Origin of the sequence: Cellulosimicrobium composti (assembly GCF_009711085.1) — a bacterium.
In the GTDB taxonomy this organism is placed as follows: Bacteria; Actinomycetota; Actinomycetes; order Actinomycetales; family Cellulomonadaceae; genus Cellulosimicrobium; species Cellulosimicrobium composti.
On sequence record NZ_WMKA01000005.1, the window covers coordinates 1 to 55,984 of the forward strand.

Genomic DNA, 55,984 nt, shown 5'->3' on the forward strand with positions numbered 1-55,984 from the left:
CCGCCCACACCGAGATCGCCCGCGAGCTCGACGAGCTGTCCTGCTCCCTCGACTACGACGGCGGCCCCGGCATGGGCGGCATGGGGCTCACCGGCGCGGGGCCGTTCGGCGAGACGTCCGGCACCCCGGTGCCCGTCGCGGTCGAGAACTTCCACGTGCTCCAGGCCCGGCAGACGGCGGACTCGCCGTACGGGCCCTCGACGCCGGGGCGCGTCAACCTCCTCAACTGGGACGGCAACGGCCGCCCGCCCGGGCTGTTCCCGCCGGGCGGCGACGCGTCGTCGGGCGACGCCGCCGGGGCGTCGGGCGGGGTCGGGCCTGGCGCCCCGGGCTCGCTGCCCGGCGGCCGGCAGGACGCGCGCCACGACACCATCCCCGGTCCCCCCGGGTCCGGTGGTCGCCCGGGCGACGGGCCGACGCCCGGAGGCCCGGCGGGCGGGTCGGCACGCGGCCCCGCGCCCGGGACGGGACCCGGCGTCGAGCCCGACGGGGGCACGCGATGAGGACGCGATCGCTTCTCCCGACCCCGTCGCTGCGCCCCGGGGCGCGGCCGCGCGGACCGCTGCCCGACCACCTGGCTCCCGTGGCGGCGTCGGGCACCCAGCGCCGCACGACCCACATGGCCGCGTCCGTGCTGCTCGCCTACCCGGACGACGACGTGCTCGCCGCGACGGCCGCCGTCCGCGCGGCGACTCCCGGGCTGCCCGCGGCCGTCCGCGAGCGCCTCGACGCGTTCTGCGACCTGCTCGGCGCGGCGGACCTGGGCGACCTCCGAACTCGCTACGTCGCGACGTTCGACCTCAAGCGCAAGTGCTCGATGTACCTGTCGTACTACGCGGCGGGCGACACGCGTCGGCGCGGGACGGCGCTCGTCGCGTTCGTCGAGGCGTACCGGGCCGCGGGCTGGGAGGTCACCGGGTCGGAGCTGCCGGACTACCTGCCGACGGTCCTCGAGTTCTCGGCGCGCGCCACGGGCGACGACGCGGCGATCGCGGCGGGCCTGCTCGCGGCGCACCGCGACGGGATCGAGGTGCTGCGGACGGCGCTCGAGAGCACGGCGAGCCCGTGGACCGGGCTGGTCGAGGCCGTGTGCCTCACGCTGCCCCCGCTCGACGGGCGCACGCAGCAGCGGTACGTCGAGCTCGTCACGGCGGGGCCGCCTGCCGAGCTCGTCGGGATGGAGCCGGTCGCGCTGGAGCCGTACGGGCCGGCGCCCGGCCCGGCGCAGGGTCGCGGGACGCCGCGGGAGGTGGCGCGATGAACGGGGTGAGCACGGGCGAGGTCCTGCTGTGGGTCGTGTTCCCGTACGTGACGTTCGCGGTGTTCGTCGTGGGGTCGGTCTGGCGGTACCGCTACGACAAGTTCGGCTGGACCACGCGGTCGAGCGAGCTCTACGAGAAGCGGCTGCTGCGCCTTGGGTCGCCGCTGTTCCACTTCGGGCTGCTGTTCGTGATCCTCGGGCACCTCCTGGGCCTCGTCGTCCCGAAGTCGTGGACCGAGGCGGTGGGCATCAAGGAGGTCGCGTACCACTTCGTCGCCACGTACATGGGGTCGATCGCGGCCGTCGCGCTCGTCGCCGGGCTGCTCATCCTCGTCTACCGGCGGCGGACCACCGGTCCCGTGTTCCGTGCGACGACGCGCATGGACAAGACGATGTACGTCTTCCTCGCCGCGTCGATCCTGCTCGGCACGTGGGCCACGGTGCAGACGCAGCTCGTCGCGGGCGGCCACGGGTACGACTACCGGGAGACGATCTCGCCCTGGTTCCGGTCGCTGTGGTACCTGCAGCCGCAGCCCGCGCTCATGGAGGGCGTGCCGGCCGCGTTCCAGCTCCACATCGTCGCGGCGAACCTGCTGTTCGTCCTGTGGCCGTTCACGCGGCTCGTGCACGCGTTCTCCGCGCCCGTCCCGTACGTGTTCCGCCCGTACGTCGTGTACCGCTCGCGGGACGCCTCCGTCGCGGCGCGCACCCCGCGGCCGGGCTGGGACCCCTCCGAGCAGCCGCGTCGCTGACCTGCGACGACGCTCTCCGAGCGGGTGAAACCCGGGACCGCGCGTCCTCGGGGCGGCCGCGGACCCCCTCCTTCCAGGGGCGGCCACAGGGACCGCGACCGTCACCGGAAGAGGTTCGAGAGATGTCCACCACCGTCCCCACGACCCCGGGTCGTGCTCGTGCCGTCCCCCCGTCGGCGGCCTCGGCCCGGCGCCGCTCCGCCGTCGTGCCCGCACGGCTGGCCGACCGCGTCGACGCCGCCGTCGCCGCGACCGCGCGGTTCCTCACGCGCTGGTCCGTCCCCGCGCTGCGCGTCGCCCTCGGGCTCGTGTTCCTCGGGTTCGGCGTCCTGAAGCTCGTCCCCGGCGCGAGCCCCGCGGAGTCGATCGCCGCCCGCACGGTCGAGACGCTGACCTTCGGCGTCGTCGGCGGGACGGCGGCGGTAATCTTCACCGCGGTCCTCGAGACGTTCATCGGCCTGACGCTCGTCACCGGGCGCCTGCTGCGCACGGGTCTCGTCGCCCTCGCGGTCGCGATGGCCGGGATCCTCTCGCCGATCGTCCTGTTCGCGGGCGAGCTGTTCGGCGACGGCATGACGCTCATGGGCCAGTACGTGCTCAAGGACCTCGTGCTCGTCACCGGCACGGCCGTCGTCGCCGCCGTCGCCCTCGGGGCGCGGCTGAAGCTCGACGCATGACCCGGGCCCCACGCCGAACACGGGGTTGGTGTCGTTATCCACGCGATAACGGCACCAACCCCGTTTTCGGCAGCGCGGGACCCCGTGCTCGCCAGGAGCCGGACGACCGATGACTACCGCGTGGCCCGCCGGTCCTCCCTCTCGACGCAGGTGTCGAGCGACGCCCCGCACCCCGACGGAGGACTCCATGACGACCACGCCCAGCACCCCGGCCCCGTCCCGGCCCGGCCGCCCGCCCGTCGTCGACCTCGCCACCTGGCAGGCGGCACGCTACGAGCTCCTCGCGCAGGAGAAGGCGCACACACGGCAGGGCGACGCGCTCGCCGCGGCGCGCCGACGGCTGCCGATGGTCGAGATCGACGGCACCGTCGCCGTCGTCGGCCCCGACGGCCCGACCCCGTTCCTCGACCTCTTCCAGGGCCGCGACGAGCTCGTGGTGTACCAGCACATGTGGCACGACGGCGCCCCGCACCAGGGGCAGTGCGAGGGGTGCACGTGGACCGCGTGGCACCTGCGCGACGCGGTGTACCTCAACGCGCGCGGCGTCTCCTTCGCGATCCTCACCGTGGGCGCGTGGGACGAGGTGGAGCCGTACGTGGAGTTCATGGGCTACACCCAGCCCTGGTACTCGGTGCGCGGGCTCGACGCCCCGGTCGGCGGCGACATGGGCTACCTCAGCGTGTTCCTGCGGGACGGCGACCGCGTGTTCCTCACGTACCGCACGACGGGTCGCGGCACCGAGCCCACCAACCCCGCGTTCGCACTGCTCGACCGCACCCCCTACGGCCGTCGCGAGGCGTGGGAGGACCAGCCCGACGGCTGGCCCGAGGCCCACCACCCCGGCTGGTTCTGGCGCACGGACGCCGACGGCGTCGCCGGGTGGAGCGAGACCACGCGCCCCGCGCCGCAGTGGACCCGCCCCGGCGCGACCCCGGTCGAGACCCTCGGCCGCCACGACCACCACCACTGAGTCCCGCGTCAGAGCGCGAGGGTCAGGTACACGCTCAGCGGGTCGTGGGTGTAGTCGGCGAACGGCGCGCACGGCACGAACCCGTGGCGCGCGTAGAGCCGGCGCGCGGGCGCGAAGTACTCCTCGGCGCCCGTCTCCAGGCTGACGCGCGCGAGCCCGCGGTCGCGCGCGACGTCGAGCAGGTGCCCGAGTACCGCGGCGCCGACCCCGCGGCCCCGGGCCGCCGCCGTCGTGCGCATGGACTTGAGCTCGCCCAGCGTCGCGTCGTGCTGCGTGAGGGCCCCGCACCCGAGCAGCGTCCCGTCGTCCGCGCGCGCGGTGACGAACGTGATGTCCGGCGCGCGCAGGCGCTCGACGTCGAGCGCGTGCACGCTCTCGGGCGGCGACGTGGCGTACATGTCGTCCAGGTGCTCCTGCAGCAGCGTCAGCACGTCGGCGGCCGTGGGCTCCTCGGCGCCGACGCGCACGGCCGCCCCTCTGGTCGTCTCGCTCACGGCAGGAGCGTGCCACACCACCCCGACGGTTCCGCAGATGCGGGCCTATCCTCGATGTCATGCCGCACTTCCGGATCCGTGAGGCCGCGAGCCTCCTCGGGGTCAGCGACGACACCGTGCGCCGCTGGGTCGACGCGGGCGACCTCGGCGCGAGCGCCGACGACGCCGGGCGCAAGGTCGTCGACGGCGCGGAGCTCGCGCGCTTCGCCGTCGCCCAGGCGCGCCCGACCCCCGACCCGTCCGGCGTCGCGCGCTCGGCGCGCAACCGGTTCGTCGGGATCGTCACCGACGTCGTGAGCGACACCGTGATGTCCCAGGTCGAGATGCTGTGCGGCGGCCAGCGGGTCGTGTCGCTCATGAGCACCGAGGCCGTGCGCGAGCTGCGCCTCGAGCCGGGGAGCCTCGCCGTCGCCGTCGTCAAGGCGACGACCGTCGTCGTCGAGACGCCGGGCGGCGCCGCGTGAGCGTGGCGCGCCTGCTGTCGGCGGCGCTCGCCGCCGCGCTCGCGCTCGGGCTCGCGGCGTGCGGCGCCGGCGGGGCGGCGTCACCGGGCGGCACGGGCGCCCCCGCCGAGGAGCGCACGCTGACCGTGCTCGCCGCGGCGTCGCTGCGCGACGTGTTCACGGACCTCGCCGCGGACTTCGAGGCCGAGCACGACGGCGTGACCGTGACGCTGTCGTTCGCCGGGTCCTCCGACCTGGGTGACCAGGTCCTCGCGGGCGCGCCCGCCGACGTCCTCGCCTCGGCCGACGAGCGCACGATGACGCGGGTCGTCGAGGCGGGCGACGCGTCCGACCCCGTCCCGTTCGCGACGAACACGCTGACGGTCGTCACCCCGCCCGACAACCCGGCCGGCGTCGAGACGTTCGCCGACCTCGCGCGCGACGACGTCAGGGTCGTCGTGTGCGCGCCGCAGGTCCCGTGCGGCGCCGCGACCGACCGGGTCGCCGAGGCCGCGGGCGTCACCCTCCACCGCGTGAGCGAGGAGGCCAGCGTCACCGACGTGCTCGCCAAGGTCACGTCGGGCGAGGCCGACGCGGGCCTCGTGTACGTCACCGACGCGACGCTCGCAGGCGACGACGTCGCGGTGGTCGACGTGCCCGAGACCGACGCGGCGCTCAACGTCTACCCGGTGGCGGTCGTCGCGGCGGCCCGGGACGCGGGCCCGGAGCAGGTCGCGCTCGCGCAGGCATGGGTCGACCTCGTGACCGGCGCGACCGGGCAGGCGGCGCTCGCCGCGGCGGGCTTCGGCGCACCGGGGCCGGTCACGCCGTGAGGCCGGAGACGCCGTGAGGCCGGTGACGCCGTGCCCGCGATCCCGGGGCGGCTCGTGATGCGCGGCCTCCCCCGCTGGGTCCTCGTCCCGGCGCTGCTCGGCGCGCTGTTCGTCGTCGTGCCCGTCGCGGCGACGGTCGCGCGCGTCGAGCTCGCGCCGGGGCCGGACGGGTCCGGCGGGCTGTGGGCGCTCCTGACGTCGCCCGCCGCGCTCGACGCCCTCGGCCTGTCCGTGCGCACGGCGCTCACCGCGACGGTCGCGTGCGTCGTCCTCGGCACCCCGATGGCGCTCGTCCTCGCCCGGACGACGTTCCCCGGCCAGCGCGTCGCGCGCGCCCTCGTGCTGCTGCCGCTCGTGCTGCCGCCCGTCGTGGGGGGCATCGCGCTGCTGCACACGTTCGGGCGGCGCGGGCTGGTCGGCCGGCACCTCGAGGTGCTGGGGGTCGAGATCGCGTTCACGACGACGGCCGTCGTGCTGGCGCAGACGTTCGTCGCGCTGCCGTTCCTCGTGCTCAGCCTGGAGGGCGCGCTGCGCAGCCAGGACACGCGTCTGGAGGACGTCGCCGCGACGCTCGGCGCGCGGCCCACGACCGTGCTGCGCCGTGTCACGCTGCCGCGCGTGCTGCCCGGCCTGCTCTCGGGCGCGGTGCTCGCGTTCGCGCGCGCCCTCGGCGAGTTCGGCGCGACGATCACGTTCGCGGGCGCGCTCCAGGGCGTCACGCAGACGCTGCCGCTCGAGATCTACCTCCAGCGCAGCGCGGACCCGGACACCGCGGTCGCGCTGTCGTTCCTGCTCGTCGTGGTCGCGGTGCTCATCACCGCCGCCGTCCACGGCCCGCGCCTCCTCGGCGGTCCGGGTGCGCGCACGGCCCGACCGCGGCGAGGCGGCCCGGACGCACCCGCCTCGCGCCCCCTGGCCGACGCCGTCCGGGGCGTCCGCGCGGACGCCTCGCCCGGGAGCGGGAGCAGCCCGGCGGCGCCACCTGCGGCCGACCCGGAGCCGGACGCGGCGCCCGCCGCGCTCGCCGTGCGGGCCGTCGTCCCCGAGCGCGGGCTCGACGTCGACCTCGCCGTCGCGCCGGGCGAGGTCGTCGCGGTGCTCGGCGAGAACGGCGCGGGGAAGTCGACGCTCGTCCAGGTCGTCGCCGGGCTCGTGGCACCCGGCACGGCGCGCGGGGGCCGGGTCGTGGTCGGGGACGACGACGTCACGCGCGCCGCGCCGCGCCGTCGCCGCGTCGCGTGGCTGAGCCAGCGCCCCCTGCTGTTCGAGAACCTCACGGTCGAGGACAACGTCGCGTTCGGGCTGCGCGCGCGGGGCGTGCCCCGCGCCCGGGCGCGGCGCGAGGCCCGGGCCGCGCTCGTCCGCGTCGGTGCCGCGAGCCTCGCGTCCCGCCGCGCGACCGACCTCTCGGGCGGGCAGGCGCAGCGCGTCGCGATCGCGCGGGCGCTCGCGACCGACCCGCGCGTGCTCCTCCTCGACGAGCCGCTCGCCTCGCTCGACGTCGGTGTGGCGCAGCACGTGCGGTCGGTGCTGCACCACGCGCAGCGCGAGCGGCCCCGCACGACGCTCCTCGTGACGCACGACCTGCTCGACGTGCTCCTCCTCGCCGACCGCGTCGTCGTGCTGGCCGACGGCCGCGTCGTCGAGGACGGACCCATCGACGAGGTGCTGACGCGCCCCCGGTCCCGGTTCGCGGCCCGCCTCGCGGGCGTCAACCTGCTCGCCGGGAGCGTCGCGCACGTCGCCGCTCCGGAGCCCGCACTCGTCCCCGCAGCCCCGGGCGCCCCGGGCGCGCCCGGCGACGACGAGCGCGACGACGGCGCGCCGGACGACGAGCGCGAGGTGACGGTCGCCGTCGAGGGCGCCGCGGTCCGGGTGCGGGGCACGGCGGACGAGCCGCTCGCCGTCGGGGACCGGGCCATCGCGGTGTTCGAGCCGCGCGCGGTCGCCGTGCACCGGACGACGCCCGAGGGCAGCCCGCGCAACGCGTACCCGGTCGTCGTGACGAGCGTCGAGCCGCACGGGCCGCTCCTGCGGGTCTGGGCGCGCGTGGCGCCCCCGGGCTCGGGCGACGGCCCTGCGGACCCGCCGACCGGCGTCGGGCACGCCGCGCCGCACCTCGCCGCGGACCTCACGCCGCGGTCCGTCGCCGCGCTGCGCCTCGCGCCGGGCGAGCGCGTGTGGTTCGTCGTCAAGGCCGCTGAGGTTCGCGTCTACCCGCGCTGACCGCGAGCCGGCGCCGGTCCGCTCCGTCGACTCCGGTCGAGCAGGTGGGGTCTCGGCCCTACGCCGCTAGGACGAGCGCTCGACCCCGCCGAGCGCGCTGCGCACCTCGCCGACGATCGCGGCCATCGCCGCCTCGGCGGCCTCGGCGTCGGCGTCGGCGACCGCGCGCGCGACGGCCTCGTGCTGGTCGAGCGCCTCCGGGACGGGCGACGCGGGCATGAGGCCCAGGTGGGTGCGGCCGCTGAGCACGGCCGCGACGACCCCGGCGAGCGCGCCGAACATCTCGTTCCCGCTCGCGCGCAGCAGGATCTCGTGGAACCGGACGTCGAGCCTGAGGAACTCCTCGAGGTCGCCCGCCTCGCCGAGCAGGCGCATGCGCGCGGCGGCGGCGACGAGCTCGGCGCGCTCGGCGTCCGTCGCGTGGCGGGCGGCGCCGGCGGCGGCGAGCGGCTCGACGGCGTGACGCAGCTCGGTCAGCGTGCGCAGCTGGGCGTCGCGGCCGGGGCCCTCGAGGCGCCACCGGATGACGCGCGGGTCGAGCACGTTCCAGTCCTCGATGCCGAGCACGACGATGCCTACGCGCCGCTTGGAGCGCACGAGGCCGAGGCCCTCGAGGAGCCGCATCACCTCCCGCGCGACGGTGCGCGAGACGCCGAACTCGGTCCCGATCGACTCCAGGGTCAGCGGGGTTCCGGCGGGGGCGTCTCCGCTGGTGATGCGACGACCGAGGGTGTCGAGCACGGTGGTGTGCAGGACCGTCGTCGCCATGCCTCGCAGCCTAGTGGCGGCGAATGGTGCTATCAATCACTTGCCAAAGGTGTCACCAATACCCCACAGTGGAGGCCAGCGGCGACCACGACGGTCGTCGCCCGGGAGCATCGCGGCAGCGTCGCGGTGCGCGGCCCGGAGGCCCCGCCCGACACGGAAGTCGACACATGGACACGGACGTCAGCACCACCGACCAGCCCGACGGCCCTGATCAGCGCACGCCCCAGCACCTCGTCGTCATGGGCGTCGCGGGCTCGGGCAAGACCACCGTCGCGACGCTCCTCGCACGCCACCTCGGCACCGAGTACGCCGAGGCCGACCAGTTCCACCCCCAGGCGAACATCGACAAGATGAGCGCCGGGACGCCGCTCACCGACGAGGACCGGTGGCCGTGGCTCGAGGCGATCCGCGACTGGTTGAGCGCCGAGGCCGACGCCGGACGGTCCGGCGTCGTCACGTGCTCCGCGCTCAAGCGGTCCTACCGCGACCTGCTGCGGACCGCGGACGGCAGCGTGTGCTTCGTCCACCTCGACGGCAGCCGCGAGCTGCTCGGCGAGCGCATGGAGCACCGCAGCGGGCACTTCATGCCCACGTCGCTCCTGCCGTCGCAGCTCGCCACGCTCGAGCCCCTGGCCGACGACGAGCCCGGCTTCACGCTCGACGTCGCCTCCACGCCCGAGCAGATCGTCGAGCAGATCCTCGCCCGCACGCACCTGAGCGTCGCACCCGGCGCGCGCTGAGCCGCGCACCTCCCCAGCACCCGACCACGACCGTCGACGGAGACACCATGCCCCCCGAGGACTGGACACAGACCCTGACCGCCGGACCGCTGCTCGCGATCGCCGCGGGCGCGATCGCGCTCCTGCTGTTCCTCATCATCAAGCTCAAGCTGCACGCGTTCCTCGCGCTCGTCCTCGTGAGCCTGCTGACCGCCGTCGTGGCCGGCATCCCCACCGGATCGATCATCGAGGTCCTCACCGCGGGCTTCGGCTCGACCCTCGCGACCGTCGCCCTGCTCGTCGGCCTCGGCGCGATGCTCGGCCGGCTCGTCGAGACGAGCGGCGGCGCGCAGGTCATGGCCGACTTCCTCATCGGGAAGTTCGGCGAGAAGCGCGCACCGTTCGCGCTCGGCCTCGCGTCCCTGATCTTCGGGTTCCCGATCTTCTTCGACGCGGGCCTCGTCGTCATGCTGCCCATCGTCTTCTCCGTCGGGCGCAAGCTCGGCGGCTCGCTCCTCCTCTACGGCCTCCCCGTCGCGGGCGCGTTCTCCGTCATGCACATCTACGTGCCGCCGCACCCCGGCCCCGTCGCGGCGAGCGAGTTCCTCGGCGCGAACATCGGCATCGTCATCCTCCTCGGGCTCGTCGTCGCGATCCCCACGTGGTACGTCACGAGCTACCTGTTCGCCCGGTACGTCGGCCGTCGCATCGACCTGCCCATCCCCTCGATCCTCGGCGAGGCCGACGAGAAGCAGCTCGAGAACCCGCCGAAGTTCGGCACCGTCGTCACGATCCTCCTGCTCCCGCTCGTGCTCATCTTCGCCAACACCGGCCTCGACGCGCTGCGCGCGGCCGGGAGCGTCGACGCCGAGAACCCCGCCGTCCAGGTGCTGCGGGCCGTCGGCGCGACGCCCGTCGCGCTCCTCATCACGGTGCTCGTCGCCGCGTGGGTCCTCGGGCGGCGACGCGGCGTCTCCGGCACGGCGCTCGAGAAGACGCTCGACTCGGCGCTCGGCCCGGTCTGCTCCGTCATCCTCATCACCGGCGCGGGCGGCATGTTCGGCGGCGTGCTGCGCGCGACCGGCATCGGCGACGCGCTCGCCGACGTGCTCGGCGACCTCGGCCTGCCCGTGATCGTGGCCGGCTTCCTCATCGCCGCGATCCTGCGGGTGGCGCAGGGCTCGGCCACCGTCGCGCTGACGACGGCCGCCGGGCTCATCGCCCCCGCCGTCGAGGCGGGTGGCTTCAACGCCGTCGAGCTCGCCGCGGTCGTCGTGTCCGTCGCCGCCGGGTCGGTCGTGCTCAGCCACGTCAACGACTCCGGGTTCTGGCTCGTGGGCCGGTTCTTCGACATGGACGTCAAGACGACGCTGCGCACGTGGACGGTCATGGAGACCGCGATCGGCGTCATGGGCTTCGCGATCGCGGCGCTCGTCTTCGCCGTCGCCTAACGACCGCAGGCGGCGCCGCGCGCGCGAGCGCACGGCGCCGCCCGGCGCGGTCGCCCCGGGTGTTCCCTGGCCAGGTCCGGCGCGACCACGCCGAGGACCGCCCGGGCGCGCGGCCCGGGCGGTCCCGTCGAGGGACGTCAGGCCCGGTCGGTGAAGACCGGGGTGTAGGCGTCCGGGTCGGCGACCCACGAGCGGCGACGGAAGCGCCGGAGCGTCAGGCCGAGCAGCGTGAGCAGCCCCGCCATGACGAGCAGCCCCAGGTCACCGCCCGCGCCCGTCGTCGCGAGCGCCGCAGGTCCCGACGCCACGACCGAGCCGCCGACCGCGGCAGCCGCGCCCCCCGTCCCGACGCCCGCCGGGTAGGAGACACGGACCACGCTGCCGTCCGTGCCGTCGCCCGACCCCGGGCCGTCAGGTCCCGCCGGGCCGGTCGGGTCCGTCGGGCCGGTCGGGTCCGTCGGGTCCGTCGGGTCCGTGGGGTCCGTGGGGTCCGTCGGGTCCGTGGGGTCCGTCGGGTCCATGGGGTCCGTCGGCAGGCCGGCGGCCGCCGGGCACGCCGCGGACGCGTCGCCCAGGATCCCGACGCCCACGCCGCACACGGTCACGGGAACCGTCACCGGCGCGTCGAGCGCGACGTCGGGCAGCGCGCCGAGCACGCCGTCCTCCCCCACCACGCGGTCGACGAGACCGCCGTCGAGGAGACCGCTGTCGCCGCCCAGCAGGTCGTCCACCACACCGTCCTCGCCGAGCAGGTCGTCCACCAGACCGTCCTCACCGAACAGGTCGTCCACCAGACCGTCCTCACCGAACAGGGCGTCCACCAGACCGTCCTCACCGAACAGGTCGTCCACCAGGCCCTCGTCGCCGAGCACGCCGTCGAGAACGCCGGTACCACCGGCCGGGCCGGCACCGTCGCCGGCCGCCGTGCCGCCGACCGCCGCGTCGCCCAGCGCGCCCACCGCCACACCGGACACGGCCACGGGAACGGTCACCGGCACGTCGAGGGCCACGCCCGCCGGCTCCGCCGGAGCAGGCTCCGGAGCGGGAGCGGGAGCGGGCTCCGGGACCGGGGCGGGCTCCGGCGCCAGCGCCGGGCTCACCGTCGCGTCGCCCAGCACGCCCACCGCGACACCGGACACGTCCACGGGGACCGTCACCGGCACGTCGAGGTCCACGCCCGCCGGCTCCGCCGGAGCGGGCTCCGGAGCGGGAGCGGGCTCGGGGGTCGACGCCGCTGCGGGCGTCACCGCCGCGTCGCCGAGCACGCCCACCGCGACGCCGGACACGTCCACGGGGACCGTCACGGGGACGTCGAGGTCGACGCCGGACGGACCGGCGGCCCCCGCTTCCGGCTCGGGGGCGGGCTCGGGGGCGGGCTCCGGCACCGGGTCCACGGTCGCGTCCCCGAGCACGCCGACGGCGACGTCGGACACGGTGACGGGGACGTCCACGGGGACGTCCACCGAGACGTCGGGAAGGACCTCGGTCACCTGGCTCAGCGGAGCCTCGACCGACACGTCCAGCCCGAGATCGCCGAGGACGTCGCCCTCGGCTGCGTGGGCCGCTCCGGCCCCGACGACCACGAGGCCGCCTGTGACGAGCGCTGTGCGCAGCGCTCGCCGAACGAAGGTGTGCATCATCGTTCTCTCTCCTGCTCAGAAGGTGGTGGCGCACGACGGCGCCGGGTCACGTCTGCCGCGCGGCGCGCGGCGGCGGACCACCTCAGGCAGGGGGAACGGGGACCTCGAAGAACGTCGAGGGGTGCGTCGAGCGCGCGTCGTCACCGACGGCGGTCCACGACGCGTGAGCGGGCGCATCGGCGCCGAGACCGAGGGCGGCGACGTCGCCGCCCGAGCCGCCGCGGTGCACGCTCCCGGACGGCGCGGGGGTCGCTCCCGGGGCGCCGTCCGCGGGGACGCCGGCGGGCGACGCCGGCCCGCCCGCGGGGGCGGCAGCAGCGATCGGCGCGACGGCGGTTCCCACCGGGGCGGGGTCGTGCGCCGCCCACGCGGTGGAGAGCTCGTGGGGGCCGGCGGGCGAGGAGGGATCCGGTCCTGGTTGGGAAGGCACCGCGGCAGGCGCGTGCTCGGTCACGAGCGGCGGCGCGGCGGGCGAGGTGTGCCCGGACGCCCCGGGCCCCGAGGCGTCGGTCCCGGGCACGTCGGGCAGCACGGGCGCGAGCGGGTCGACGGGCGCGAGCGGGCCGGTGACCGGGCCGAGCACGGGGTCGGTGACCGGGGCGAGGAGGTCGAGCACGGGGGCCACGGCCTCCAGCACCGGCGTCACCGGGTCGAGCGCAGGCGACACGGCCCCGAGCACGGGGTCGACCACGGGCGCCACCGCCCCGACGACGGGCGCCGCCACCGGCACGACGGCGTCGAGCACCGGCGTGGTCACGGGCGCGACGGCGTCGACCGCGGGCCGGACGGCGGGCGCCACCGGGGCGACGACCTTCTCGACCACCGGCGCGACGGGAGCGGCGACCTCCTCGACCACCGGCGCGACGGGAGCGGCGACCTCCTCGACCACGGGCGCGACGGGAGCGACGACGTCCTCGACCACCGGGGCGACCGGTACGGCTGCCCGTTCGACGACCGGGGCGACGGGCTCGACCACGGGAGCGACGACGTCGTGCACGACGGGGGCGACGACGTCGTCCACGACCGGGTCGACGACGGTCCGCACCGTCGACGTCACGGGAGCCAGCGCCGTGCCGAGGCCGAGCGGGTCGTCCGCCGCGGACGCACCGCCCGCGGTCGCGACGGCGATCGTGAGCCCTGCGCCGAGCCCTCCGGCGGCCGCGAGGGCGCGCACGAGCCAGCGACGGGCGGCTGGTGCGCGCCTGCCCTGCGCGTCGTGCGTCTCGTCCATCGGGCGTCCCGGGGGGTCGTCGGTGCAGCGAGGCGACGGGCCGTCCGCCCGTCCGCGGCCACGGTAGGCACGGCGTGTGACGCTCACCACCCGAGCCGGGGGTTTCACCCGACCGTTGCCCCGAACACCAGCCCGAGGACGTAGGTGGCCGCGGCGGCGCCGAAGCCGATCGCGATCTGGCGCAGCGCGCGCGTGAGGGGCGACGTCCCGGAGAGCAGCCCGACCGTCGCGCCGGTCGCGAGGAGCGCGACGCCCACGAGGGCCGCGGCCACCGCGACGGCGACGAACCCCGTGAGGCCGAACAGGTACGGCAGCACCGGGACGAGCGCGCCCGACGCGAAGAACAGGAACGACGACACCGCCGCGCCGACCGCGGTCCCGTGCGTCTCGTGCTCGTCCGCGCTCGGCGGCGGCGCGATGACCGTGTGCTGCGTGTACGTCGCGAGGACGTCCGCGGCGTGCTCCTCCGCCTCGGCGGGGGCCATGCCCCGCGCGCGGTAGACGAGCGCGAGCTCGTTGGCGTCGACGTCGAGGTCGGGCAGGGCGGCGGACGCCTGCGGGCTCGGGGTCGACGCGTCGAGCAGCTCGCGCTGCGAGCGCACCGACACGTACTCGCCCGCGCCCATGGACAGCGCGCCCGCGAGGAGCCCCGCGAGGCCCGAGAGCAGCACCGTGCTGTTCGATGCCCCGGACGCGCCGATGCCGAGGATCAGCGCGAGGTTGGACACGAGGCCGTCGTTCGCGCCGAACACCGCGGCCCGGAACGTGCCGGAGAGGCGGTTGCGGCCGCGCGTCGCGAGACCGCGCACGACCTCCTCGTGGATGCGCTCGTCGGCCGCCATCGTGGGCGTCGCGTCCGCGTCGGTGTCGTACGTGGAGCGCGCCTCCGCGCGCTGGGCGAGCGCGAGCACGAACACGCCGCCGAAGCGCCGCGCGAGCCAGCCGAGGGTGCGGGTGCGCCAGTCGCCGCGCAGGGGCCGGCCGACGTCGTCGCCGAGCAGGTCGAGCCAGTGCTGCTCGTGGCGGCCCTCCGCGTCGGCGAGCGCGAGGAGGATGTCGCGCTCCTCTCCGGTGCGGCGGCTCGCGAGGTCGCGGTAGACGGCGGCCTCCGCGCGCTCGTCCGCGAGGAAGCGGCGCCACCGGCGCACGTCCTGCGGGGTGGGCGTGCGCCCGGGGGTCGGGTCCGAGGGCACGCCGGTGGGAGGCTCAGGCGGGGCGGGCATGGCTCCATCATGGCGATTTTCCGCGCCGCGCGGTTTCGCGGGACCGAAGTCGGGTCGTCGCCCGGCCGCGACCTCGGTTGCGCGCACCCGGCGTCCGGGACCGGGCGTGCGGGCGTGGGCGGGCGCTCGTGGTTGGATCGACACATGACCACTGGAGAGAACGAGCTGTCCCGCCCCGAGGTCGACGCGCCCGAGGGCCCCGCCCCCACCGAGCTCGTCGTCGAGGACGTCACCGTCGGCGACGGCCCCGAGGCCACGCCCGGCGCGACCGTGAACGTGCACTACCTCGGCGTCGAGTACGAGACGGGCGAGGAGTTCGACGCCTCGTGGAACCGCGGGCAGTCGATCAACTTCCCGCTGCGCAGCCTCATCGCGGGCTGGCAGCAGGGCATCCCCGGCATGAAGGTCGGCGGGCGCCGCAAGCTCGTCGTGCCGCCGGACCTGGCGTACGGCCCGGCGGGCGCCGGCCACCGCCTCTCGGGCAAGACGCTGATCTTCGTCATCGACCTGCTCGGCGTCTCCTGACGCCACCCCGCGCGGTGGCGGTCCGGTCGGGCCGCTACCGCGCGGCGTCGGGGCACGCGGCGAGCGCGGCCTCGGTCCCACGGACCGCCGGCGCCGGGACCACGACGGCCGCCGCTGCCGCGCGCTCGCGACGCGCTGCGCGCAGGCGGACGACGGCGTCGACGAGGACGCCCAGGAGGATGCCCCCGACGACCCCGACGACGACCGCGAGCAGCGGGCTGTCGCCCACCCACGCCGCGGCCAGGGTGCCGATGAGCACCGAGTAGGTCGCCCACGCGACGGACGCCACGGCCGACAGCGCCATGAACCGGCGCCTCGAGAAGCCCACCGCGCCCGCGGTGACGTTGACCGCCGTGCGCCCGACGGGCACGAACCGCGCCCCGAGCACCACGGACGCGCCGCGACGGTCGAGCGAGCGCGTCGCCCACGCGACGGCGCGGCGCCCGCGCGGGCCGCGCAGCGCCGGCAGGGCCCGGGTGCCGAGCGCCCGGCCCAGGGCGTAGGCGAGCTGGTCGCCGCACCACGCGCCGAGCGCCGCGACGAGCAGGACGAGCCCCCACGCGACGCCGCCGCCGGACTGCGCACCCACCGCGAGCATGACGATGACGGTCTCGCCCGGGATCGGCGGGAAGAACCCGTCCCCGGCGGTGGTCGCGAAGAGCACCGGGAGCGCCCACACCGAGTCGACGAGCGCGAGCAGCCACGCCTCGACCTGTCCCCACGCCTCCACGACCCACGCGACCATGCGCACCAGCCTCGACGGTCCGGGGCCCCCGCACCATGGGGTATCCCCCCGGTTCTTCCCTGAGGCGACCCCGAGCGGGCGCGCGGGCCCCGGACGTCGGACGGTCCGGGGCCCGCGGCGTCACCGCTGCGGCGGTCGGCGGGTCAGCACGTGCGTGCCTCGAAGGCGACGTCGTGCACGGAGGCCGGTCCGCCGTCGGGCACCGTGGCCGTGACGGTCGCCGAGCCGGCGTCCACGGACGCCGCCCGGACCGCGAACGACTGGTACGCCGCCGCCCCGGGAGCCACGCCCGCGGCCGTGCGGGAGCCGTACGGGGTCTCGAGCGTCACGTCGAGCGCCACGTCGTCCGCGTTGGTCGCACGGACCGCGACGTACGCACGACCGGCGAGGCAGCGCGCCTGCGCCGCGACCGTCACGTCGGGGCCCGGCTCGTCGGCGTCGAACGCGAGCGCCTGCCACGTCGCGACCTCGTCCGCGGTGAGGGCCCGGCCGAAGACCGCGACCCGGTCCACCGCGCCGCGCTGCACCTCGCCGCCGCCCTGGTTCGCGCCGGCGTGGAACGGGCGCGTCCGGCACCCCGCGATCGCGTCGAACCCGGCGATCGTCCCGCCGGACCGCGCGTCACCGTCCACGAACACCGTGATGGCACCGTCCTCGCCGATCGTCACGACGAGGTCGAACCACCGGCCCGTCGGCACCTGGACCGGGGTCGTGGTGCCGACGCCCGCCGTGATGACGCGGACCGCGTTCGACGGCGTGAGGTCGATCAGGATGCCGTCGGCGTCCTGCCCCACGGGCTGGGCGTCGAACAGGCGCCGGTACGACGACACCCCGGCGTCGATGCGGAACTCGCCCGCGAACGACGCCTGGTAGAGGTGGCCCAGGGCGAACGGCTCGCTCGCGACGTACGTCGTCGGGCCGAGCGACTGCGCCGAGCCGGTGGGGCCCTCCGCCACGACCGGGGCCGGGCCCACGACGCGCGGCGTGCGGCCGTGGCCGGACGCGTCCGTGAGCGGGTCCTCGCCGAGGTCCCACGCGAGGAGCGTGCCGTCGGCCGGCGGCACCGCGCAGGGTGCGGGTGGCCTGACGGCGATCGCCGCGCGACCCTCGACCGTCCCCTCGCCCGCGGTGAGGCGCGCGACGACGGCGGACGTCCCCGAGTCGTTCCCCGCGCCGACGGTCACGCGGAACGCGACGTCGCGCGACCCGCCCGCCGGGACCGGGTCGAGGTCGACCGCGGCCGGCTCCGCGACCCACTCCGGCTGACCGTCCGGGACCTCCGGCAGGACGAGCTCGAGCTCACCGCCCTCGATCGCGGCGTCGCCCACGGCGGAGACCGTCGCGACGACGTCCACGACGTCACCCGTCGTGGCGCTCGCGGGCGCCGTGACGCCCACCGTCGCGAGCGCCGCCGCGGTGTACGCGTCGCCCGCCGTCGCGGCGAACGTGACCTCGGCGCCGTCGCGCACGTGCTCGACGGCGTTCCCGTCACCGTCCACGAGCGTGTACGCGCCCGACGCGAAGAGCGGGCTGCGCACCGTGAGGTCGCCGTCGCGCGACGGGCGCAGCGTGATCTCGCGGGCCGCTCCCCCGGTCCACGCGGCGTCGACCTCCGTGCCGCCGCGCGCCACGAGGCCGGTGGACGACCCTTCGGCCCACGCCGACGGCAGCGCGGGCAGCACGTCGACCACGCCGTCGTGGCTCTGCAGCAGCATCTCGGCGACGCCGGACGTGCCGCCGAAGTTGCCGTCGATCTGGAACGGCGGGTGGTTGTCCCACAGGTTGTCGAGCGTGCTGCCCGTGAGCTGCTCGCGCAGGAGCTTGTGCGCGCGGTCGCCGTCGAGCAGGCGCGCCCAGAAGTTCACCTTCCACGCCTTGCTCCAGCCCGTGCCGCCGTCGCCCCGGCCGTCGAGCGAGATGCGCGCCGCGGCCGCGAGCTCCGGCGTCGCGGTCGGCGAGACCGCGCCGCCCGGGAAGAGCGCCCACAGGTGGCTCACGTGCCGGTGGGTGTTGTTCGGCTGGTCGAGATCCTCCTTCCACTCCTGGAGCTGGCCCCACGAGCCGACGCGCAGGCCCGGGTCGAGGTCGGCGCGCGTCGCGGCGAGCTCGTCGAGGAACGCGGCGTCCGTCTCCCCGAGCGCCCCGGCCGCCGCGGCGGTGTTCGCGAGGTGCTGCGTGACGATCTGCTGCGAGATCGACGCTCCGGCCGTGAAGTCGCCCTGCTCGGGCGAGTAGCTGGGCGTCACGACGAGCGAGCCGTCGCGCGGGTCCACGACGAGGAAGTCGAACCAGAACTCCGCGACCGAGCGCAGCATCGGGTAGGCGCGCTCGGCGAGGAACTGCTCGTCGCCCGTGAACAGGTAGTGCTCCCAGTAGTGCTGCGCGAGCCACGCCGCGGCGTCGGGCTGCCAGAAGGACTGCGGGTACTGGTGCAGGCCCGTGAAGCCGTACGGGTTGGTCTCGTTGCCGACGACCCACCCGTCCGCGCCGTACATCGTGCTCGCCGTGACCTCGCCGGGCGCGACCATCGAGTCCACGTAGTCGAACAGGGGGGCCGTCGTCTCGGAGAGGTTCGTCGTCTCGGCCGGCCAGTAGTTCATCTGCAGGTTGATGTTCACGTGGTAGTCCGCGTCCCACGGCGGGTTGTTCACGCGGTTCCACACGCCCTGCAGGTTCGCGGGCAACGACCCGTCGCGCGACGACGAGACGAGCAGGTAGCGCCCGAACTGGAAGTACAGCGCCTCCAGCGCGCGCTGGTTCTCCGGCGTGGTGCCCGCCCGGTAGGCCGCGAGGAGCTCGTCGGTCGGGACGTCGGGCAGCTCCGCGCCGAGGTCGAGGCGCACGCGCTCGTAGAGCTCGTGGTAGTCCGCGAGGTGCGCGTCGCGCAGGGCGTCCACGCCCTTGCCCGCGGCGGCGTCGACGCGGGGCGTCACGACGTCGAGCGGCGCGACGCCGCTGCGGTACGTCGGGTACGCACCCGCGTAGTCCGTCGCGGCGGAGAGGACGATCGTCGCGGAGTCGGCGCCCACGACCGTGACGCGGCCGTTCGCGCCGTCGGTCCGCGTCCCGCCGTCGGTGAGCACCTGTGCCTGCGACGCGAACCGCAGGCCGTTGTCGCTCAGGGTCCCCGACGTCGTGATGCGGCCGTCCGCCGCGGACTGCGCCACGTTCGACCGGCCCGACGGCAGGTCGAGCCGCGCCTCGAAGCCGACGGACCCGGGCTCGTCGGCGGTGAGGTGCACGACGACGACGTCGTCGGCCGCGCTCGCGAAGTACTCGCGCGTGTACGCGGTCCCGTCGAGCGTGTAGGTCGTCGTGACGAGGGCGTCGCCGATGTCGAGCGCGCGACGGTAGTCGGTCGCCGTGCCCTCCTGGCCGGCCATCTCCAGGACGAGGTCGCCGTACGTCTGGTAGGAGCCGAAGCCCGTCTTCGGCTGGCCGAGCACGGCGGCGACCTCCTCGGGGCTGACGCTCCCCTCGGCGTCGATCCGGTCGCGGACCTGCTGGATCGCGCCGGGGCGCGGGCTCGTCCAGTTCCCGAAGTCGTAGCCCGGCGATCCGGGCCCGCCGGTCCACAGGGTCTTCTCGTTGAGCTGGACCTGCTCGCGCGCGACGCCGCCGAAGACGGTGGCGCCCATCGCGCCGTTGCCGATCGGCAGCGCGCGCTGCTCCCACTCCTGCTGGAGGTTCGCCGCCGCCGTGTTCAGCGGCTCGTCGAACCAGATGGTGTCGGGGTCGCCGGGGATCGTCGCGCCGGGCGCGGCGGCGGCGCCCGGCACGCCCGACGCCGGGGCGCTCGCCCCGGTCGCGGGTGCCGCGAGGAGCGCGAGCGGCACGGCGAGCGCGCCGGCGGTGATCTGGGCGACGACGCGGCGTGGGCCGGTTCGACGCGCGGTGGTGCGTTCTGGGGACATCAGTGGCCTCCTGGGCGGGACGTCGGTGTTCCGCGATCGGTGGGCGACGACGCTCGGCCTACGCCGCGTACCCGGGATTCATCCGATGTGTGCTCGACCACAGTGGCCGACTTCTGGGATAACGTCAACCCGGTGCCCCAAAATGCGGGGCGCTTCATCGGATCACTGGACGGGCGTCGCCCGCCCGCGTCCGCGGGCCGACGCGCCCGCGCCCCGCACGACGGGCCAGGCGTCGGGACGCGTGCACCACGACGCCCGCGCTCGGGGGACAATGTGCCCCGACGCATCCGCTTCCCCGCGCCGCAGCCGGCGGGCGGGGACGTCCGTGATCGAGGAGCGCTGTGATCACTGTCAGCACCGACGGCTCGTGCCTGAGCAACCCGGGCGGCGCCATCGGGTGGGCGTGGATCAACCACGACGGCACGTTCGACTCCGGCGGCGCCGCGAGCGGGACCAACCAGGTCGCCGAGCTCACCGCGCTGCTCCAGGCGGTCCGCGCGCACCCCGGCGCGGAACCGCTCCTCATCGAGTCCGACTCGCAGTACGCGATCAAGTGCGCGTCCGAGTGGGTCGTCGCGTGGAAGCGCAAGGGGTGGCGCACCGCCGGCGGGCAGCCCGTGAAGAACCTCGAGCTCGTCCAGGCGATCGACCGCGTCATCACCGAGCGCGCCGGGCCCGTGCGCTTCCGGTGGGTCCGCGGCCACGTCGGCGACCCGTTCAACGAGCGTGCCGACCAGCTCGCAGGGCTCGCCGCGCAGGACTGGGCCGCGGGCCGCGGCGACCTCGACGGCACGCTCGTGCCCGAGCTCGGGGACCCCACCCGGCGCGCGGGGCGCGTGCCCGCGGGGGCCTCGACGACCGCCGTCGGGACGCAGCCCGCGCACGCCAAGCAGGCCGCGCCCGAGCCCGCGTGGGACATGGACACCCTGTTCGACTGAGACCCGGGCGTGCCGGGGGCGTGGGCGACGGGTGCGACGATGGACGGGTGACCGTCCTGCCGAGCACGGGCCCCGGGCCCGCCGAGCACGCGGTCGGCGACCCTCCGGGCCCCGCCCCGGCCGCCTGCCACGCGGCGGGCGCTCCGCTCACGCGGCGCGTGCGGTCGGCGCGGCCGCTCGACCTGCACCTCACGCTCGACCGGCTCGGCCGCGGTCCCTACGACCCGACGTTCCGCCGCACCGCCTCCGGCGACCTGTGGCGCACCACGCGCATGCCGAGCGGCCCCGCGGCGTGCCGCCTCGTCCAGGCCGGGCCGCGCGACGTCGTCGCGCACGCCTGGGGCCCCGGGGCCGACGAGGCGCTCGACGCCCTGCCCGACCTGCTCGGCGAGCGCGACGACGACGCCGGCTTCGTGCCGCCCCCGCAGCTGCGGGACGTCCACCGGCGCGCGACCGGCCTGCGCGTGCCACGCACGGGCCGCGTCCTGGAGGCCCTCGTGCCCGCGATCCTCGAGCAGCGCGTCCAGGCGGTCGCGGCGTGGCGCTCGTGGGCGTGGCTCCTGCGCCGCCACGGCGAGCGCGCGCCCGGGCCCGCGGGCGAGGCGGGGATGCTCGTCGTGCCCGACGCCGCAGGCTGGGCGGGCGTGCCGACGTGGGACTGGCACCGGGCGAACGTCGACCCGGGACGCGCGCGGACCGTGGTCGCCGCGGCACGGGTGGCCCGGCGCCTCGAGGAGTGCGGGGCGGTCCTCGACGCCTCGGGCGCGGAGGCCGCGCACGCGCGGCTGCGCGTCGTGCCCGGCGTCGGGGTGTGGACCGCGGCGGAGGTCGCGCAGCGCGCGCTGGGCGACGCCGACGCCGTCTCCGTGGGCGACTTCCACCTCGCCAAGGCCGTCGGCTGGGCGCTCGTCGGCGAGCGCGTGGACGACGAGCGCATGCTCGAGCTGCTGGCGCCCTACGCGCCGCACCGCTACCGCGTGGTGCGACTGCTGGAGGTCTCGGGCCGGGCGCGCGCCCCGCGTCGCGGCCCCCGCCTCTCGATCCAGGACCACCGCCGCAACTGACAGCACCGTCCCGGCCGCAGACGCGCAGGAGCCGCCGGACCGGACGGTCCGACGGCTCCTGCGTTCGTCCGGCGAGCGGTCACTCGGGCAGGGCGCACGCCCCGTCCGCGCAGACCGCGGCGTCGTCCGCGCCCACGAGCGTGAGCGACGGTGCAGGCTCGCGGTGCGGGGCCGCCGCGTCGGCCGCGCTCACGGTCATGAGCGTGGTGCGACGCGGGTTCGCGATCGAGTGGTAGAGGTTCGTCGTGGTGTCCGTCATCTGAGGCCTCCTCGTGGGATTCACGGGCGCCGGTGCACGTGTGGAGCCGGCGTCGGTGCGGGCTTGCGACCAGTCTGGGTGATACCGAGTCGCAGGTCCACCGCACCGTGTGTGAGATGCGTCGCTCCGGCGCACCTCGGGTCGAGCGCGAGCGATCAGGCCGCGTCACGCTCCGTCGCGGCCTGCCGCAGGACCTGCACGAACACGGCCGGGTCCTGCGCCCCCGAGACCCCGTACCGCCCGTCGACGACGAAGAACGGCACCCCGTTGATCCCGTACGCCCGCGCCTGGTCGATGTCGGCCTGCACGTCGTCCGCGTACCGGCCGTCCTCGAGCGCCGCGAGGACCTCGGCACGGTCGAGCCCGACCTCCGCCGCGAGGTCGGCGAGCTCCTCGACGCGGCCCACGTGGCGGCCCTCCTCGAAGTACGCCTTGAGCAGCCGCTCCTTCATCTCGAGCTGCTTGCCGTGCGCCTTCGCGTGGTGCAGGAGCTCGTGCGCCGTGAGCGTCTTGGTGTGCTGCAGGGCGTCGAAGTCGTACGACAGCCCCTCCGCCGCGGCGAGCTGCGTCATCTGGGCGAGCATCTGCTCGACCTGCGCGCGCGGCATGCCCTTGTGGCCCGCGAGGAAGTCCACCTCGGTGCCGTCGAAGTCGACCGGGGTGTCGGGCGCGAGCTCGAACGAGTGGTACTCGATCTCGACCTGCGGGCCGTCACCGGACTCCGCGAGGCGGCCGAGCGCCGTCTCGAGACGTCGCTTGCCGACGTAGCACCAGGGGCACGCGACGTCGGACCAGATGTCGATCTTCACGGTGGGGGCCGCCGCATCCGTCGCGGCAGGGCTGTTCGTGGTCATGTGACCGTTCAACCATCTGGTGGACCGCACGATTCCCCGCGGAGCCCGGCTCACCGCGTGACGTGCGCCGCACGGCAGAGGTCCTGCAGGACCATGATCTCCGCGCCGTGGTGGACGAGCTCACGGTTCAGGTGCGCCACGAGGTGCACGAACGGCGCCTGCGCGTCGATCTCCGTGGCCCGGCTGAGCCCCACGGTGAACGCCTCCTCCTCGGGCAGCGCATCCACGCCCGCCCGCCAGCGGTCCACCTCGTGCCGCAGCCCCGCGACCGCGGCGCCGACCTCGCCCGAGAAGACCACCGCGCCGCGACGGCGCTCGTGCGGGCCGAACGTCCACTCCCACCGCTCGAAGAACACCTCCGTGAGGTGCGCGACGAGCCAGGCGATCGTGCGCGGCTGCGGTGAGTCCGGACCCTCGGGCCACTCCATGACCCACTCGCCCACGCCCAGCGTGCGCGGCGCGCGCTCGGTCCCCCGCCGCACGACCCGCAGCGCGTCCGGGCCGGGCTCCCACTCGAGCTCCGCCTGGGTCAGCGTCGCCAGCCGGTCCGAGACCTCCAGCCACGAGAAGCCGAGCTGTCCGCGCACGACGGCGAGCGCCGTCGGCACCGTGAGGATCGACCAGTCGAAGTCGGGGCTCCCGTACGCGATCGTGCCGTCCTCCGCCACGTGCACCATCTCGGCCTCCCTGCCCGCGGCGTCGTCGCCGCCGTGCTCGTCGGTTCGTGCTCGTCGGGTGTTCCCGCCGACGCTAGCCCCCGCCACCCACGGCCGTGCGAGACGATGGAGGGCCCATCCCCTCTCCCCGGGAGACCTCGTGCGCGTCCGCCCCCGTACCGTCCTGCTCGTCGCGACCGGCGTCGCCGTCGTGCTGCTCGGAGCGCTCGTCGCGTTCCTCGTCGTCAACGGCGCCGACGGCATGGTGGGCTGACGCCCCGGCGCGCGCACGCCGCCCCGCCGGGTCATCCTGCTGGAGGACCCCGGAGGAAGGCGACCCCGTGAGCGCGAACGACACCGCACCCGACCCGCAGCTCGTCCTCGTGCGCCACGGCGAGACCGAGTGGAGCGCGAGCGGGCGCCACACCGGACGCTCCGACATCCCGCTGACGGTCGCGGGCGAGCAGCAGGCCGTGGCCGCCGGCGTGTGGCTCCAGCGGTGGGCCGACCGCCGAGGGCGGCGCCCCGCCGTCGTGCTCTCGAGCCCCCGCCAGCGCGCCCGCCGCACCGCCGACCTCGCCGGCTTCCCCGACGCGGCGACCGACGACGACCTCGCCGAGTGGGACTACGGGCCCGTCGACGGCCAGACCGCGGTGGCCGTGAGCGAGCAGATCGGGCGCGACTGGCTCATCTTCCGCGACGGCGTCAACGTCCTCGCCGCCGCGAACGGGCACCGGGGCGAAGAGCTCACCGACGTCGCCGAGCGCGCCGGGCACGTGCTCGGGCGCGTCGAGCCGACCCTCCAGGGCGGCGAGGACGTCGTGCTGTTCGCCCACGGCCACCTGCTGCGCGTGCTCGCGACCGTGTGGCTCGGCGTCGACCCCGGCCTGGGGGCGCGGCTCGAGCTCGGCACCGCCGCGATCTGCCTGCTCGGCTACGGGCACGGGCTGCGCACGATCGAGGGCTGGAACCTCTCCGCGCAGGGCTGACCGGCCCGGACGCCCTGCCCCGGCAGGGCGCGAGGTGGCACGATGGCGCCCATGGGACTGAGCGAGAAGCACCTCACCGAGGGCGAGCACGTCGTCATGGAGCTCAAGGAGCACGCGAAGGCGCTGTTCTGGCCGTTCGTGTTCCTGGTCGTGCTCGTCGCCGCCGTCGTGGTGACGCTCGTGCTCGTCCCGAACGACGTCGCCCGCTGGGCCGTCGCGGGCGTCGCGCTCGTCGCCGCCATCATCTGGGTGTTCGTGCCCTGGCTGCGCTGGCGCACCACCGAGTACACCGTCACCAACAAGCGGATCGCGATGCGCTCCGGGATCATCACGCGCACCGGCCGCGACATCCCGCTCTACCGGATCAACGACGTCAACTACGAGAAGGGCCCCATCGACCGGATCTTCGGGTGCGGGACGCTCGTGATCTCCGACGCGACCGACAAGCCCGGCCTCGACCTCCACGACGTGCCCGACGTCGAGAACGTGCAGGTCCGCCTGCACGACCTCCTGTTCTCCGCCGACGACGGCTCCGACGACGGCGAGTGGCCGCCCAACGAGCCGCCCCGCGGGCGCCGCGCGCCCCGCATCCCGCGCGCGGAGCGCTGACGCTCAGTCCTCGACGCGCCGCCCCGCCGCGATCTCCGCACGCGCCCGCATCTCGTCGCTCAGCGTGACGTCACCCTCCAGGTGCGCCGCCAGGAGCCGACGCGCGAGCGACGCCGCGTGCTCGGGGTCCGCGCCGCGCCCAGTCCACGCGCCGAACCACGCGGCGAGCGTCACCCCGTGCTCCGGCCGGTAGCAGACCGTCACCGCGTCGCCCGCCTGCAGCTCGCCGCCCCGCACGACCCGCAGGTACGCGCCCGTGCGGTTCGCGACCGTGAACCACCTGACCCAGCGCTCCTCCCCGAGGCGACGCGCGAACGTCGAGCACGGCGTGCGCGGCTGCGTCACCTCCAGCAGCGCCGACCCGACGGACCAGCGCTCGCCCACGACCGCCTCGCTCACCGGGATGCCCCGCACCCGCAGGTTCTCCCCGAACAGACCCGGCGGGATCTCGCGCTCCAGCTGACCGACCCACCAGTCCGTGTCGTCCTGCCCGTACGCGTACACGGCCTGCTCCGGCCCGCCGTGGTTCGCGCGGTCCGCCTGGAGGTCCGCGTACAGGCCGAGCCGACGCACCTTCACCGGCCCCGACACCGGGCGCTTGTCGATCGCCGTGACACCCGCGGGGCCCGCGTCGGGCAGGAGCGCGTGCACGCGGCACACCGCCAGCACCTCGCCGGTCGGGGCGCTCGAGGCGAGGTCGGTCACGGGCTCGGTGCTGGCGGAGGGGGACGCGACGGTGGGGGCGGCGGACGACATCCCTCGATTCTCGCAGCGCGCGGGCCTCGGGCACAGGGGAAACGCGTTCGAGGGTCGCTCCGAGGGGCGCGCGCGTGGGTCGCGTCCGCGGGGCGCTCCGAGGAGGAGGGCGCGGGTCTTCCATCCGGCCGCTCGTTCCTCGCGGCCTCCCGCCAGACCCGCCACGACCCGCGCCCTCCTCCTCTGCGCGCCCCGCTCGTGGTGACGTCACCTGTCGCGGCGACGTACGCGTCTGCGCGCCTTTGCATGGCTCGTCACCTGCCGCGGGTGCCGTCGGCGGGTGCGGGCGTCAGGCGAGGGCCGCGGCGGTGGCGCGCCAGGCGGCCAGGTGCTCGACGACGTCGGGCCGGGCCGGGGTCGGGAGGTCCGGCGCGGCGGTGGTCGTCGCGGGCTCGACCGGGTCGCCCGTGCCGCGCGCCGCGAGGAGCGCCGCGCCGACCGCCGTCGCGCTGCGGAGCCCGACGCGCCGCACGGGACGGCCGAGCGCGTCGGCGAGCAGCTCGCGCACCAGCGGCTCGCGCGTCCCGCCGCCGGTGACGACGACCTCCGCGTCCCGGTCCGGCGACCTCGTGCCCGCCGACGCGGGGCCGACCGGTCCGGTCGACGGGCCGGTGCCCGGCGCGTCAAGGAGGTCGACGGCCGCGGCGACGGCGAACACCATGCCCTCGACGGCGGCGCGCACGAGCTCGGCGCGGCCGGTGGACTCCCCCAGGCCGGTCCACGCGCCGCGCGCGTCCGGGCCGGCGACGCCGCCGCGCTCGCCCGTGAGGAACGGCAGGAACGTGACGCCGCCGGCACCCGCGGGAGCGCTGCGCGCGAGCGCGACGGCGTCCTCCCACGACAGGCCGAGCACGCGCAGCGCCCAGTCGAGCGCGAGCCCGGCGTTCTGCACCGCGGCGAGGCGGTACCAACCCGCGTCCTCCCCCGCGCCGGTGTCGGCGAACGTGTGGACCACGGCGTCGGCCACGGGCGCCGGACGGTCGAGCGCGGCCATCGCCTGCGCCCCGGTCCCGAGGTTCACGTGCAGGCCCGGCGCCCCGACGGCGAGGCGCGCGACCGGGGTATCGCCGCCGCCCACGACCACGGGCACCGCGGTGCCGCTCGCGGGGAACCACCGCGCGAGGCGTGACGTCGTGCCCGCGACCGCGTCGGACGGCGCGACCCCGGGCAGGAGCCGGCCCGGGAGGTCGAGGTGCGCGACGACGTCGTCCGCCCACGCGTCGCGGGTCACGTCCCACAGGAGCGTGCCCGCGGCGTCCGAGCGGTCCGTCGTGCCCGCGGGCAGCGCGGCGTCGTCGACGAACCACGCCCGCACCACGTCCTTCGGCAGGAGCACGTGCGCCGCGCGGTCGCACAGCGCGGGGTCGTGCGCCGCGAACCAGTCGAGCACCGGGCCGGTCATCCCCGGCACGAGCGGGTTCGCGAGCCGCGCCCGCACCGGCTCGGGCAGGGCACGCCACCGGTCGAGCCGGTCGGCCGCACGGGCGTCCGTCCACAGCACCGCGGGCGCGAGCGGCAGCCCCGCGGCGTCGGCGAGCACCGCGGCGTGCATCTGCCCCGCGACCCCCACCGCGCGCACCACGACGCCGTCCCCCGCCCGCGCGGCGAGGTCGTCGAGCGCCCGCGCGAGCGCGCCGGTCCACGTCGCCGGGTCCGTCTGCGACCACCCCGGGCGCGGGTGCGCGACGTCGTACGACGCCTCGGACTCCGCGACGACCGTGCCGTCGCGCGCGAGCAGCACGAGCTTGAGACCGCTCGTGCCGAGGTCGACGCCGAGGTGGACCGTGGGAGGGCCGGCCGGGGTGCGCACGGTCCGACTCTTCCACCCCGGCGCACACCGCGCTCCCGTCCGGGGCTCGCCGGACCCCGTCCGTGGCGAGGTAGCGTCGACCGCATGAGCGCCACCCGACCCTCGCGCTGGGAGCTGAGGACCGCCGCCGACCCGTCGCACTCCACCTGGTACGTCGAGCGCTTCCGCACGATGGCGGCGCAGGGCGCCGACCTCGCGGGCGAGGCGCGCCTCGTCGACGCGATGCTGCCGCGGGGGTCGCGCGTGCTCGACGCGGGCTGCGGCCCGGGCCGCGTCGGTGCGGAGCTGCACGCGCGCGGTCACGTGGTCGTCGGGGTCGACGTCGACCCGGTGCTCGTCGAGGCGGCACGCACCGACCACCCGGGGCCCGACTGGCGCGTGGGCGACCTCGCGGAGCTCGACCTGCCCGCCGAGGGCGTCACCGAGCCGTTCGACGCGATCGTGTGCGCGGGAAACGTCATGACGTTCCTCGCGGAGGGCACCGAGGTCGAGGTCCTGCGGCGCTTCGGCGCGCACCTCGCGCCGGACGGGCGCGCCGTCGTCGGCTTCGGCACCGGCCGCGGCTACGCGCCGGAGCGGTTCCTCGCCGACGCCGCGGAGGCGGGCCTGCGCCTCGACGTCGCCCTCTCGACGTGGGACCTGCGCCCGTGGTCGGACGACGCCGACTTCCTCGTCGCCGTCCTGTCCGTCACGCCGGGGTGAACGTGAACGTCACGGCCCCGCTCGACGTGCCCGGCTCGCCCTCGACGTCGTCCACGTGGAGCATGCCCGCACCGTGCAGGTCGATGACGTCGCCGAGGTCGGCGCGCAGCACGTCCTCGCCGCGCGGCGAGCGGACCGCGAGCTGGGCGAGCGCGCGCCCCGCGCCGACCCCGACGCGCATCACCCCCACGCGCACGTCGGCGAACTCGGCCTGAGCCCCCTGCGGGACGCGCGCCCGGCGCACGTCGTCCTGGTCCGTCATGGTCGACCTCCCGAGTAGACCGAGTCGAAGTTGTCCTTGTACTCCTGCTCGGTGAGCCACAGGTCGCCGACCTTGTGCTCACCGTCCAGCATGCCGCCGCCGGGTCCCCACGGGTTGACGACGTGGATCTTCAGCTCGCCGTCCACCTCCTTGACCTCCGTCACGACGTACGCGTGGTTGGGGACGATGCGGCTGTCGTCGACCTCGTCCTCCCACCACCAGAACGCGTCGTCGTCCTCGGTGCCGACGGCGACGGGCCCGTCCTTCAGCCGGTCCTGGATGTCCGAGAGGCTCAGCTCGCCCGAGCGCTCGGCCGGGTGGCCCGTGATCGCCTCGAACGCGACGTCGGAGTGCCCGCCGTCGATGTCCTCGTAGTCGCCCCCGAAGTACTCGGCGGCCGCCTTCTCGTAGATCGACACCCAGTTCGGCTCGCCGTTCTGGCCGCCCACGCCGTTCTCGGGGGCCGTCGGCTCGACGACGATCTCGACCGGCTTCCCGTCGGAGTACATCGTCACGGTGTAGGTGCCGTCGTCGTTGAGCCGGATGTGCTCGCGCAGGAACTCGGGGTCCGTCGTGGCGACGGCCCCGAGGCCGGCGAGGAACCAGCAGTCGCCGACCTGCCCCTGGTTGATGTCGTCGATCGAGAAGTCCTCGTTCTCGAGGTCGATCGGCGGGACGTCCTCGTAGTCGCCGAGGTCGTCGGTGAGGTCGGGGTCGCCCGGGCGGTCGCCGTCGCCCGGCGTCCCGCGGTCCCCGCCGCCCGGCGTCCCGCGGTCCCCGCCCCCCGGCCCGCCGGCGCCGTCGGTGCTCGCGCTCTCCTGCTGGTCCGCCTGGCGCACGACGGCGGTCGCCGCCTCGCCGAGCACCGCGCCGACCGCGGCGACCGCCGGGCCGTGCGAGGCCGACCACGTGCCGCGCAGCTCGTCGCCGTCAGGTCCCTCCCACGGGCTCGCCGTCACCAGGGCGTCGAGCTCGCCCCGGAGCGCCGTCAGCCTGTCCGCGGCCTCGGCCAGCCGCTGACCCAGACGCCGCAGCTCCGCGACGTCCGCCCGTACATCCCGCTCATCGTCTCCCCCTCGCCGGCAGGTCGCCGAGAACGTACGCCCGCCCGCGGGCCGCGGTCGATGGGGCGGGCTCCCCATCCGCCGCGCGGGCCGCGCTGGTAGCGTCCCCCGCGGACGACGCGCCGACCGAGGGGGGACCATGACGGAGCGCACCAGCGGACGCGAACGGGGCCTCCGGCCCGCCCACCGGCTCGCCGCCGCAGCCCTCGCGCTCGGGGCCCTCGCGCCGCTCGCCGCGTGCGGCGGGTCCGGCCCGGACGAGCCGCCGCCCGCGCCCGACGACGTCCCCGCCTACGAGGTCGCGCGCCAGGACGTCCTCGCCGCGGTCCAGCAGGTCGTCGGCGCCGACGGCTGGGCGCAGGAGGACGACGCGTCCGCGACCGCGCAGGACGACGGCCGCTGCGTCGTCTTCCTGCCCGACGCGTCCACGACCCGCGCGGGCGGCGAGGGCTACGACCTGCTGGCGGACGTCCCCGACGCGCTCGCGCCGGTGCTCGACGAGCACGGGTTCGGCGAGCCCTCGGGGGTCGAGGAGGCCGAGCACGGCGGGACGGCGTCCGTCACCGCCGTGGACGCCGCGGGGTGGGAGGTGCGCGTCACGGCCGACGGCGACGTGGTGCGCCTCGACATGTCCGGCCCCGTCGACCTCGACCCGTGCGCCGGGTCGGCGCTGCCCGAGCTCGCCTGAGCCGTGCCGTCGTACCGCGTGACCCTCGCCGTGGGCCTGCTGCGCCCGGGCGCCGACCCGGAGGCCGTGCTCCCCGCGGCGGCCGCCGCGGCGCGCGCCCTGACCACGGTCGAGGCCTACGACGTCGGCGTCGTGCGCGGCGAGGCCCGCGTCACCGTCCGCTTCCTCGCCGACACGGACGCGGACGCCCACCGTGTCGCCGACGCGGTCGAGGCGGGCGTGCGGGAGCACGCCGCGACCTCGGGCGGGCGCCTCACGCGGCGCTGGGGAGCGCGCTGGCACCCGGCCTGACCTGACCGACGTCGTGCACCGCCTCGCCATGAAACCTACGCAACCGTAGGTTACGGTGGCGTAGTGAACACTCTGGCGTCGAGGCCGTGGACCGACCGCTACAGCCCGGGCGTCCCGACGGACGTCACGGTGCCCGACGAGCCGGTCACCGCCGCCCTGTACCGCGCTGCCGAGCGCTGGCCCGACCGCGTCGCGGTCGACTTCTTCGGCGCGACCACCACGTACGCGCGCCTCGTGGCGCAGGTCGAGAGCGCCGCGAGCGCCCTGCACGACCTCGGCGTGCGCCGGGGCGACCGCGTCGCGCTCGTGCTGCCCAACTGCACGTCGCACGTCGTCGCGTTCTACGCCGTGGAGCGCCTCGGCGCGGTCGTCGTCGAGCACAACCCCACGTACACGGCCGGCGAGCTCGCGCACCAGCTCGCTGACTCGGGGACGAGCGTCGCGGTCGTGTGGACCAAGGCCGTCCCGGCCGTCCTCGAGGCGCGCGCCGAGGCGACCGCCCTGCGGGCCGTCGTCGCGCTCGACGTCGCGCGCGACCTGCCGCGCGGCAGCCGGCTCGCGCTGCGCCTGCCCGTGGCGCGCGCCCGGGCCCAGCGCGACGCGCTGCGCGGCCCCGTGCCCGCGGGCGTCCCCGACTGGCACGACCTCGTGCGCCGCGCACGGGCGCTGCCGCCGTCGCTCCCCCACCCCGCGGCCGACGACGTCGCGCTCCTGCAGTACACGGGCGGCACCACGGGCACGCCCAAGGGCGCGGTCCTCACGCACTGCAACCTCGTCGCGAACGTCGTGCAGGGGCAGGCGTGGGCGTCCTTCGCGGAGGGCGCCGAGACCGTCTACGGCGTGCTGCCGTTCTTCCACGCGTTCGGCCTGACGTTCTGCCTCACGCTGCCCGCGCGCATCGGCGCGACGCTCGTCGCGTTCCCGAAGTTCGACCCGAAGGCGTTCGTCGCCGCCCAGGCGCGCCGCCCCGCGACGTTCCTGCCCGGCGTCGCGCCCATGTTCGACCGCATCGTCGACGCCGCCGCCGACGCCCCTGGCGCGGGCGGCGACCTCACGTCGATCCGGCTCGCGTTCGCGGGCGCCATGCCGATCACGGCGGAGACGGCGCAGCGCTGGGAGGACACGACGGGCGGCCTGCTCATCGAGGGCTACGGCATGACCGAGACGTCGCCCGTCTCGCTCGGCAACCCCGTCTCGGACGACCGCCGCCCGGGGACGCTCGGACTCCCGTTCCCCAGCACCGAGATCCGCGTGGTCGACGCCGACGCGCTCGACGCGGGCGAGCTCCGCGACGCCGAGCCCGAGCCGTCCGACGACCCGTCCGCGCCGCGCACCGTGCGCGGCGAGCTGCTCGTGCGTGGGCCGCAGGTGTTCCGGGGGTACTGGAACCGGCCGGAGGAGACGGCCCAGCAGCTCCTCGACGGCGGGTGGCTGCGCACGGGCGACGTCGTACGCGTCCCGCTCGACGGCCCCGACGCGGGCCTGGTCACGCTCGTGGACCGCATCAAGGAGATGATCGTCACCGGCGGGTTCAAGGTGTACCCGTCGCAGGTCGAGGACCACCTGCGCGACATGCCGGGCGTCCGGGACGTCGCCGTCGTGGGCGTGCCGGGCTCCGGCTCGGACGAGCACGTCGCCGCGGTCGTCGTGCTCGACGACGCCGACGGCGCAGGCTCCCCGCCGCGCGTCGACCTCGCCGCGGTCCGCGAGTGGGGCGAGCAGCGTCTCGCGCGCTACGCGCTGCCCCGCACGCTCGCCGTCGTGCCGGAGCTGCCGCGCTCGCAGATCGGCAAGGTCCTGCGCCGCGTCGTCCGTGAGGACCTCCTGGGTCGCGACGACGTCGAGCGCCACGGCGCCTGACCACGTCCGCCCCCAGGCCGAACATGCGGTCAGGGAGCATCCGTCGACCTGGATGCGCCCCGACCGCATGCTCGGCGCGCCACAAGCGCCTGTTCGGCGGGCGGTCGCGGTTCGCCGTAACCTGGCTGACGTCGTCGGCGACGCCCGCGACGCAGGCGGGCGGGCGCCGGTGCTCTCCCACCCCGTCGCCCTGAGGAGGCCCCGTGCCCGAGCCCGTGACCGCTGCGCCAGGACCGGCAGCCACCAGCCCCGTCCCGCACGTCGTGGTGGTCGGTGCCGGGTTCGCCGGGCTCGCCGTCGTCAAGGGCCTCGCGAAAGCGCCCGTGCGCGTCACGCTCGTCGACCGCCGCGTCTACAACACGTTCCAGCCGCTGCTCTACCAGGTCGCGACGGGCGGCCTGAACCCCGGCGACGTCACGTACTTCCTGCGAGGGCTGCGGCTCAAGCAGAAGAACGTGCGGGTCGTGCACGAGCACCTCGTGGGCATCGACCACGAGAACCGGCGCATCCGCCTGCTCAACGACGAGTGGGTCGGCTACGACTACCTCGTCGTCGCGAACGGGGTGACGGCGAACTTCTTCGGCACGCCCGGCGCCAAGGAGAACTCGTTCCCCATGTACTCGCGGTCGCAGGCGATGAAGATCCGCGACACGCTCTTCATCCGCCTCGAGAAGGCCGCCGCGAGCCCGCGCACGGACGACGGCCTGCGCGTCGTGGTCGTCGGCGGCGGCGCGACGGGCGTCGAGGTCGCCGGGGCGCTCGCGGAGCTGCGCACCGCGGGGCTGCGGCCCGCCTACCCCGAGATCCACGGCGACGCGTTCGAGGTGAAGATCGTCCAGCGCGGCAACGAGGTCCTCAAGTCGTTCGACCCGCGGCTGCGCACGTACGCGGCCGACGAGCTCCGCCGGCGCGGCGTGGACCTGCACCTCGGAGCCGGGGTCGCCGAGGTGCTGCCGGACGCCGTCGTGCTCACCGACGGCACGCGCATCCGCTCCGACCTCACCGTGTGGTCGGCGGGCGTCCACCCGCACGAGGAGGTCGACGACTGGGGCCTGCCGCGCGGCGAGGGCGGGCGCGTCGTCGTCGGTGACGACCTCCAGGTCGAGGGTCTGCCCGGCGTCTTCGCCGCGGGCGACATCGCGATCTCCCCCGCCGGGCTCCCCCAGCTCGCGCAGCCCGCGATCCAGTCCGGGGAGCAGGTCGCGAAGAACGTCGTCGCGCTCGTCGAGGGCCGCCCGACGCAGCCCCTGCGGTACTTCGACAAGGGCACGATGGCCGTGATCGGGCGGCGCGCCGCGGTCGCGGAGGTCGTCGGGAAGATCCGCCTCACGCGCGGCGTCGCGTGGCTCGCGTGGCTGTTCGTCCACATCATGGGGCTCATCGGACCGCGCAACCGCATGACCACGCTCGCCGGCCTCGTCACCCGGTACGGGTTCCCGTTCCACCGGCGCCCCATCCCCATCGTCGGCGACGTCCCTACCGTGCGACCGCCGAAGCGCACGCCCCGGTCCCGCTGAGATCACCCGCCGCCCGGCAGCGCCTCGCAGGGTCGTCCCGTACCCTCGAAGGGATCAAGCGGTTCGCAGGGGCAATCGGGGGCACGAGTGGTGGCAGGACAAACGGGTGCGCCGTCGACGACGACGGGCACCACGAAGGACGAGGCCGCGCGCGGCGCACGGCACGACGACGCGCGACCCCGCGCCACGGCCGTGCCGCGTCGCGCCCGCGTCGCGGTGCTCGCCGTGGTGGCCGCGGCCGCCCTCGCGGGGTGCCGCGCCGAGGCGCTGCCCGGTGGCCCCGGAACCCCGGACGCGTCCCCCACGACCGCACCGACCGACGGCCCGACCGCCGGTCCGACCGCGGACCCGACCGCGCAGCCGACCGCCGAGCCCGGCGCGCCGCTCCCGCCCGGCGGCTCCGACGGCGTCGAGGTCTCCGTCGAGATCGAGCACGCGTTCTCCATGCCCAACCTCGTCGAGGCCAAGCTCAAGCAGGCGCGCGCCGACCTGGAGCAGCGCGGCGCCGTGACGGTCGTCGTGGTGGACGCGCGCAACCCGGGGGCGGGCGCGCTCCCGGGCGCGTCGAACGGCTGGACCGTGTGCGCCCAGGACCCTGCGGGCGGCGACCTCGTCCGCGCCTCGGAGACCGTCCGGCTCGGGGCTGCGCCCAACGCCCGGCAGTGCCCCTGACCCTCCCGGGTGGCGGCACGGGCCGCGACGGCGCACGGTGGGAACCTCACCGCGCCCGCAGACAGGAGCACGCCGCATGAAGATCGCCCTCGTCGGAGCCCACGGGAAGGTGGGGCGCCTGCTCGTCCCGATCCTCGTCGGCCACGGCGCGTCCGTGTCCGGGATCGTCCGCGCCGACGAGCAGCTCCCCCTCGTCCGCCGCCTCGGGGGCGAGCCCCTCCTCCTCGACGTCGAGCACGCCGAGACCGAGGAGATCACCGCCGCGCTCGACGGCTTCGACGCCGTCGTGTGGTCCGCCGGTGCCGGGGGCGGGGACCGCGACCGCACGTACGCCGTGGACCGCGACGCCGCCGGACGGTCGATGGACGCCGCCGCCGCGGCCGGCGTCGGCCGGTACGTCATGGTGTCGTGGATCGGGTCGGTGCCGGACCACGGCGTCGACCCCGACTCGAGCTTCTTCGCCTACGCGGACGCGAAGCTCGCGGCCGACGACCACCTCCGGGGCACCGGCCTCGACTGGACCGTGCTCGGCCCGGGCACGCTCACCGACGACGACCCGACGGGCGCGATCCGCGTCGTGGGCGACGGGCCCGACGGCCTCGACGGCGCGGAGGACGTGCCGAGCGGCGCGGCGTCCCGGGTCTCGCGCGCGGACGTCGCGATGGTCGTCGCCCAGACGCTGCGCACGCCCGCGACGGTCGGCCGCTTCATCCGGTTCACGGGCGGCGACACCCCGATCCTCGAGGCGCTCGAGCGCTGACGCTCACCGCCGCCGGACGCGGCGGTCCACGCGCTCGCGCAGGTCGAGCGCGGTGCGCCGCCACGTCGCGGCGCGCGCGACGACCGACCCGACGCTCGTGTCCTCGGCGCGCACGTGCACCACGTCGACCCCGCGCTCCTCTGCCGTGCGCACGACGACGTCCGTGGCGCCGCGCAGCGCGAGCTGCAGGAGTACCGACGTCGCGCTCGCCTGCGCCTCGCCGGTGCCGAACCGCCGGCGGTACACGACGTGCGTGACGACCCGGTCGAACATCGGGTCCTTGCGACCGGTCCCGCCGTCGTCGGCGCCGAGCAGGGCGTGGGCGTCGGCGAGGACGTCGGTGCCGTCGTCGTCCGGCGGCATGACGGCGAGGTAGAGGGACAGCAGGAGCTCGCTGATCCGGCGCAGCACCCACGCCCGGCCCGGAACCGGAGGCAGAGCGACGACGAGCTCGGCGAGGTTCGCCTCGAGGGCCTCCGCCGACAGGCACGTCCACGCGGGCGCGGTGCGGACCTCGACCACGCGCTCCCAGTCCACGTCCTTGCCGTCGAGGCCCACACGCCGGGGGCCGATCGTCAGGGCACCGAACCGGTCGAGGAGCGCGAGCGGCGCGGTCGCGAACCGCGGCACGAACGGCACGAGGCGCACGACGCCCTGCACCGAGACGTCCCACTCTCGCTCGAGCGGGTACGACGGCCGCGGGTACGCGTCGATCGCGCGCCGGACCCACTCCGTGACGAGATCGTCCGGGTCGTCGCCGCTCTCCTCGTCCCCGGCGCGCTCTCCGTCCCCGTCCGACGCACGGTCCTCGGCGAGCGCGCCGCCCCCGGGCTCGGCCCCGTCGGGCGCGTCGTCGACGTCCTCGTCCGCGAGCGCCTCGACGAGAGCGTCCTCCAGCGCCGCGTCGAGACCGGCGTCCACACCGGTGGCGTCCACACCCGAGACGTCCACCCCGGGGACGTCCACGGCCGGGGCGTCCGGCGCGGGGGCGGTGTCCTCCTCCCCGGACGAGGGGGGCGCGGCGTCGGGCGCAGCGGCGTCGCGGCGTGACCAGCGGCCGGGCAGGGACACCGAGGGACGCGGGAGGGACGGGCGCGGGACGGACGGGAGCGAGGGGACGCGCGGCAGGCGGCGCTCCCCGAGCAGCCGCGCGAGCGCGCCGCGCCCGTCGCCCGTCGTCAGCCCGGGGACGTCCGGGCCGTCGCCCGGCTCGTCGTCGGTCGTCGTGAGGAACGGTTCCTTCGCCACGGCACCCCTTCGCCTCGCGGCACCCGGCGCGGTGCCGCGGGTCAGCGTAGACCGGCGACCCGCCCGTGGGCAGGGCGTGGGCACGACGCGGGCACGGCGCGGGCACGGCGCGGGCACGGCGTGGGCACCGCGGGGCACGACGCGGGCACCGCGGGCACGGCGCGGGGCCGCCCTCGGGTGGAGGACGGCCCCGGCCGGTGGTGCTGTGGTCGGGTCAGCCGCAGTCGATCGCCTCGTACGCGGCGTCGTACGTCTGGGAGTGGTTCTCCCCGCCGCCCGCGAGCCGTGCGACGACGCTCACCGTGCCGGCGTCGAGCGACGACGACCGGGCGTTGAACGACTGGTACGCGTTGGCGTCGGGCGCGACCTGCCCGAACGCGCGCTGGCCGAACGGCGTGACGAGCCGCAGCGCCACGGCCTCGTCCTCCCCGTTGGTGGCGCGGACCGCGACGTACGCCGTCCCGGCGAGGCACCGGGACTCCGCGACGATCCCGTCGACGCGCGGGTTGCCCACGCCGTTGATCGCGAACGTGTCGACCGACAGCGACGCGACCGCGTGGCCGATGGCGCGCGACATGATGTCGAGCGCGGTGGCGTCGACGTTGTCGATCGTGTCGGCCGGCGAGTGGTAGTTCGGGTCGTAGAAGATGCCCTCGGTGCCGCCGAACAGCGCGACCTCCTCGGCCGTCTTCGACCCGTCCGCCCCGGTGAACAGGCCGGACGCGGGGATGCCGTTCTCGATGAACGCCTGGTAGTCGGAGCGGCCCGAGAACTCGGTGTCGACCCAGGCCTGGTCGATGCCGTCGAAGTAGTCGGTGAAGACGGCCTCGGTCTCGGCCGAGCCCGGCGGGACCTCGACGGGCGCCGGGTACGTCGACTCGTTCGCGTCGTACACGCCGATGATGTAGTTCGGCGAGCCGACCATGTCGAAGTTGAGGTAGGTCGCGATGTCGTCGAGCGCCGCGGGGTCGTTCTCGACGAGGTCGGCCACGTAGTGCGTCGAGCCCCGCAGCCCGACCTCCTCCGCGCCCCACCACGCGAACCGGACCGCGTTCTCGACGTCCTGACCGCCGTCGGTCGCGGCGGCGAGCTGGACCGCGACCTCGAGGATCGCGGCGGAGCCGGAGCCGTTGTCGTTGATCCCCGGCCCGTCCTCGACGCCGTCGAGGTGCGCGCCGACCATGACGACGTTGTGGTCGCGTCCGCCCGGCGTCTGGGCGATGACGTTGAACGTCTCGAACTCCTCGACGTGCGTCTGCAGGTCGTAGGTCGCGACGGCGTCCGCGCCGCCGGCGATCGCGTCGAGGATCGCCTGGCCGGCGGCCTGCGTGATGCCGACCGTCGGCACCCACTCGTCGCTCTCGGCGCCGAGCGTCGGGTTGAGCGCGCCGTCGGCGTTGTTGTACAGGATGACGGCGGCCGCGCCGGCCTGGGCGGCGTACAGCGCCTTGTCCGCGAACGGGCACGTGCCGCGGCTGATGAGCGCGACGGCGCCCTCGACCGCGACGCCGTCCCACGTGTCGGCGGTGCAGCCCTGGACGAGGTCGTCGGCGGGCTGCACGATCGGGCCCGTGACGCCGTCGTCCGGGGTGTCGGGCGCGTACTCGGCCGGGTAGACGTCCGACGTCACCTCGACGCCGGCGGCGGTGAGGGACAGCTCGTCGACGACGAGGTCGTCGAACGTGAAGTACTGGCGTTCGGGCTCGTAGCCCGCGGCCCGCAGGGTGTCCTCGACGTAGACGGCGCTCGCCTCGTAGCCCGGGGTCTGCATGGCGCGGTTGCCGCCGTTGGCGTCCGCGATGTCCTGGAAGTCCTGGAGCCGGTCCATGACCGCGTCGCCGGTGACGAGGTCCTCGAGAGGCGGCGGCTCGGCGGCGGCGCGGAAGCCGCCGGCGGGGGAGGCCCCCACGGGTGCTGCGGTCAGTGCCGCGAGCACGAGGCTCGCGGCTGCTGCGGACGGGACGATCGTTCGTGGTCTCACGCATCCTCCTCGACAGTGGCCCCCGCCGACCGGCCCCGGTCGTGTCGGGGTCCGGCCGAGTCGCACACGAGACGCGACGCTGCGGAGGCTCGTGTGCACGCGAGCGTAGGCCCACGGCGCGGCACGCGAAACCCCCCGGGGCCGTTCGGTGACCGACGTGGGCGGCGTCGGGCAGACTGTGCGCGTGCCCGGATTCGCCGTCGTCGACCTCGAGACCACCGGGTTCTCCCCGCGGCTCGGCGACCGCGTCGCCGAGGTCGCGGTCGTCCTGGTCGACGACGCGGGCCGGGTCGAGGACGAGTGGTGCACCCTGGTCAACCCGGAGCGCGACCTGGGCCCGCAGCACGTGCACGGCATCGCGGCGGCCGACGTCGCGCTCGCGCCGACGTTCGACCTCGTCGCGCCCGCGCTCCTGCACCTGCTCGCCGGGCGCGTGCTCGTGGCGCACAACGCGGCGTTCGACACGCGGTTCCTTCGCGCCGAGATCGGGCGGGCGGGGATCGCCGCGGCGATCGACCCCGTCGCGTGCCTGTGCACGCAGCAGCTCGCGGGCCGCTACCTCACGGGCTCGCGCGCGCTCGCCGCGTGCTGCGCGGCCGTCGGCGTCGTGCACGACGGCGTCCACTCGGCCCTGGGCGACGCGCGCGCCACCGCGGGACTGCTCGGGTACTACCTCGACGTCGCGGCCGACGACGAGTGCTGGGGCGTCGCGCGTGCCGCCGCGGACGGCGTGCGCTGGGCGCTGCCGCCCGTGCCGTCGGACGTGGAGCCGGTGCTGCGCGGCGCGAGCCGCGCGCGCGGGCACTGGCTCGCCGCGCTCGACGAGGCACCGACCCACCCCGCCGGGGCGGGGGCGACCGCGGGCTCGGACGCGGCGGAGACGTACCTGCGCCTGCTCGACGCGGCGCTGCTCGATCGCTACGTCTCGCACACCGAGCGCGCGGCGCTGCTCGCCGAGGCCCGACGCGCCGGGCTCGACCGCGCGGCCGTCGAGGCCCTGCACCGCGACTACCTCGCCGCCGTGGCCCGGGCCGAGCTCGACGCGCTCGGCGGGACGACCGCCGCGGGCGCGCGCGACGACGGCGCCACGCTGCGCGACGACCCCGCGCTGCACGAGGTCGCGGGTCAGCTCGGGCTCGACGCCGACGACGTCGCCGGCGCGGTCGAGGCCGCGCTGGGCGACCGCCTCGCGGACGACGTGCGGGTCGGGCCGCGTCCGGCGTTCACGCTCGCCCCGGGCGACGAGGTCGTGCTCACCGGCTCGATGACGCGCACGCGCGAGGCGTGGGAGGCCGACGCGCGGGCCGCGGGCCTGTCCCCGTGGCCCTACGTCACGCGCCGCACCCGGCTCCTCGTCGCGGCGGACCCCGACTCGCTCTCGACGAAGGCCCGCACCGCCCGCCGCTACGGCATCCCCGTCGTCACCGAGGCGGCGTTCGCCGGGCTGCTCGCCGCCGGGACGGGCGGGACCGGGCGCACGACCGACGCCGGGGTGCGACGCTGGGCGTCATGAGCGCGCGCGGCAGCCGGGGCTCCGGCACGGACGAGGCGATCGACGTCGACGCGCTCGTCGACGAGCTCTTCGCGCTGCCGCTCGAGCGGTTCGTCGTCGCGCGAACGGCCGCGTCGAAGCGGATCAAGGCGTCGGGCGACGCGGTGGGTGCCGAGCGGGTCGGGCGCCTCGCGAAGCCGACCGTCGCGGCGTGGGTCGTCAACCAGGTCGCGCGCGAGCGGGCCGAGGACGTGGAGGCGCTCGTGCGCCTCGGCGACGAGCTGCGCGACGCGACGGAGGACCGCGACCGCACACGGATCCGCACGCTGGACCGGCTGCGGCGCGAGCGGGTCGAGCGGGTCGTGGGCGAGCTGCGCGACGCCGGCGAGGTCGCGGGACGCTCGGTGTCCGCGGCGGCGCTCGACCGGGTCGCCGAGACGCTCACTGCCGCCGTCATGGACGCCGACGCGGGCGCGCTCGTGCGTGCGGGGCGCCTCTCGCAGGCGCTGCAGCACGTCGGGTTCGGCATCGTCGACGAGGGCGGCGAGCCGGCCGACGTCGTCGAGCTGCGGGCACGCACCGGTGCGGCGGACGCCGCGGCGACGAGCGAGCCCAAGGGCGGCGGTCGCCGCGGGAAGAGGTCCTCCGGCGGGGACTCGGCGGACGACGACGCGGTCGAGGACGCCGTCGCGGCGGCGGAGCGCGAGGTCGAGGAGAGCGCGGCGGAGGTCGACCGCCTGGAGGCCGAGCGCGACGACGCCGACGCGCGCGTGCGCGAGGCGGGCGACGCGGTCGGGCAGGTGGAGGACGAGCTGGGGCGCGTCGAGGACGAGCTCGCCCGGCTCGCCGACGAGCGCGACACGCTGCGCGCACGGCTGGCCGAGGCCCGCGACGCCGAGAGCGCGGCGCGCGAGGCGCTGGACGCCGTCGACGAGCGCCTCGACGCGGCCGAGGAGCGCGCCGCGGCGGCGCGCAAGGCCCGCCGCGCGGCGCGGCGCTGACCCGTCGGGGCGGGCGGGTTTCGTCGTCCGCGAACCCGGGACTGAGCGGGGTCCGCTCAGGGTTGGACCGGTCAGGACGCCGCGGGCAGCCGCGGCACGACAGACCTGGAGGACACCATGATCAGCACCTACACCGTGGCTCCGTTCCGCCCGCTGCCCACCGAGCGGGTCGTGCGCCAGCTGTGGACGCGCCCCGCCGGCGCTCCCGTCGCGCGGACCGGCTTCGCCCCCGCCGCCGACGTCTACCGCGACGGCGAGGACCTCGTCGCCCGCTTCGACCTGCCGGGCGTCGACCCCGAGCGCGACGTGACCGTCGAGCTCGAGGGACGCCGCCTCGTCGTGCGCGGTGAGCGCCGCGACCAGCGGGTCGTCGACGCACCCGCGGCCGAGGCCGTGACCGACGGCGAGGCCGAGGGCGACGGCGAGGCTGAGGGCGAGCAGCCCGAGGCTCGCGAGGAGCAGGCGGCCGCCCCCGCCGGGCGGCGCGTCCGCGAGGTGCGGTTCGGCGAGTTCCGCCGGACCGTCACCCTCCCGACGGCCGCGGACGCCGACGCCGTCCGCGCGACGTACGACGCGGGCGTGCTCACCGTGACCGTCGCCGGCGTGTTCGCCGGGCGCACCCCGCGGCGCATCGAGGTCACGCGCGCGGCCTGACGCCGCACCGCCGGCGCGACGCGCGACGTCGCGCCGGCCCACCGACCCGGTCGGTCACGCCCCTGCCCGACCGCACGACGGGGCCGGCACCTCACGGTGCCGGCCCCGTCGTGCGTCCGCGCATGGGGACCGCTCCCCACCCGCGCGGCGGTCCGCGCGTCGGCCGGTCGGATAGCCTCTCGTGCTATGACGAGCCTCCGGCGTCCGCGCTCGCCCCTCTCCCCGTCCCGCCGCTCCCCCCTCGCGGGGCGCGCCCTCGTCGTCGCGCTCGGCGCCGCGTCGGCGCTCGCGCTCGCCGGCTGCACCGGCGACGCCGAGGAGGGCCCGACGCCCGTCGCGGTCGGCGCGGCCGAGTACCAGCCGATCCTCGAGACGCGCCAGCCCGTGCCCGGCTCCGCGGAGGACGAGGTGACGATCGGCCTCGTCTCCCTCACCGCCGACGGCTCGACGGTCGAGCTCCGCGTGCTCCTCACACCCCACTTCGCGGGCGACGACCCGACCGAGTCGTACTCCGTCTACGACATGTTCGGCCGGGACCACGACCCGCGGATCGTCGACGTCGGCACGCTCACCGAGTACAAGATCGTGTCCAGCTCGGGCACGACGCTCTCGACGGACCCCCACGAGGCCGAGACCGTCAACGGCCGCCCGGTGCTCTACCAGGCGTGGTTCCCGCGACCCGAGGGCGAGCCCGCGACGGTCGACGTGCGGCTCAACGACTCGTGGCCCGCGCTCGAGGACGTGCCCGTGACGTGGGAGTCCGAGGAATGAGGCGCGCCCGCCGCACGCGCGCCCTCGCCGCGGGCCTCGGCGCGGTCGTCGCCGCGTCGCTGCTCTCCGCCACCGCCGCCGCCGCGGACGAGGAGGCTCCGGAGGGGTTCGTGCCCGGCGTCGACCCGCTGACGCTCGACGACCTCGGCGGCCAGCCGAGCCGCGAGGACCTCGACCGCGCGACGACGCGCCTCGACCCGGGCGTCGCGACGACGTTCGAGCTCGCCGGCGCGGTGACGTCGCTCGAGTACGTCGAGGTCGAGGAGGACGAGGTCGTCGTCACGCTCGAGACCGACGTGCTGTTCGACGTGAGCTCCGCCGACCTGTCGCAGGCGGCGGTCGAGCGCGTGCAGGAGATCGCCGAGGAGCTGCCCGACGGCGTCACCGCGACCGTCGCGGGCCACACGGACTCCGTGGGCGAGGAGGCCGACAACCTCGACCTCTCCCAGCGCCGCGCCCAGGCCGTCGCCGACGCCGCGGCCGCCGTGCGCCCCGACGTCACGTTCGACGCGCAGGGCTACGGCGAGTCGCAGCTCAAGGTCGCCGAGTCCGGCGACGACGTCGCCGAGGACCGCGCCCAGAACCGCCGCGTCGAGCTCCGCTACTCCGGCACGACGCCGGGCGAGCGCAGCATCGAGGTCGAGGAGCACGACGTCGACCCCGTCACCGCAGAATTCGTGCCCGGCGACCGGCCGCGCGTCGAGCCTGTCGAGGACGTCGAGCCCGCCGTCGAGAAGACCGTCCTCGTGCCGAACGCCGACGGCCGCGAGGAGGAGGTCCGGGTCGGGGTCGAGCCGATCGTCGTGCGCGGGTCCGTCATGCGCCTGCGCGTCCAGCTCACGCCGCTCGGTCCCGTGGACGGCGACGAGGACCGCATCCGGGTCTACGACATGACGGGCCGCGGCGAGCTGCACCCGTCCGCCGTCGACCCGTACACCCTCGTGTCGTACTCCCCCGTGCGCGGCAGCGGCGCGGCGAAGCTCCACACCGACCCGGTCTCCGCGCAGACGAGCGTCGGCGGCACCGTGCGCTACGAGGTGTACCTGCCGCGCCCCGTCGAGCCCGTGGCGTCCCTCTACGTCAACGTCGCGCCCACGTGGCCGACCTTCGAGGACGTGCCGGTCGTCGGGGACTGACGGCACGCGTCGCCGCCCCCGGGTCGCACCACGGGAACGCGTCAGGACGCGGTCGCCTCGCCGCGGAACGACCGCAGGGCCTCGGTGACGAGTGCGTGGTCGTCGCCCTGCGCGAGGCCGGAGACGGTGACGACGCCGACGATCCCGACGCCGTCGACCCGGACGGGGAACGCCCCGCCGTGCGCGGCGTACTCCTGCAGCGGGAGCTGGTGCTTGTCGTTGAACGTCGTGCCCTGCGCGCGGGCGCGCAGGCCCACGAGGTACGACGACGCCCCGAAGCGCTCGACGACGCGCACCTTGCGCTGGACCCACGAGTCGTTGTCCGCCGTCGTGCCCTCGCGCGCGGCGTGGAACACCTGCTGCGGGCCCTTGCGGACGTCGATCGTCACGGGCAGGTCGCGCTCGTCGGCGAGCTCGACGAGCAGGCAGCCGAGCCGCCACGCGTCGTCGTGCGTGAAGGTGCGCAGCACGAGGTCGCGCTCGTCCGCCTCGACGGAGGCGATGAGGGCGGCGAGGTCGTCGGGCGTCGTGGTCATGGCGCCATCGTGGCACGATCGCCGCGTGACGACGTCTCCCCGGCAGGCTCCCGCGCCGCCCGACCCGCTCGACCACCACCTGCTCGACCGCGCGTCGGGCGTGCTGCTCGCCCAGGCCGCGGGCGACGCGCTCGGTGTCCCGTACGAGTTCGCGCAGCCGCCCGGTCCCGGGCGGCGGGACGAGGTCGCGGTGATGCGCGGGGGCGGGTTGGGCCCGTACGAGCCGGGCGAGTGGAGCGACGACACGCAGATGTCGGTGTGCGTCGCGCGCGTCACGGCCGCGCACGACGTCCTGTCCGACGTCCCCGACGCGTTCGGCGCCACCCCGCTCGACGCCGTGGGCGCGGGCTTCGAGGCGTGGCGCACGGGTGGCGCGTCGGACGTCGGGACGCAGACGGCGGCCGTCCTGCGCGACGCCGCCGGCCGGCGCGGACCGGCGGCGACCCGCCTGCGCGAGGCGTCGGCGGCCCTGCACGCGGCGACCGGGCGCACGGCCGGGAACGGCGCGCTCATGCGCACGGGCGTCGTCGGTCTCGTCGCGCTCGACGACCGGGTCGCGACGGCGCGCGCGGCCCGGTCGGTCGCGAGCCTCACGCACACCGACCCGCTCGCTGCCGAGTCGTGCGTGCTGTGGTCGGAGGCGGTGCGTGTCGCGGTCGTGGCGCAGCGGCTCGACGTCCGCGCGGGGCTCGACCTGCTGGAACCCGACGCGGCGGCTCGCTGGTCGGGGTGGATCGCGGACGCGGAGGCGCCGCAGCCCGCGGCCGACCTGGGGCAGAACGGCTTCACCGTGACCGCGCTCCAGGCGGCGTGGCGCGCGATCGCGACGACCTCGGCGCCCGAGGGGTCGAGGTCCGCCGGCCGCGACCACCTCGTCGCCGCACTGCAGGCGGCCGTGGCCGTGGGCGGCGACACCGACACCGTCGCGGCGATCGCCGGCGCGCTGCTCGGCGCGCGGTACGGGGCGCGCGCCGTGCCGCCGGAGTGGTCCGCCGCCGCCCACGGCTGGCCCGGGATCGCGCGGCGCGAGCTCACCGCGCTCGCGCGCCGCACCGCCCAGGGCGGGCTCGTGCGCGCGGGCGGGCTCGTCCTGCCCGACGGCGACCCGCGGCCCGCGCAGCACTGCCCCGTGTGCGGGACGCTCCTGCGCGAGAACCCGCGCTACCCGCGGCACGTGTGCACGTGGTGCGCGCTCGACGTCACCGACGCGGACGGGCGCGCGGTCTCGCTCTCGAACGCGAGCCTCCTCGGCGGGTACACCGCCCACCACGCCGACGACGGATCGCCCGCCTCGCCCGACGTCCTCGCCGGGCGCGTGTGGATCGGCGGCGTCGAGCACCGGGCCCAGGAGGCCCGCTTCGGCGGGGTCGTCGTCCAGCCGCTCGACGACCCCGCCTGAGCCCGCAGCGTCCTCACGCCGCGAGCCCGGAGGCGCAGCCTCAGCCGCAGGCGACCGCCGGGTAGGCGACGTCCCGCACGGAGGAGGTCCCGTCGTCGGGCACGGTGCCCGTCACGGAGACCGACCCGGCGTCGACCGCGGCCGACCGCGTCGAGAACGACTGGTAGGCGGCCTTGCCCGGCGCGACCGTCGCGACCGTCCGCGTGCCGAACGGCGTCGCGAGCACGACGTCGGCCGGGACGTCGCCGGTGTTCGTCGCGCGGACCGCGACGTACGCGGTGCCGGCGAGGCAGCGCGTGCTCGTCTCGACATCGAGCGCGGGGCCCGCGGCGGCCTCGCGCTGCAGCGTCACCCGGTCGACGACGCGCTGCGACCCGGTCGTGTAGGTCGTGACGGTCAGCGACGTGGGCGTCACGTCGAGGTCGGAGTAGCTCGCCTCGCGCGACTGCTCCCAGCGCGCCGTCCACGGCTTGGCGCCGTCGAAGTCGTAGAACTTGGAGCCCGACGACGAGTTGCCGGTGAGGTAGAGCACCTGGTCCTCGTCGGGGGTGAGCACGTCGCCCTCGGCCGGTGCCTCGTCCGGCACGACGGGCGTCGCGCCCTCCATGAGGTACGAGCGCGTGTAGATGTGGTCGTGCCCCGCGAGGACGAGGTCGACCCCGAGCTCGCTGAAGACCGGCGACAGGGCCTCGCGCATCCGGACCACGTCGGTGTCGCGCGAGTGGAACGCCTGGCTGTAGAGCGAGTGGTGGAACGTCACGACGACCCAGTCGTACGCGTCACCGCGGGTGCCGATCACGTCGCGCAGGAACGCCTCGTGGCCGGCGATCTCGGCAGGGTCGGAGTCGTTGGAGTCGATCGCGACGACGAGCACGTTGTTGTAGGAGTACCAGTAGTCGCGGCGCTGCTCGGGCGAGAGGTTCGGCATCGCGTAGTGCTGGTCGTAGAGCGCGGACGCCGTGTCGTGGTTGCCGTCCTGGACGGCGAAGCGCAGCTCGCGCATCTGGCGCGGCGCGAGGAACCCGGTGTACTGGGCGGCGTTGCCGGCGCTGTCCACCTGGTCGCCCGCGGAGATGAGGAACGCCGTGTCCGGGTGCCGCGCGGTCATCGTGTCGAGGTTCGCAGCCCAGCGCGCGGCGTCGTTCGCGGCGTTGCCGCTCGCGCCGATCTGCGCGTCGCCGACGAAGAGTGCGCTGAACTCGTCGCCGAACGTGCCCGTGGTGAACGTCGTCGGCGCCGACCAGCCGGTCGCGGCGCTGCCCACGCGGTACACGTAGTCCGAGTCCTCCTCGAGACCGGTGATCGTCGCGTGGTGGTAGGTCGCCCCGTCGGCCGCGGTGCCGTTCCGGGACGACGACGTCGCGGCCGTCCGCCAGTCGACCTCGCCGCCCGCCTCGTCGGCGCGGGCCCACTGCACCTCGCCCGCGCCCGGCAGCGTCGAGAACCACGCGACGTTCGCCTGCGTCTCGTCCGCGCCGACGTTGAGGGCGACGTCCCGCACCTCGCCGGGCGTCGGCACGAGCGACCGCACGTCGAGGTAGATGTCCGAGCTCGTCGGCGCGTCCTGGTAGAGCGCGACGGAGATCGTGTTCTCGCCGGGCGTGAACGCGTCGGCCGGGACGACGAACGTGCCCGTCACCGGGTCCGTGCGGCCGTTGCCGTGGTACTGGAGGTTCTCCGTGATCTCGCGCCCGTCGTCGCCCAGGCGCACGACCTCCTCGCCGTTCACGTAGACGATCGCGGCGTCGTCATAGACGATCTCGCCCTCGAACGCGGGCACGCCGTCGAGGTCTGCCGCGGTGAGCTCCACGTCGGTGCGGAAGAAGAACGTGGGGACGTCCGTCGTCGTGCCCTCGATGTACTGGGTGAGGAGCGTGGTGATCGGGAACGCGGCGCCGATCCCCGTCGCGGCGCCGCGCTTGGCACCGAACGCGCCCGTCGCGGTCTTCCACGCGGAGTCGTCGAACGCCGTGGTCGTCCACGCGCGCTGGTTCGGGTCGGCGCCCGCCGGGTTCGTGTTGTCGTCGAGGTAGCGCCAGGTCGTGCCGGACGTCGAGAGCAGGGACTCGTCGGCGGCGGCCGTCGGGGTCGCGGTCGCGGCGACGAGCGCCGTGCCGACGAGCGAGACGGCGAGCGCGGACGCCGCGGCGCGCGCGAGCGCGCCGGGACGTCGGGAGGCGTGCGGTTTCATGGGTTCCTTCGCAGGTCGGGGGTCCGCGCCGCGACGACCGTCGGACCACCGTGGCTGCGCCGGACCCGTGGTGAGAAGCGCTGTCACCGTAGGGATCCGGGGTGACGTCCCACCGACGGTCCGGTGAACGCGAGGCGGCGCCCGGATGACCGTCCCGGAGGCGCCCCGGAACGCGACCGCGCAGCGCCCGGAGGTGGCCTCACCGCCGTGGTCCCACCACCCCCGGCGCCGTCGCCCGGACCGCGCCTCCCACGCGGGCCGGACGTGCGCTCAGGAGATGACGAGGCTCGCGATCAGGCCGTCGCGCAGAAGGATCGTGAACGTCGCCGGGCCGTTGTAGCCGTCCCCGGAGACGGTCAGGTCCAGCAGCACCTCGTCGGGCGTCGAGCCGTCGCGCAGGCCCGTCACCTCGAAGCGCGCGCGCTTGCCGATGTTGTCCGTGCGGTCCCAGCTCGCGAGCTCGTCGTGCCCGCGGAACTGCCGGCCCCAGTCGTCGAGGAAGCCGTCGTCCGTGAACGCGGTGAGGAAGCGCGCGGAGTCGCCGGCGTTGGTCGCGTCGACGAGCGTGCGCACGGCGGGCGGGAGGTCGGGCGTCGTGTCGGTCATGACCTCACTGTGCCGCGATCAGCGCCCCACGACGACCCGGACGTGCTCCCGGGCCGCCGCCACGTGCGCGGCGCGGAGCGCGTCGAACAGGGCGACGCTCGCCGTGCCGGGCCACCCTGCGGGCAGCGCCGCCGCCGGCAGGCCCGGGTCGGCGTACGGGACGGGACGCCAGTCGTCGACCGCCCGGACCCAGCGCGCGAACGCTTCGCGCGGCGTCGGCTCCCCCGCCGTCGCGGCGCCGTCGTGCCGCGCGAGGAACGTCCGGTGCAGCGCCGCGACCCGGTCGAGGTCCCACCAGCGCGCCGCGGCCTCGGCGAACGACCCGGAGACGCGCGGCGGCCCGGCCACGAACACCGTCGCGGCGTCGCGCACCCCGAGCGCGACGAGGATCTGCTCGACCTCGTCGACGAGATGCCCCGGGGCGATCCACAGGCCGTCGGCGACCGTGCCCGCACCGATCCACGCGAGGTGGCGCCGGAGCTGGTGGCGCGCGTCGCGTCGCGCCTCTGGGAGCGAGTACGACACGAGGCACCACGGGTCGTCGTCGCCCTGCTGCCGGTACGTGAAGATGCGCCGGTCGCCGCGCTCCAGCATCGGCACCGCGTCGGGCGCGAGCCGGTACGCGGCGCGGCCGTCGTCGAGCGTCGCGGGGGCGAGCAGCCCCTTGGCCTTGACGCGCGAGACCGCGCTGCGCGCTCCCGCGGGCGGCACGCCGAGCGCGCCGAGCAGCGCGACGAGGTCGGCCGCCGCGACCGCCCCGCCGAGGTCGCGCAGGTACAGCCCGACGACGGTGCGCAGCAGGGACGTCGTGCTCCCCGGCCGCGCGTCGAGGTCGTCGAGGATCACGCCGCGCCGCCCGCGCGGCCGAGCACCTCCACGAGCGCGTCGCGCACCGCCTCGACGCCGACGCGCACCTCGTCGAAGGTCGTCGACAGCGGGGACAGGCCGAGGCGCAGGCCGTCCGGGCGGCGGAAGTCGGGGATGACGCCGCGCTCCCACAGCAGCGGGAGCGTCGCCTCGAACGCGGCGTGGTCCACGGTCACGTGGCTCCCCCGGCGCTCGGGGTCGCGCGGCGACGCGTACCGGGCGCCGAGCGGGAGCAGGAGGTCGTCCACGAGGGCGGTCGCGTGCTCGGTGAGCGCGACCGACTTGGCCCGCACCGCCGCGATCCCCGCCGCGTCCACGAGGTCGAGCATGTCCTGCATCGCGAGCATCCCGACGATCGCGGGCGTCCCGGACAGGAAGCGCCGCACCCCGTCGTGCGGGGCGTACGCCGGGCCCATCTCGAACGGTGCCGCGCTGCCCATCCAGCCCTGGATCGGCTGGGTCAGCACGTCCTGGAGGTCGGCGCGCACGTACCCGAACGCGGGCGCGCCCGGGCCGCCGTTCAGGTACTTGTACGTGCAGCCCGCCGCGAGGTCCACGCCCCACGCGTCGAGCTCGACCGGCAGCGCCCCGACCGAGTGGCACAGGTCCCACAGGACGAGCGCGCCGGCGTCGTGCGCGAGCGCCGTGATCGCGGCGGCGTCGCTCACGTACCCCGACCGGTACGCGACGTGGCTGAGCAGCACGAGCGCCGTGCGGTGCGAGAGCACGGCGGCGACCTGCCCGGGCGTCACGCCCGCGTCGTGCTCGGGCTCGATCCACCGCAGCATGGCCCCGTGCTCGCGCGCGACGCCCTCCAGCACGTAGCGGTCCGTCGGGAAGTTCCCCGCGTCGAGGACGATCTCGTCGCGGCCCGCGACCTGCGGCGCCGAGAGAGCGGCGCGCACGAGCTTGTAGAGGATCACGGTCGTCGAGTCGCCGACGAACGTCTGGCCCGGCGCCGCGCCGAGCGTCACCGCGCCGATCCGGTCGCCCAGCGTCAGCGGGAGGTCGTACCACTCCTCGTCCCAGCCGCGGATGAGCCGCGCACCCCACACGTCCGTCGCGAACCGGGCGAGCCGCTCGGCCGCCGCGCGCGTCGGCCGCCCGAGCGAGTTCCCGTCGAGGTAGGCGGTGACCTCGTCGGAGTCGACGAACGCGTCACGGAACCGCGCGAGCGGGTCGGCGGCGTCGAGCGCGGCGGAGCGCGCGGCGTGGTCGGCGGGGAGCACGGTGCTCGGGGTCGGGTCGGTCATGGCCGGTCCTCCGGGGTGGCGGGCGCGCGCTGCGCGCGGGCGGGGTCGTCGACGACGACGGCGCGCGCGAGCCACGCGCACACCGCGTCGAGGTCGTCGGGGTCGGGCGGGTCGCCGGGGATCCACGTCGCGGGCGACGCGCGCCGGGGGCGTTCGACGTGATCGTCGACGCCGTCGACGCCGTCGGCGGCGCGCGGGTGCGCCGCCTCGCGCGTGAGCGCGCCGAGCAGGGCGGGGGCGTCGAGACCGGCGGCCGCGAGCGCCCGCAGCTCGCGCTCGACGACGCCGTGCGGGATCGGTCCGTTACCGAGGTCGGTCCCGTAGACGACGGTCCCGCCGAGCGCGACGAACCGCCGCACGTTGTCGATCGCGACGTCCTGCTCGGCAGTCGGGCTGCCCCAGCCGTGGATGTCGAGCGTGCTCACCCAGGTCGTGCGGCTCCGCCCGGCCGTCCGACCCCCCGCCCCGCCGAGCACGGGGTTGCTGTCGTCATCCGGCTCATTCCGGCAGTTACCCCGTTCTCGACCGCGAGCAGGGTCGTGCTCGACGGCGCGGGGTCGGGCCATCGCGGCGAGCAGGTCGTCGGGCAGCCGCTCGGAGAACGGGGCGTGCGCGAGCCGGTCGACGCCCGCCTCGACCGCACGCGCCGCCATGCCCCTGCCCTCCACGTGCGCGACGACGTCCCGGCCCCGCGCGTGGGCGTGGCCGACGAGCGCGGTCAGCGTGACGTCGTCGAGCACCGGGCCGGCGTCGGCGTGGAGCGTGACCTTGAGGAACGAGGCACCCGCGGCGACCTGGCGGTCGACGGCGGCGACGGCGTCGTCGGGGGTCCCGACCTCGGCCACCGACCCCGGCGGCGCCCACGAGCGGTCGGACGGGTAGCCGCCGGGCGCGGTGAGGAAGGCCCCGGCGAACGCGACCTCGGGGAAGTCGGGACGGCCGGGCCACGTGCGTGCGACGTCGGGCACCCACCCGAGGTCGTGCACGACGGCGATCCCGCCGCGCCGCACTGCGACGGGGTCGGCGAGGCCGAGGTGCACGTGCGCGTCGGCGAACGGCGGGAGCCACGTGCCGCCGTCGCCCGCGCGACCGAGAGGCTGGCCGCTCACGACCGCCCGATCTCCGTGCGGACGGCGAACAGCTCGGGGAAGAACGTGAGATCGAGGGCCTTCTGGAGGAACCCGACGCCGCTCGACCCGCCCGTCCCGCGCTTGGTGCCGATGATGCGCAGCACGGTCTTCATGTGGCGGAACCGCCAGAGCTGGAAGTTGTCCTCCAGGTCGACGAGCTCCTCGCACGTCTCGTACGCCGACCAGTGCGCCTCCGGATCGTCGTAGATGCGGCGGAAGACCTCGACGAGGTCGTCGTCGAGCGTGTGCGCCACGGTGACGTCGCGGTCCAGGACGCGCTGCGGCACGTCGTGGCCGTGCCGCGCGAGGTGGCGCAGGAACTCGTCGTAGACGCTCGGCTCGGCGAGCAGGCGGGCGAGCTCGGCGCGGGCGTCAGGCTCGGCGTCGAACACCGCGAGCATGCGCGCGTTCTTGTTGCCGAGCAGGAACTCGACCGCGCGGTACTGCCACGACTGGAAGCCCGACGCGTGCCCGAGGAACCCGCGGAACTGCGCGTACTCGCTCGGGGTGAGCGTCGCGAGCACCGACCACTGCTCGGTGAGCGTGCGCTGCACGTGCTTGACGCGCGCGATGCGCTTGAGCGCGGCGCCGAGCTCGTCGGCGGCGAGCAGGTCGCGCGCGGACAGCAGCTCGTGCAGCACGAGCTTGAGCCGGAGCTCGGTGGTCTGGTGCTGGACGATGAACAGCATCTCGTCGTGGTGCGCCGGGTCGCTCACCGGCTCCTGCGCGGCGAGCAGCGTGTCGAGGTGCAGGTACGACCCGTACGTCATCTGCTCGCGCAGGTCGGTGACGATGTCGGACTCGAGCGCGCGCTCGTTGGGCTTGGGCGGCGGTGCGTCGGCCATGCCGCTGAGCGTATGTCACGATCGTGACGACCGCCAGGGCCGTGCCATGCATCGCAATGATGGAATGATCAAATCATTGCGTCATACCGCTAGGATGTGACTGAATGATTTGATCATTACATCCCCGGAAGGAGTCCCATGCTCCCGTCGATCTACCGCGCCCCCGACACCGATCTCGAAGATCTGGCTGTGATCGACGACGTCCGCTCGCTGCGGGAGTCGCTCGCGGACGTGCTGCGTGTTCCGCGCCGGTGGTCGAGCGGCATGCGCCGGACCACCCAGGCGCGAGCGATCCAGGGCTCGAACACGATCGAGGGCTACACCGTGTCGGACCAGGACGCCGTCGCTGCCGTCGACGACGAGCCTCCGATGACGGCAGACGAGCAGACGTGGGCAGAGATCATGGGGTACCGCCGGATGATGACGTTCATCCTGCGTATGACTCCCGACCCGGAGTTCGTGCTGACACCCCAGACGCTGCGCTCCCTGCACTTCATGCTGCTGGAGCACGACCTCGGAGCGGACCCGGGCCGCTTTCGCCCTGGCGCCGTGTACGTCCGGGACGAAGCCGCGGATCGGACCGTCTACGAGGGGCCACCCGCGGAGGAGGTCCCCGGGCTCGTCGAGTCCCTCGTCGCGACGATCCGGCACGACGGCGCCGATGCGATGGTGGACGCGGCGATGGCGCACCTGAATCTCGTGATGATCCACCCCTTCCGGGACGGCAACGGCCGCATGGCGCGGGCGCTCCAGACCCTGGTGCTGGGACAGGACCGAGTGCTCGAGCCCACCTTCTCGAGCATCGAGGAGTGGCTGGGGAGCAACACGGAGGACTACTACCGCGTCCTGGCCGTCACGGGCGAAGGCGCTTGGAGACCTCAGAACGACGCGACCCTCTGGATCAAGTTCACGCTCCGGGCGCACCACATGCAGGCACAGACCCTCCGGCGCCGCTTCCAGGAGGCGGAGACGACGTGGCGTGCGCTGGACGCGATCGTCGCCGAGCACGGCGTCCCCGAGAGGACAACTGACGCACTGTTCGACGCCGCGCTCGGGTACCGGGTCACGCGCCCGTCGTACGCCAAGCACGCAGCGATCGAGGACCAGACCGCCACGCGCGACCTGCGACGCCTCGTCCAGTCCGGACTGCTCGACGCCGTCGGCAACACCCGGGGACGCTTCTACGTCGCGAGCGGCGTCCTGCGCTCGCTCCGTGACGACGTGCGCGCGGGGCGCGAGGCGCTCGTCGACCCCTACCCGTGGATGTCCGCGGAACTGCGACGGCGAGCCGGGCGGTAGGGGTCAGTCGTCCGTCGCGGCGCGCCGCCCCTCCTCCGCGACGGACTCCCCCGTCGGGTCCTCGGCGACGAGGTCGTCGAGCGCGGCCCCGCCGAGCGGGCCGTCGCTCAGACCCACGAGCCGCCACCCCGAGTCCGGGTCGCCCTCGACCTCGACGAGCCCCGTGTTGGCGAGCGGCGTCCACGCGAGCAGGTCGATGTCGACGCCGTCGACGCGCGCGCACGCCCACGCGCGGATCGCCGCGCCGTGCGACACGGCGACGGCCGTCTCCCACCCGGCGTCCGCGACGGCCGCGAGCGCCGCGTCGTAGCGGTCGAGGAACTCGGTGCCGTCGGGGCCACCGGGGATGCGCCGGCCGGGCTCGCCGCGCCCCCACGCGAACACCGTCTCGAGGTAGCGCATGTGGTCGTCGTGGTGGGCGGACATCTCCAGGTCGCCCGCGTCGACCTCGCGCAGTCCGTCGAGCTCGAGCAGGTCATGTCCGTGCCGCTCGGCGAGCGGCGCCGCCGTGAGGTGCGTGCGCACGAGGGTCGAGACCGCGACGCCGTCGACGACGCGGTCCGCGAGCGCGCCCGGGATCGCCGCGGCCTGGCGGGCGCCGAGCGCGGTGAGCCCCGGCCCCGGGAAGGCGGTGTCGAGCAGGCCCGCGACGTTCGACGGGGTCTGTCCGTGGCGGACGAGCAGCAGGCGCATGGTTCTCCGGGGTCTCGGGGGCGGCTCCTGCCACCCTACGAGCCCGGCCCGCGGCACACCCGCGCGCGCCGCGGGCCGTGGCAGGCTGGCTCCATGTCTCGCCGCGAGCTCGTGGTGCTGGGCACGGCCAGCATGGTCCCGACCCGCACGCGCAACCACAACGGCTACGTGCTGCTCTGGGACGACGAGGCGATCCTCTTCGACCCGGGCGAGGGCACGCAGCGACAGATGACGTTCGCGGGCGTCTCCGCGACCGACCTCACGCGCATCGCGGTCACGCACCTGCACGGCGACCACAGCCTCGGCCTCGCGGGCGTCTCCCAGCGCATCAGCGGCGACGGGGTGCGGCACACGATCGGGGTGACGTACCCGGCGTCGGGCCAGCGGTGGGTCGACCACCTGCTCGACGCGAGCGCGCACTACCGCCGCGGGCACCTCGCACTCCAGCCGCTCACCACGGACGGCGTCGTCCCGCCCGTCCCGGGCCGCCCCGAGCCGGCCTTCACGCTGCGCGCCGAGCGCCTCGACCACACGATCGAGGCGATGGGATACCGCCTCGACGAGCCCGACGGCCGGTCGCTCGACCCCGTGCTCCTCGCGCGCCACGGCCTCGCGGGGCCGCCGGTCGGCGAGCTGCAGCGCACCGGGACGGTCGTCGCGCCCGACGGCCGGACCGTCACGCTCGACGACGTCAGCCGCCCGCGCCCGGGCCAGTCGTTCGCGTTCGTCATGGACACGCGCCTGTGCGACGCGGTGCACCGCCTCGCGGACGGCGTGGACCTGCTCGTCATCGAGTCGACGTTCCTCGACCGCGACCGCGACCAGGCCGAGCGCTGGGGCCACCTCACCGCGCGGCAGGCGGCGACCGTCGCGGCGCAGGCCGGCGTCCGGTCGCTCGTGCTCACGCACTTCTCGCAGCGCTACCCCGACCCGACGGAGTTCTGGCGCGAGGCGCGCGAGGTGTTCGACGGCGAGCTCACCGTCGCGCAGGACCTCGACCGCGTGCGCGTCCCCCGGCGCCGCAGCGCCTGAGCGGCGGGGGTGTCGAGCGTGGTCAGTCGCCGCGCGCCCGCCGCGTCGCGCGGTCGTTCGCGCGCTGGATCGCCTCGACGAGCTCGTCCTTCGTCATCGACGACCGGCCGTCCACGTCGAGCCGGCGCGCGACGTCGAGCAGGTGCTCCTTCGTCGCGTTCGCGTCGACGCCGCCCGCAGTGTCCGTCGAGGACTCGAGACCGCCCTCCTCGGCACGCTCGTCCGAC

At 75.8% G+C, this 55,984-nt stretch carries 54 protein-coding genes and 1 pseudogene (1 of these 55 cut by a window edge); 30 read left to right on the forward strand and 25 right to left on the reverse strand.

Going from position 1 to position 55,984, the window contains the following annotated elements; all coding sequences use genetic code 11:
• The 5 genes and pseudogenes from GJV82_RS19855 to GJV82_RS03265 form a co-directional block, all read left to right on the forward strand.
• Positions 1–503 (forward strand): annotated as a pseudogene (locus GJV82_RS19855) (hypothetical protein); the annotation flags it as partial.
• On the forward strand, positions 500–1,261 hold the full coding sequence (gene narJ, locus GJV82_RS03250; RefSeq protein WP_155098226.1) for a nitrate reductase molybdenum cofactor assembly chaperone: 762 nt from the start codon (positions 500–502) through the stop codon (positions 1,259–1,261). The pseudogene GJV82_RS19855 and the gene narJ, both read left to right, overlap by 4 nt.
• Positions 1,258–2,013, forward strand: a complete 756-nt coding sequence (gene narI / locus GJV82_RS03255) for a respiratory nitrate reductase subunit gamma (RefSeq protein WP_155098227.1) — start codon at positions 1,258–1,260, stop codon at positions 2,011–2,013. The genes narJ and narI overlap by 4 nt, the downstream gene beginning before the upstream one ends.
• Positions 2,014–2,135: 122 nt before the next feature.
• A complete protein-coding gene (locus GJV82_RS03260; RefSeq protein WP_155098228.1) occupies positions 2,136–2,690 on the forward strand; it encodes a DoxX family protein in 555 nt (184 codons plus the stop codon).
• A 187-nt stretch (positions 2,691–2,877) separates the two neighbouring features.
• Positions 2,878–3,660, forward strand: a complete 783-nt coding sequence (locus GJV82_RS03265; RefSeq protein ID WP_155098229.1) for a DUF899 family protein — start codon at positions 2,878–2,880, stop codon at positions 3,658–3,660.
• An 8-nt stretch (positions 3,661–3,668) separates the two neighbouring features.
• On the opposite strand, the gene GJV82_RS03270 is transcribed toward GJV82_RS03265, so the two are convergent.
• On the reverse strand, positions 3,669–4,154 hold the full coding sequence (locus tag GJV82_RS03270; RefSeq protein ID WP_318657225.1) for a GNAT family N-acetyltransferase: 486 nt from the start codon (positions 4,152–4,154) through the stop codon (positions 3,669–3,671).
• Between the two features lie 59 nt (positions 4,155–4,213).
• Here GJV82_RS03270 and GJV82_RS03275 point away from each other — a divergent pair, with 59 nt between their 5' ends.
• Genes GJV82_RS03275 through GJV82_RS20625 form a run of 3 tightly spaced genes read left to right on the forward strand, consistent with a single transcriptional unit; the run spans position 4,214 to position 7,656 of the window.
• Positions 4,214–4,618, forward strand: coding sequence for a TOBE domain-containing protein (locus GJV82_RS03275; RefSeq protein ID WP_155098230.1), 405 nt, complete (start codon positions 4,214–4,216; stop codon positions 4,616–4,618).
• Complete coding sequence (gene modA, locus GJV82_RS03280; RefSeq protein ID WP_318657226.1) at positions 4,615–5,430, forward strand: molybdate ABC transporter substrate-binding protein; 816 nt, start codon at positions 4,615–4,617, stop codon at positions 5,428–5,430. The genes GJV82_RS03275 and modA overlap by 4 nt, the downstream gene beginning before the upstream one ends.
• Positions 5,431–5,460: 30 nt before the next feature.
• Positions 5,461–7,656: an ABC transporter permease gene (locus GJV82_RS20625; protein WP_155098231.1), complete on the forward strand. Its 2,196-nt coding sequence runs from the start codon at positions 5,461–5,463 to the stop codon at positions 7,654–7,656.
• A gap of 66 nt (positions 7,657–7,722) precedes the next feature.
• Here the strand turns inward: GJV82_RS20625 and GJV82_RS03290 are convergent, their stop codons facing one another.
• On the reverse strand, positions 7,723–8,424 hold the full coding sequence (locus GJV82_RS03290; protein ID WP_024842297.1) for a FadR/GntR family transcriptional regulator: 702 nt from the start codon (positions 8,422–8,424) through the stop codon (positions 7,723–7,725).
• Positions 8,425–8,591: 167 nt separating this feature from the next.
• Here GJV82_RS03290 and GJV82_RS03295 point away from each other — a divergent pair, with 167 nt between their 5' ends.
• Both GJV82_RS03295 and GJV82_RS03300 read left to right on the forward strand, forming a co-directional pair.
• Positions 8,592–9,164 carry a gluconokinase gene (locus tag GJV82_RS03295; protein ID WP_155098232.1) on the forward strand — a complete coding sequence of 191 codons (573 nt, stop codon included), beginning with the start codon at positions 8,592–8,594 and terminating at the stop codon, positions 9,162–9,164.
• A 47-nt stretch (positions 9,165–9,211) separates the two neighbouring features.
• Positions 9,212–10,594, forward strand: coding sequence for a GntP family permease (locus tag GJV82_RS03300; RefSeq protein ID WP_155098233.1), 1,383 nt, complete (start codon positions 9,212–9,214; stop codon positions 10,592–10,594).
• A gap of 137 nt (positions 10,595–10,731) precedes the next feature.
• On the opposite strand, the gene GJV82_RS03305 is transcribed toward GJV82_RS03300, so the two are convergent.
• From GJV82_RS03305 to GJV82_RS03315, 3 genes are all read right to left on the reverse strand, one after another.
• The gene (locus GJV82_RS03305) at positions 10,732–12,234 is read right to left on the reverse strand and encodes a hypothetical protein (protein WP_155098234.1); all 1,503 of its coding nucleotides are present in this window, start codon (positions 12,232–12,234) and stop codon (positions 10,732–10,734) included.
• An 82-nt stretch (positions 12,235–12,316) separates the two neighbouring features.
• Positions 12,317–13,465, reverse strand: a complete 1,149-nt coding sequence (locus GJV82_RS03310; protein ID WP_155098235.1) for a hypothetical protein — start codon at positions 13,463–13,465, stop codon at positions 12,317–12,319.
• 104 nt (positions 13,466–13,569) lie between these two features.
• Positions 13,570–14,688, reverse strand: a complete 1,119-nt coding sequence (locus GJV82_RS03315) for a VIT1/CCC1 transporter family protein (RefSeq protein WP_155098236.1) — start codon at positions 14,686–14,688, stop codon at positions 13,570–13,572.
• 144 nt (positions 14,689–14,832) lie between these two features.
• Here GJV82_RS03315 and GJV82_RS03320 point away from each other — a divergent pair, with 144 nt between their 5' ends.
• Entirely contained in the window at positions 14,833–15,213 is a 381-nt protein-coding gene (locus tag GJV82_RS03320) for an FKBP-type peptidyl-prolyl cis-trans isomerase (protein WP_034605645.1), read from the forward strand.
• Positions 15,214–15,247: 34 nt separating this feature from the next.
• On the opposite strand, the gene GJV82_RS03325 is transcribed toward GJV82_RS03320, so the two are convergent.
• Together GJV82_RS03325 and GJV82_RS03330 are read right to left on the reverse strand one after the other, a co-directional pair.
• Positions 15,248–15,958 carry a DedA family protein gene (locus GJV82_RS03325; protein WP_155098237.1) on the reverse strand — a complete coding sequence of 237 codons (711 nt, stop codon included), beginning with the start codon at positions 15,956–15,958 and terminating at the stop codon, positions 15,248–15,250.
• A gap of 143 nt (positions 15,959–16,101) precedes the next feature.
• Positions 16,102–19,872, reverse strand: a complete 3,771-nt coding sequence (locus GJV82_RS03330) for a glycosyl hydrolase family 95 catalytic domain-containing protein (protein ID WP_155098238.1) — start codon at positions 19,870–19,872, stop codon at positions 16,102–16,104.
• Between the two features lie 341 nt (positions 19,873–20,213).
• On the opposite strand from GJV82_RS03330, the gene GJV82_RS03335 reads away from it, so the two are divergent.
• Both GJV82_RS03335 and GJV82_RS03340 read left to right on the forward strand, forming a co-directional pair.
• Positions 20,214–20,810 (forward strand): ribonuclease H family protein, encoded by a 597-nt coding sequence (locus GJV82_RS03335; protein WP_162289312.1) that lies wholly within the window; start codon positions 20,214–20,216, stop codon positions 20,808–20,810.
• Positions 20,811–20,857: 47 nt separating this feature from the next.
• Entirely contained in the window at positions 20,858–21,874 is a 1,017-nt protein-coding gene (locus GJV82_RS03340) for a DNA-3-methyladenine glycosylase family protein (protein ID WP_318657227.1), read from the forward strand.
• 79 nt (positions 21,875–21,953) lie between these two features.
• Here the strand turns inward: GJV82_RS03340 and GJV82_RS03345 are convergent, their stop codons facing one another.
• From GJV82_RS03345 to GJV82_RS03355, 3 genes are all read right to left on the reverse strand, one after another.
• Positions 21,954–22,133 (reverse strand): hypothetical protein, encoded by a 180-nt coding sequence (locus tag GJV82_RS03345; protein ID WP_155098239.1) that lies wholly within the window; start codon positions 22,131–22,133, stop codon positions 21,954–21,956.
• 155 nt (positions 22,134–22,288) lie between these two features.
• Entirely contained in the window at positions 22,289–22,987 is a 699-nt protein-coding gene (locus tag GJV82_RS03350) for a DsbA family oxidoreductase (RefSeq protein WP_024842285.1), read from the reverse strand.
• A 50-nt stretch (positions 22,988–23,037) separates the two neighbouring features.
• Positions 23,038–23,664, reverse strand: a complete 627-nt coding sequence (locus GJV82_RS03355) for a DinB family protein (protein WP_155098240.1) — start codon at positions 23,662–23,664, stop codon at positions 23,038–23,040.
• A 320-nt stretch (positions 23,665–23,984) separates the two neighbouring features.
• Between GJV82_RS03355 and GJV82_RS03360 the strand changes: the two genes are divergently transcribed.
• Positions 23,985–24,632 carry a histidine phosphatase family protein gene (locus tag GJV82_RS03360; protein ID WP_318657228.1) on the forward strand — a complete coding sequence of 216 codons (648 nt, stop codon included), beginning with the start codon at positions 23,985–23,987 and terminating at the stop codon, positions 24,630–24,632.
• 51 nt (positions 24,633–24,683) lie between these two features.
• Positions 24,684–25,241, forward strand: a complete 558-nt coding sequence (locus tag GJV82_RS03365; protein WP_155098241.1) for a PH domain-containing protein — start codon at positions 24,684–24,686, stop codon at positions 25,239–25,241.
• Between the two features lie 3 nt (positions 25,242–25,244).
• Here the strand turns inward: GJV82_RS03365 and GJV82_RS03370 are convergent, their stop codons facing one another.
• Both GJV82_RS03370 and GJV82_RS03375 read right to left on the reverse strand, forming a co-directional pair.
• Positions 25,245–25,997: an MOSC domain-containing protein gene (locus GJV82_RS03370; protein WP_155098242.1), complete on the reverse strand. Its 753-nt coding sequence runs from the start codon at positions 25,995–25,997 to the stop codon at positions 25,245–25,247.
• A 289-nt stretch (positions 25,998–26,286) separates the two neighbouring features.
• Positions 26,287–27,807 carry an FGGY family carbohydrate kinase gene (locus tag GJV82_RS03375; RefSeq protein ID WP_318657229.1) on the reverse strand — a complete coding sequence of 507 codons (1,521 nt, stop codon included), beginning with the start codon at positions 27,805–27,807 and terminating at the stop codon, positions 26,287–26,289.
• An 84-nt stretch (positions 27,808–27,891) separates the two neighbouring features.
• Between GJV82_RS03375 and GJV82_RS03380 the strand changes: the two genes are divergently transcribed.
• The gene (locus GJV82_RS03380) at positions 27,892–28,509 is read left to right on the forward strand and encodes a class I SAM-dependent methyltransferase (protein WP_155098243.1); all 618 of its coding nucleotides are present in this window, start codon (positions 27,892–27,894) and stop codon (positions 28,507–28,509) included.
• On the opposite strand, the gene GJV82_RS03385 is transcribed toward GJV82_RS03380, so the two are convergent.
• The gene (locus GJV82_RS03385; RefSeq protein ID WP_024841479.1) at positions 28,496–28,771 is read right to left on the reverse strand and encodes a hypothetical protein; all 276 of its coding nucleotides are present in this window, start codon (positions 28,769–28,771) and stop codon (positions 28,496–28,498) included. The two genes, GJV82_RS03380 and GJV82_RS03385, sit on opposite strands and share 14 nt — an antisense overlap.
• Entirely contained in the window at positions 28,768–29,730 is a 963-nt protein-coding gene (locus GJV82_RS03390) for a C2 family cysteine protease (RefSeq protein ID WP_196217173.1), read from the reverse strand. The genes GJV82_RS03385 and GJV82_RS03390 overlap by 4 nt, the downstream gene beginning before the upstream one ends.
• Positions 29,731–29,974: 244 nt before the next feature.
• Between GJV82_RS03390 and GJV82_RS03395 the strand changes: the two genes are divergently transcribed.
• From GJV82_RS03395 to GJV82_RS03420, 6 genes are all read left to right on the forward strand, one after another.
• The gene (locus GJV82_RS03395; RefSeq protein WP_155098245.1) at positions 29,975–30,523 is read left to right on the forward strand and encodes a hypothetical protein; all 549 of its coding nucleotides are present in this window, start codon (positions 29,975–29,977) and stop codon (positions 30,521–30,523) included.
• A 3-nt stretch (positions 30,524–30,526) separates the two neighbouring features.
• Positions 30,527–30,814 carry a hypothetical protein gene (locus GJV82_RS03400; RefSeq protein ID WP_024841476.1) on the forward strand — a complete coding sequence of 96 codons (288 nt, stop codon included), beginning with the start codon at positions 30,527–30,529 and terminating at the stop codon, positions 30,812–30,814.
• A 63-nt stretch (positions 30,815–30,877) separates the two neighbouring features.
• Entirely contained in the window at positions 30,878–32,674 is a 1,797-nt protein-coding gene (locus GJV82_RS03405; RefSeq protein WP_318657230.1) for an AMP-binding protein, read from the forward strand.
• Between the two features lie 203 nt (positions 32,675–32,877).
• Positions 32,878–34,191 carry an NAD(P)/FAD-dependent oxidoreductase gene (locus GJV82_RS03410; RefSeq protein WP_318657231.1) on the forward strand — a complete coding sequence of 438 codons (1,314 nt, stop codon included), beginning with the start codon at positions 32,878–32,880 and terminating at the stop codon, positions 34,189–34,191.
• 90 nt (positions 34,192–34,281) lie between these two features.
• Complete coding sequence (locus tag GJV82_RS03415; RefSeq protein WP_155098246.1) at positions 34,282–34,863, forward strand: PASTA domain-containing protein; 582 nt, start codon at positions 34,282–34,284, stop codon at positions 34,861–34,863.
• 76 nt (positions 34,864–34,939) lie between these two features.
• Positions 34,940–35,623, forward strand: a complete 684-nt coding sequence (locus GJV82_RS03420; RefSeq protein WP_155098247.1) for an SDR family oxidoreductase — start codon at positions 34,940–34,942, stop codon at positions 35,621–35,623.
• 3 nt (positions 35,624–35,626) lie between these two features.
• Here the strand turns inward: GJV82_RS03420 and GJV82_RS03425 are convergent, their stop codons facing one another.
• Positions 35,627–36,871, reverse strand: a complete 1,245-nt coding sequence (locus GJV82_RS03425) for a hypothetical protein (RefSeq protein ID WP_155098248.1) — start codon at positions 36,869–36,871, stop codon at positions 35,627–35,629.
• Between the two features lie 214 nt (positions 36,872–37,085).
• Positions 37,086–38,852 carry a M20/M25/M40 family metallo-hydrolase gene (locus GJV82_RS03430; RefSeq protein ID WP_318657232.1) on the reverse strand — a complete coding sequence of 589 codons (1,767 nt, stop codon included), beginning with the start codon at positions 38,850–38,852 and terminating at the stop codon, positions 37,086–37,088.
• 184 nt (positions 38,853–39,036) lie between these two features.
• On the opposite strand from GJV82_RS03430, the gene GJV82_RS03435 reads away from it, so the two are divergent.
• The 5 genes from GJV82_RS03435 (at position 39,037) to GJV82_RS19350 (ending at position 43,906) form a co-directional block, all read left to right on the forward strand.
• Positions 39,037–40,365 carry an exonuclease domain-containing protein gene (locus tag GJV82_RS03435; RefSeq protein WP_155098249.1) on the forward strand — a complete coding sequence of 443 codons (1,329 nt, stop codon included), beginning with the start codon at positions 39,037–39,039 and terminating at the stop codon, positions 40,363–40,365.
• Positions 40,362–41,345: a hypothetical protein gene (locus GJV82_RS03440; RefSeq protein ID WP_155098250.1), complete on the forward strand. Its 984-nt coding sequence runs from the start codon at positions 40,362–40,364 to the stop codon at positions 41,343–41,345. Before GJV82_RS03435 ends, GJV82_RS03440 begins: the two co-directional genes overlap by 4 nt.
• Before the next feature lie 117 nt (positions 41,346–41,462).
• Positions 41,463–41,999 carry an Hsp20/alpha crystallin family protein gene (locus GJV82_RS03445; RefSeq protein WP_155098251.1) on the forward strand — a complete coding sequence of 179 codons (537 nt, stop codon included), beginning with the start codon at positions 41,463–41,465 and terminating at the stop codon, positions 41,997–41,999.
• Positions 42,000–42,185: 186 nt separating this feature from the next.
• Positions 42,186–42,770: a hypothetical protein gene (locus tag GJV82_RS19345; protein ID WP_196217174.1), complete on the forward strand. Its 585-nt coding sequence runs from the start codon at positions 42,186–42,188 to the stop codon at positions 42,768–42,770.
• Entirely contained in the window at positions 42,767–43,906 is a 1,140-nt protein-coding gene (locus tag GJV82_RS19350) for an OmpA family protein (protein ID WP_196217175.1), read from the forward strand. Before GJV82_RS19345 ends, GJV82_RS19350 begins: the two co-directional genes overlap by 4 nt.
• A 41-nt stretch (positions 43,907–43,947) precedes the next feature.
• Here the strand turns inward: GJV82_RS19350 and GJV82_RS03455 are convergent, their stop codons facing one another.
• Positions 43,948–44,442, reverse strand: a complete 495-nt coding sequence (locus GJV82_RS03455) for a heme-degrading domain-containing protein (protein WP_024841464.1) — start codon at positions 44,440–44,442, stop codon at positions 43,948–43,950.
• A gap of 25 nt (positions 44,443–44,467) precedes the next feature.
• Between GJV82_RS03455 and GJV82_RS03460 the strand changes: the two genes are divergently transcribed.
• Complete coding sequence (locus GJV82_RS03460; protein ID WP_318657233.1) at positions 44,468–45,841, forward strand: ADP-ribosylglycohydrolase family protein; 1,374 nt, start codon at positions 44,468–44,470, stop codon at positions 45,839–45,841.
• A gap of 40 nt (positions 45,842–45,881) precedes the next feature.
• Here the strand turns inward: GJV82_RS03460 and GJV82_RS03465 are convergent, their stop codons facing one another.
• The 6 genes from GJV82_RS03465 to GJV82_RS03490 all read right to left on the reverse strand — a co-directional run bounded on the left by GJV82_RS03465 (position 45,882) and on the right by GJV82_RS03490 (position 52,733).
• Positions 45,882–48,032: a purple acid phosphatase family protein gene (locus GJV82_RS03465; RefSeq protein ID WP_155098253.1), complete on the reverse strand. Its 2,151-nt coding sequence runs from the start codon at positions 48,030–48,032 to the stop codon at positions 45,882–45,884.
• A 270-nt stretch (positions 48,033–48,302) separates the two neighbouring features.
• Entirely contained in the window at positions 48,303–48,638 is a 336-nt protein-coding gene (locus GJV82_RS03470; protein WP_155098254.1) for a nuclear transport factor 2 family protein, read from the reverse strand.
• 18 nt (positions 48,639–48,656) lie between these two features.
• Positions 48,657–49,484 (reverse strand): PaaX family transcriptional regulator, encoded by an 828-nt coding sequence (locus GJV82_RS03475; RefSeq protein WP_318657234.1) that lies wholly within the window; start codon positions 49,482–49,484, stop codon positions 48,657–48,659.
• A complete protein-coding gene (locus GJV82_RS03480) occupies positions 49,481–50,758 on the reverse strand; it encodes a kynureninase (protein ID WP_155098255.1) in 1,278 nt (425 codons plus the stop codon). Before GJV82_RS03480 ends, GJV82_RS03475 begins: the two co-directional genes overlap by 4 nt.
• Positions 50,755–51,867, reverse strand: coding sequence for an amidohydrolase family protein (locus GJV82_RS03485; protein WP_155098256.1), 1,113 nt, complete (start codon positions 51,865–51,867; stop codon positions 50,755–50,757). Before GJV82_RS03485 ends, GJV82_RS03480 begins: the two co-directional genes overlap by 4 nt.
• A complete protein-coding gene (locus GJV82_RS03490) occupies positions 51,864–52,733 on the reverse strand; it encodes a tryptophan 2,3-dioxygenase (RefSeq protein WP_155098257.1) in 870 nt (289 codons plus the stop codon). Before GJV82_RS03490 ends, GJV82_RS03485 begins: the two co-directional genes overlap by 4 nt.
• Positions 52,734–52,871: 138 nt before the next feature.
• On the opposite strand from GJV82_RS03490, the gene GJV82_RS03495 reads away from it, so the two are divergent.
• Positions 52,872–54,032, forward strand: coding sequence for a Fic family protein (locus tag GJV82_RS03495; RefSeq protein ID WP_155098258.1), 1,161 nt, complete (start codon positions 52,872–52,874; stop codon positions 54,030–54,032).
• A gap of 3 nt (positions 54,033–54,035) precedes the next feature.
• Here the strand turns inward: GJV82_RS03495 and GJV82_RS03500 are convergent, their stop codons facing one another.
• Complete coding sequence (locus tag GJV82_RS03500) at positions 54,036–54,725, reverse strand: histidine phosphatase family protein (RefSeq protein WP_155098259.1); 690 nt, start codon at positions 54,723–54,725, stop codon at positions 54,036–54,038.
• Between the two features lie 93 nt (positions 54,726–54,818).
• Here GJV82_RS03500 and GJV82_RS03505 point away from each other — a divergent pair, with 93 nt between their 5' ends.
• Positions 54,819–55,757: a ribonuclease Z gene (locus tag GJV82_RS03505; RefSeq protein ID WP_155098260.1), complete on the forward strand. Its 939-nt coding sequence runs from the start codon at positions 54,819–54,821 to the stop codon at positions 55,755–55,757.
• 22 nt (positions 55,758–55,779) lie between these two features.
• On the opposite strand, the gene GJV82_RS03510 is transcribed toward GJV82_RS03505, so the two are convergent.
• Positions 55,780–55,984, reverse strand: partial view of a ChaB family protein gene (locus GJV82_RS03510; protein ID WP_318657235.1) — the end only. Its footprint extends 221 nt past the window's final position; the window shows 205 of its 426 coding nt (coding positions 222–426); its start codon lies off the right edge, out of view; it ends in the stop codon at positions 55,780–55,782.

Bases quoted from the DNA above. Each gene is read 5' to 3' on its own strand.
- narJ (WP_155098226.1), top strand. From the start codon at position 500: ATGAGGACGCGATCGCTTCTCCCGACCCCGTCGCTGCGCCCCGGGGCG.
- narI (WP_155098227.1), top strand. From the start codon at position 1,258: ATGAACGGGGTGAGCACGGGCGAGGTCCTGCTGTGGGTCGTGTTCCCG.
- GJV82_RS03260 (WP_155098228.1), top strand. From the start codon at position 2,136: ATGTCCACCACCGTCCCCACGACCCCGGGTCGTGCTCGTGCCGTCCCC.
- GJV82_RS03265 (WP_155098229.1), top strand. From the start codon at position 2,878: ATGACGACCACGCCCAGCACCCCGGCCCCGTCCCGGCCCGGCCGCCCG.
- GJV82_RS03275 (WP_155098230.1), top strand. From the start codon at position 4,214: ATGCCGCACTTCCGGATCCGTGAGGCCGCGAGCCTCCTCGGGGTCAGC.
- GJV82_RS03290 (WP_024842297.1), bottom strand. From the start codon at position 8,424: ATGGCGACGACGGTCCTGCACACCACCGTGCTCGACACCCTCGGTCGT.
- GJV82_RS03295 (WP_155098232.1), top strand. From the start codon at position 8,592: ATGGACACGGACGTCAGCACCACCGACCAGCCCGACGGCCCTGATCAG.
- GJV82_RS03300 (WP_155098233.1), top strand. From the start codon at position 9,212: ATGCCCCCCGAGGACTGGACACAGACCCTGACCGCCGGACCGCTGCTC.
- GJV82_RS03305 (WP_155098234.1), bottom strand. From the start codon at position 12,234: ATGATGCACACCTTCGTTCGGCGAGCGCTGCGCACAGCGCTCGTCACA.
- GJV82_RS03310 (WP_155098235.1), bottom strand. From the start codon at position 13,465: ATGGACGAGACGCACGACGCGCAGGGCAGGCGCGCACCAGCCGCCCGT.
- GJV82_RS03315 (WP_155098236.1), bottom strand. From the start codon at position 14,688: ATGCCCGCCCCGCCTGAGCCTCCCACCGGCGTGCCCTCGGACCCGACC.
- GJV82_RS03320 (WP_034605645.1), top strand. From the start codon at position 14,833: ATGACCACTGGAGAGAACGAGCTGTCCCGCCCCGAGGTCGACGCGCCC.
- GJV82_RS03325 (WP_155098237.1), bottom strand. From the start codon at position 15,958: ATGGTCGCGTGGGTCGTGGAGGCGTGGGGACAGGTCGAGGCGTGGCTG.
- GJV82_RS03330 (WP_155098238.1), bottom strand. From the start codon at position 19,872: ATGTCCCCAGAACGCACCACCGCGCGTCGAACCGGCCCACGCCGCGTC.
- GJV82_RS03345 (WP_155098239.1), bottom strand. From the start codon at position 22,133: ATGACGGACACCACGACGAACCTCTACCACTCGATCGCGAACCCGCGT.
- GJV82_RS03350 (WP_024842285.1), bottom strand. From the start codon at position 22,987: ATGACCACGAACAGCCCTGCCGCGACGGATGCGGCGGCCCCCACCGTG.
- GJV82_RS03355 (WP_155098240.1), bottom strand. From the start codon at position 23,664: ATGGTGCACGTGGCGGAGGACGGCACGATCGCGTACGGGAGCCCCGAC.
- GJV82_RS03365 (WP_155098241.1), top strand. From the start codon at position 24,684: ATGGGACTGAGCGAGAAGCACCTCACCGAGGGCGAGCACGTCGTCATG.
- GJV82_RS03370 (WP_155098242.1), bottom strand. From the start codon at position 25,997: ATGTCGTCCGCCGCCCCCACCGTCGCGTCCCCCTCCGCCAGCACCGAG.
- GJV82_RS03380 (WP_155098243.1), top strand. From the start codon at position 27,892: ATGAGCGCCACCCGACCCTCGCGCTGGGAGCTGAGGACCGCCGCCGAC.
- GJV82_RS03385 (WP_024841479.1), bottom strand. From the start codon at position 28,771: ATGACGGACCAGGACGACGTGCGCCGGGCGCGCGTCCCGCAGGGGGCT.
- GJV82_RS03395 (WP_155098245.1), top strand. From the start codon at position 29,975: ATGACGGAGCGCACCAGCGGACGCGAACGGGGCCTCCGGCCCGCCCAC.
- GJV82_RS03420 (WP_155098247.1), top strand. From the start codon at position 34,940: ATGAAGATCGCCCTCGTCGGAGCCCACGGGAAGGTGGGGCGCCTGCTC.
- GJV82_RS03440 (WP_155098250.1), top strand. From the start codon at position 40,362: ATGAGCGCGCGCGGCAGCCGGGGCTCCGGCACGGACGAGGCGATCGAC.
- GJV82_RS03445 (WP_155098251.1), top strand. From the start codon at position 41,463: ATGATCAGCACCTACACCGTGGCTCCGTTCCGCCCGCTGCCCACCGAG.
- GJV82_RS19345 (WP_196217174.1), top strand. From the start codon at position 42,186: ATGACGAGCCTCCGGCGTCCGCGCTCGCCCCTCTCCCCGTCCCGCCGC.
- GJV82_RS19350 (WP_196217175.1), top strand. From the start codon at position 42,767: ATGAGGCGCGCCCGCCGCACGCGCGCCCTCGCCGCGGGCCTCGGCGCG.
- GJV82_RS03455 (WP_024841464.1), bottom strand. From the start codon at position 44,442: ATGACCACGACGCCCGACGACCTCGCCGCCCTCATCGCCTCCGTCGAG.
- GJV82_RS03465 (WP_155098253.1), bottom strand. From the start codon at position 48,032: ATGAAACCGCACGCCTCCCGACGTCCCGGCGCGCTCGCGCGCGCCGCG.
- GJV82_RS03470 (WP_155098254.1), bottom strand. From the start codon at position 48,638: ATGACCGACACGACGCCCGACCTCCCGCCCGCCGTGCGCACGCTCGTC.
- GJV82_RS03480 (WP_155098255.1), bottom strand. From the start codon at position 50,758: ATGACCGACCCGACCCCGAGCACCGTGCTCCCCGCCGACCACGCCGCG.
- GJV82_RS03490 (WP_155098257.1), bottom strand. From the start codon at position 52,733: ATGGCCGACGCACCGCCGCCCAAGCCCAACGAGCGCGCGCTCGAGTCC.
- GJV82_RS03495 (WP_155098258.1), top strand. From the start codon at position 52,872: ATGCTCCCGTCGATCTACCGCGCCCCCGACACCGATCTCGAAGATCTG.
- GJV82_RS03500 (WP_155098259.1), bottom strand. From the start codon at position 54,725: ATGCGCCTGCTGCTCGTCCGCCACGGACAGACCCCGTCGAACGTCGCG.
- GJV82_RS03505 (WP_155098260.1), top strand. From the start codon at position 54,819: ATGTCTCGCCGCGAGCTCGTGGTGCTGGGCACGGCCAGCATGGTCCCG.